General features: G+C 70.9%; 55 protein-coding genes and 1 pseudogene. 38 read left to right on the top strand and 18 right to left on the bottom strand.

Features of this window, described 5'->3' with window-relative positions; translation table 11 throughout:
• The first annotated feature begins 232 nt into the window (after positions 1–232).
• Both ACIOHP_RS46270 and ACIOHP_RS46265 read left to right on the top strand, forming a co-directional pair.
• Entirely contained in the window at positions 233–4486 is a 4254-nt protein-coding gene (locus tag ACIOHP_RS46270) for a HAMP domain-containing protein (protein ID WP_401897306.1), read from the top strand.
• 76 nt (positions 4487–4562) lie between these two features.
• Positions 4563–7067 carry a SpoIIE family protein phosphatase gene (locus tag ACIOHP_RS46265; protein WP_401897304.1) on the top strand — a complete coding sequence of 835 codons (2505 nt, stop codon included), beginning with the start codon at positions 4563–4565 and terminating at the stop codon, positions 7065–7067.
• A gap of 10 nt (positions 7068–7077) precedes the next feature.
• Here the strand turns inward: ACIOHP_RS46265 and ACIOHP_RS46260 are convergent, their stop codons facing one another.
• Entirely contained in the window at positions 7078–7548 is a 471-nt protein-coding gene (locus tag ACIOHP_RS46260; protein WP_401897302.1) for an MFS transporter, read from the bottom strand.
• Between the two features lie 229 nt (positions 7549–7777).
• Between ACIOHP_RS46260 and ACIOHP_RS46255 the strand changes: the two genes are divergently transcribed.
• A complete protein-coding gene (locus ACIOHP_RS46255; protein ID WP_401897300.1) occupies positions 7778–8209 on the top strand; it encodes an ATP-binding protein in 432 nt (143 codons plus the stop codon).
• Between the two features lie 5 nt (positions 8210–8214).
• On the opposite strand, the gene ACIOHP_RS46250 is transcribed toward ACIOHP_RS46255, so the two are convergent.
• Complete coding sequence (locus ACIOHP_RS46250) at positions 8215–8652, bottom strand: ATP-binding protein (RefSeq protein ID WP_401897298.1); 438 nt, start codon at positions 8650–8652, stop codon at positions 8215–8217.
• A 379-nt stretch (positions 8653–9031) separates the two neighbouring features.
• Here ACIOHP_RS46250 and ACIOHP_RS46245 point away from each other — a divergent pair, with 379 nt between their 5' ends.
• From ACIOHP_RS46245 to ACIOHP_RS46190, 12 genes are read left to right on the top strand one after another with little or no spacing between them, the layout of a single operon-like run.
• On the top strand, positions 9032–10801 hold the full coding sequence (locus ACIOHP_RS46245; RefSeq protein ID WP_401897296.1) for a fatty acyl-AMP ligase: 1770 nt from the start codon (positions 9032–9034) through the stop codon (positions 10799–10801).
• On the top strand, positions 10798–12513 hold the full coding sequence (locus ACIOHP_RS46240; RefSeq protein WP_401897295.1) for an acyl-CoA dehydrogenase family protein: 1716 nt from the start codon (positions 10798–10800) through the stop codon (positions 12511–12513). Before ACIOHP_RS46245 ends, ACIOHP_RS46240 begins: the two co-directional genes overlap by 4 nt.
• Positions 12510–14216: an acyl-CoA dehydrogenase gene (locus ACIOHP_RS46235; RefSeq protein WP_401897294.1), complete on the top strand. Its 1707-nt coding sequence runs from the start codon at positions 12510–12512 to the stop codon at positions 14214–14216. Before ACIOHP_RS46240 ends, ACIOHP_RS46235 begins: the two co-directional genes overlap by 4 nt.
• A 36-nt stretch (positions 14217–14252) precedes the next feature.
• Positions 14253–14558 carry an acyl carrier protein gene (locus ACIOHP_RS46230; RefSeq protein ID WP_401897291.1) on the top strand — a complete coding sequence of 102 codons (306 nt, stop codon included), beginning with the start codon at positions 14253–14255 and terminating at the stop codon, positions 14556–14558.
• The gene (locus ACIOHP_RS46225; protein WP_401897289.1) at positions 14555–15487 is read left to right on the top strand and encodes a 3-oxoacyl-[acyl-carrier-protein] synthase III C-terminal domain-containing protein; all 933 of its coding nucleotides are present in this window, start codon (positions 14555–14557) and stop codon (positions 15485–15487) included. Before ACIOHP_RS46230 ends, ACIOHP_RS46225 begins: the two co-directional genes overlap by 4 nt.
• Positions 15488–15505: 18 nt before the next feature.
• Positions 15506–16903, top strand: a complete 1398-nt coding sequence (locus ACIOHP_RS46220; protein ID WP_401897288.1) for a hypothetical protein — start codon at positions 15506–15508, stop codon at positions 16901–16903.
• Positions 16900–18195: a type III PLP-dependent enzyme gene (locus tag ACIOHP_RS46215; RefSeq protein WP_401897286.1), complete on the top strand. Its 1296-nt coding sequence runs from the start codon at positions 16900–16902 to the stop codon at positions 18193–18195. The genes ACIOHP_RS46220 and ACIOHP_RS46215 overlap by 4 nt, the downstream gene beginning before the upstream one ends.
• 35 nt (positions 18196–18230) lie before the next feature.
• Complete coding sequence (locus tag ACIOHP_RS46210) at positions 18231–18527, top strand: acyl carrier protein (protein WP_361490027.1); 297 nt, start codon at positions 18231–18233, stop codon at positions 18525–18527.
• Positions 18528–18532: 5 nt separating this feature from the next.
• Positions 18533–19435, top strand: coding sequence for a hypothetical protein (locus ACIOHP_RS46205; RefSeq protein WP_401897283.1), 903 nt, complete (start codon positions 18533–18535; stop codon positions 19433–19435).
• Positions 19432–20085 carry a hypothetical protein gene (locus ACIOHP_RS46200; RefSeq protein ID WP_401897281.1) on the top strand — a complete coding sequence of 218 codons (654 nt, stop codon included), beginning with the start codon at positions 19432–19434 and terminating at the stop codon, positions 20083–20085. The genes ACIOHP_RS46205 and ACIOHP_RS46200 overlap by 4 nt, the downstream gene beginning before the upstream one ends.
• On the top strand, positions 20082–21242 hold the full coding sequence (locus ACIOHP_RS46195; protein WP_401897279.1) for an acyl-CoA dehydrogenase family protein: 1161 nt from the start codon (positions 20082–20084) through the stop codon (positions 21240–21242). Before ACIOHP_RS46200 ends, ACIOHP_RS46195 begins: the two co-directional genes overlap by 4 nt.
• A 32-nt stretch (positions 21243–21274) precedes the next feature.
• Positions 21275–22027 (top strand): 4'-phosphopantetheinyl transferase family protein, encoded by a 753-nt coding sequence (locus ACIOHP_RS46190; RefSeq protein WP_401897277.1) that lies wholly within the window; start codon positions 21275–21277, stop codon positions 22025–22027.
• On the opposite strand, the gene ACIOHP_RS46185 is transcribed toward ACIOHP_RS46190, so the two are convergent.
• Positions 22005–22340: an STAS domain-containing protein gene (locus tag ACIOHP_RS46185; protein ID WP_401897275.1), complete on the bottom strand. Its 336-nt coding sequence runs from the start codon at positions 22338–22340 to the stop codon at positions 22005–22007. The genes ACIOHP_RS46190 and ACIOHP_RS46185 overlap by 23 nt on opposite strands.
• A 218-nt stretch (positions 22341–22558) precedes the next feature.
• Here ACIOHP_RS46185 and ACIOHP_RS46180 point away from each other — a divergent pair, with 218 nt between their 5' ends.
• Positions 22559–22930, top strand: coding sequence for an STAS domain-containing protein (locus ACIOHP_RS46180; protein WP_361556047.1), 372 nt, complete (start codon positions 22559–22561; stop codon positions 22928–22930).
• Positions 22931–23012: 82 nt separating this feature from the next.
• On the opposite strand, the gene ACIOHP_RS46175 is transcribed toward ACIOHP_RS46180, so the two are convergent.
• Entirely contained in the window at positions 23013–23444 is a 432-nt protein-coding gene (locus tag ACIOHP_RS46175; RefSeq protein ID WP_361556050.1) for a MarR family transcriptional regulator, read from the bottom strand.
• A 183-nt stretch (positions 23445–23627) separates the two neighbouring features.
• Between ACIOHP_RS46175 and ACIOHP_RS46170 the strand changes: the two genes are divergently transcribed.
• From ACIOHP_RS46170 to ACIOHP_RS46145, 6 genes are all read left to right on the top strand, one after another.
• Entirely contained in the window at positions 23628–24812 is a 1185-nt protein-coding gene (locus ACIOHP_RS46170) for a PP2C family protein-serine/threonine phosphatase (protein ID WP_401897272.1), read from the top strand.
• A gap of 133 nt (positions 24813–24945) precedes the next feature.
• The gene (locus ACIOHP_RS46165) at positions 24946–25845 is read left to right on the top strand and encodes an STAS domain-containing protein (RefSeq protein WP_361556056.1); all 900 of its coding nucleotides are present in this window, start codon (positions 24946–24948) and stop codon (positions 25843–25845) included.
• The gene (locus ACIOHP_RS46160; protein WP_361556059.1) at positions 25842–26261 is read left to right on the top strand and encodes an STAS domain-containing protein; all 420 of its coding nucleotides are present in this window, start codon (positions 25842–25844) and stop codon (positions 26259–26261) included. Before ACIOHP_RS46165 ends, ACIOHP_RS46160 begins: the two co-directional genes overlap by 4 nt.
• Positions 26261–26704 (top strand): anti-sigma regulatory factor, encoded by a 444-nt coding sequence (locus tag ACIOHP_RS46155; protein WP_401897270.1) that lies wholly within the window; start codon positions 26261–26263, stop codon positions 26702–26704. Before ACIOHP_RS46160 ends, ACIOHP_RS46155 begins: the two co-directional genes overlap by 1 nt.
• The gene (locus ACIOHP_RS46150) at positions 26704–27759 is read left to right on the top strand and encodes a SpoIIE family protein phosphatase (protein ID WP_401897268.1); all 1056 of its coding nucleotides are present in this window, start codon (positions 26704–26706) and stop codon (positions 27757–27759) included. The genes ACIOHP_RS46155 and ACIOHP_RS46150 overlap by 1 nt, the downstream gene beginning before the upstream one ends.
• Positions 27756–29465, top strand: a complete 1710-nt coding sequence (locus tag ACIOHP_RS46145) for a PP2C family protein-serine/threonine phosphatase (RefSeq protein ID WP_401897265.1) — start codon at positions 27756–27758, stop codon at positions 29463–29465. Before ACIOHP_RS46150 ends, ACIOHP_RS46145 begins: the two co-directional genes overlap by 4 nt.
• Before the next feature lie 49 nt (positions 29466–29514).
• Here the strand turns inward: ACIOHP_RS46145 and ACIOHP_RS46140 are convergent, their stop codons facing one another.
• Positions 29515–30174, bottom strand: a complete 660-nt coding sequence (locus ACIOHP_RS46140) for a class I SAM-dependent methyltransferase (protein ID WP_401897263.1) — start codon at positions 30172–30174, stop codon at positions 29515–29517.
• A gap of 435 nt (positions 30175–30609) precedes the next feature.
• On the opposite strand from ACIOHP_RS46140, the gene ACIOHP_RS46135 reads away from it, so the two are divergent.
• The 11 genes from ACIOHP_RS46135 (at position 30610) to ACIOHP_RS46085 (ending at position 41115) form a co-directional block, all read left to right on the top strand.
• The gene (locus ACIOHP_RS46135) at positions 30610–32127 is read left to right on the top strand and encodes a C40 family peptidase (RefSeq protein WP_401897261.1); all 1518 of its coding nucleotides are present in this window, start codon (positions 30610–30612) and stop codon (positions 32125–32127) included.
• A gap of 290 nt (positions 32128–32417) precedes the next feature.
• A complete protein-coding gene (locus ACIOHP_RS46130) occupies positions 32418–34085 on the top strand; it encodes an FAD-dependent oxidoreductase (protein WP_401897260.1) in 1668 nt (555 codons plus the stop codon).
• 214 nt (positions 34086–34299) lie between these two features.
• A complete protein-coding gene (locus ACIOHP_RS46125; RefSeq protein WP_401897258.1) occupies positions 34300–34824 on the top strand; it encodes a hypothetical protein in 525 nt (174 codons plus the stop codon).
• Positions 34825–34946: 122 nt separating this feature from the next.
• A complete protein-coding gene (locus ACIOHP_RS46120) occupies positions 34947–35606 on the top strand; it encodes a class F sortase (RefSeq protein ID WP_401897255.1) in 660 nt (219 codons plus the stop codon).
• Positions 35607–35768: 162 nt separating this feature from the next.
• On the top strand, positions 35769–36926 hold the full coding sequence (locus ACIOHP_RS46115) for a SchA/CurD-like domain-containing protein (protein ID WP_401897253.1): 1158 nt from the start codon (positions 35769–35771) through the stop codon (positions 36924–36926).
• A 66-nt stretch (positions 36927–36992) separates the two neighbouring features.
• The gene (locus ACIOHP_RS46110) at positions 36993–37454 is read left to right on the top strand and encodes a cupin domain-containing protein (protein WP_401897251.1); all 462 of its coding nucleotides are present in this window, start codon (positions 36993–36995) and stop codon (positions 37452–37454) included.
• Entirely contained in the window at positions 37451–38719 is a 1269-nt protein-coding gene (locus ACIOHP_RS46105) for a beta-ketoacyl-[acyl-carrier-protein] synthase family protein (RefSeq protein WP_361556089.1), read from the top strand. Before ACIOHP_RS46110 ends, ACIOHP_RS46105 begins: the two co-directional genes overlap by 4 nt.
• Entirely contained in the window at positions 38716–39966 is a 1251-nt protein-coding gene (locus ACIOHP_RS46100; RefSeq protein ID WP_401897249.1) for a ketosynthase chain-length factor, read from the top strand. The genes ACIOHP_RS46105 and ACIOHP_RS46100 overlap by 4 nt, the downstream gene beginning before the upstream one ends.
• Positions 39967–40023: 57 nt before the next feature.
• Positions 40024–40281 (top strand): acyl carrier protein, encoded by a 258-nt coding sequence (locus ACIOHP_RS46095; protein WP_266830871.1) that lies wholly within the window; start codon positions 40024–40026, stop codon positions 40279–40281.
• 1 nt (position 40282) lies between these two features.
• Positions 40283–40762, top strand: coding sequence for an SRPBCC family protein (locus tag ACIOHP_RS46090; protein ID WP_401897246.1), 480 nt, complete (start codon positions 40283–40285; stop codon positions 40760–40762).
• Between the two features lie 20 nt (positions 40763–40782).
• On the top strand, positions 40783–41115 hold the full coding sequence (locus ACIOHP_RS46085; RefSeq protein WP_361556098.1) for a TcmI family type II polyketide cyclase: 333 nt from the start codon (positions 40783–40785) through the stop codon (positions 41113–41115).
• 90 nt (positions 41116–41205) lie between these two features.
• On the opposite strand, the gene ACIOHP_RS46080 is transcribed toward ACIOHP_RS46085, so the two are convergent.
• The 4 genes from ACIOHP_RS46080 to ACIOHP_RS46065 form a co-directional block, all read right to left on the bottom strand.
• The gene (locus ACIOHP_RS46080) at positions 41206–42270 is read right to left on the bottom strand and encodes a methyltransferase (protein ID WP_401897244.1); all 1065 of its coding nucleotides are present in this window, start codon (positions 42268–42270) and stop codon (positions 41206–41208) included.
• A 43-nt stretch (positions 42271–42313) separates the two neighbouring features.
• A complete protein-coding gene (locus tag ACIOHP_RS46075; RefSeq protein WP_361561100.1) occupies positions 42314–43378 on the bottom strand; it encodes a right-handed parallel beta-helix repeat-containing protein in 1065 nt (354 codons plus the stop codon).
• Between the two features lie 131 nt (positions 43379–43509).
• Positions 43510–43689 carry a hypothetical protein gene (locus ACIOHP_RS46070; protein ID WP_351694181.1) on the bottom strand — a complete coding sequence of 60 codons (180 nt, stop codon included), beginning with the start codon at positions 43687–43689 and terminating at the stop codon, positions 43510–43512.
• A 94-nt stretch (positions 43690–43783) separates the two neighbouring features.
• The gene (locus ACIOHP_RS46065; RefSeq protein ID WP_401897242.1) at positions 43784–45340 is read right to left on the bottom strand and encodes a serine hydrolase; all 1557 of its coding nucleotides are present in this window, start codon (positions 45338–45340) and stop codon (positions 43784–43786) included.
• A gap of 139 nt (positions 45341–45479) precedes the next feature.
• Here ACIOHP_RS46065 and ACIOHP_RS46060 point away from each other — a divergent pair, with 139 nt between their 5' ends.
• On the top strand, positions 45480–46307 hold the full coding sequence (locus tag ACIOHP_RS46060) for a methyltransferase domain-containing protein (RefSeq protein WP_401897240.1): 828 nt from the start codon (positions 45480–45482) through the stop codon (positions 46305–46307).
• Between the two features lie 21 nt (positions 46308–46328).
• Here the strand turns inward: ACIOHP_RS46060 and ACIOHP_RS46055 are convergent, their stop codons facing one another.
• The 4 genes from ACIOHP_RS46055 to ACIOHP_RS46040 all read right to left on the bottom strand — a co-directional run bounded on the left by ACIOHP_RS46055 (position 46329) and on the right by ACIOHP_RS46040 (position 48254).
• Positions 46329–46553: a hypothetical protein gene (locus ACIOHP_RS46055; protein ID WP_401897383.1), complete on the bottom strand. Its 225-nt coding sequence runs from the start codon at positions 46551–46553 to the stop codon at positions 46329–46331.
• A 15-nt stretch (positions 46554–46568) separates the two neighbouring features.
• Complete coding sequence (locus tag ACIOHP_RS46050; protein WP_401897238.1) at positions 46569–46691, bottom strand: hypothetical protein; 123 nt, start codon at positions 46689–46691, stop codon at positions 46569–46571.
• A gap of 84 nt (positions 46692–46775) precedes the next feature.
• Positions 46776–47885, bottom strand: a complete 1110-nt coding sequence (locus tag ACIOHP_RS46045) for an NAD(P)/FAD-dependent oxidoreductase (RefSeq protein WP_401897235.1) — start codon at positions 47883–47885, stop codon at positions 46776–46778.
• A gap of 99 nt (positions 47886–47984) precedes the next feature.
• The gene (locus tag ACIOHP_RS46040; RefSeq protein ID WP_401897233.1) at positions 47985–48254 is read right to left on the bottom strand and encodes a hypothetical protein; all 270 of its coding nucleotides are present in this window, start codon (positions 48252–48254) and stop codon (positions 47985–47987) included.
• A gap of 430 nt (positions 48255–48684) precedes the next feature.
• Between ACIOHP_RS46040 and ACIOHP_RS46035 the strand changes: the two genes are divergently transcribed.
• Both ACIOHP_RS46035 and ACIOHP_RS46030 read left to right on the top strand, forming a co-directional pair.
• Entirely contained in the window at positions 48685–49479 is a 795-nt protein-coding gene (locus ACIOHP_RS46035) for a serine/threonine protein kinase (protein ID WP_401897232.1), read from the top strand.
• The gene (locus ACIOHP_RS46030) at positions 49476–51023 is read left to right on the top strand and encodes a serine/threonine-protein kinase (RefSeq protein ID WP_401897229.1); all 1548 of its coding nucleotides are present in this window, start codon (positions 49476–49478) and stop codon (positions 51021–51023) included. Before ACIOHP_RS46035 ends, ACIOHP_RS46030 begins: the two co-directional genes overlap by 4 nt.
• A 27-nt stretch (positions 51024–51050) precedes the next feature.
• Here ACIOHP_RS46030 and ACIOHP_RS46025 read toward each other — a convergent pair whose 3' ends face one another.
• From ACIOHP_RS46025 to ACIOHP_RS46015, 3 genes are all read right to left on the bottom strand, one after another.
• Positions 51051–52211, bottom strand: coding sequence for a hypothetical protein (locus ACIOHP_RS46025; protein WP_401897227.1), 1161 nt, complete (start codon positions 52209–52211; stop codon positions 51051–51053).
• The gene (locus tag ACIOHP_RS46020; RefSeq protein ID WP_401897224.1) at positions 52208–52348 is read right to left on the bottom strand and encodes a hypothetical protein; all 141 of its coding nucleotides are present in this window, start codon (positions 52346–52348) and stop codon (positions 52208–52210) included. The genes ACIOHP_RS46025 and ACIOHP_RS46020 overlap by 4 nt, the downstream gene beginning before the upstream one ends.
• Before the next feature lie 132 nt (positions 52349–52480).
• Positions 52481–53464, bottom strand: a complete 984-nt coding sequence (locus ACIOHP_RS46015) for an ArsR/SmtB family transcription factor (protein ID WP_401897222.1) — start codon at positions 53462–53464, stop codon at positions 52481–52483.
• Positions 53465–53698: 234 nt separating this feature from the next.
• On the opposite strand from ACIOHP_RS46015, the gene ACIOHP_RS46010 reads away from it, so the two are divergent.
• Both ACIOHP_RS46010 and ACIOHP_RS46005 read left to right on the top strand, forming a co-directional pair.
• Positions 53699–53986: a hypothetical protein gene (locus tag ACIOHP_RS46010; protein ID WP_401897220.1), complete on the top strand. Its 288-nt coding sequence runs from the start codon at positions 53699–53701 to the stop codon at positions 53984–53986.
• A 55-nt stretch (positions 53987–54041) separates the two neighbouring features.
• Entirely contained in the window at positions 54042–55271 is a 1230-nt protein-coding gene (locus ACIOHP_RS46005) for a serine hydrolase domain-containing protein (protein ID WP_401897218.1), read from the top strand.
• Positions 55272–55376: 105 nt separating this feature from the next.
• Here ACIOHP_RS46005 and ACIOHP_RS46000 read toward each other — a convergent pair whose 3' ends face one another.
• Both ACIOHP_RS46000 and ACIOHP_RS45995 read right to left on the bottom strand, forming a co-directional pair.
• Positions 55377–56093 (bottom strand): alpha/beta fold hydrolase, encoded by a 717-nt coding sequence (locus ACIOHP_RS46000; RefSeq protein WP_401897217.1) that lies wholly within the window; start codon positions 56091–56093, stop codon positions 55377–55379.
• A 20-nt stretch (positions 56094–56113) separates the two neighbouring features.
• A pseudogene (locus ACIOHP_RS45995) lies at positions 56114–56224 on the bottom strand (esterase); the annotation flags it as partial.

The raw sequence follows: 56224 nt of genomic DNA, 5'->3' as shown, positions 1-56224 counted from the left end.
GTGCCCCGGGGCGGCTCGGTCATGCCACTTCCGTACGGCATTTTTCGAGCGGGTGGGTGGCTTGCGCCAGACTTTGGTTGTCGCCCGACAACTGCGTTAGCCTTCACCGCATTTCCTTATCGTGCGCAGTCCGTGAACAGCGGAAACGTGGGCGATGGGCAGGCCTCTCACGGCCTGGCGCGGTTCCGAGTCCTCGGGGTGAGGGCTCTTGGGGAGCGGAACGAGGGTGCGCATGACCGGCAAGACGATCGAGGCCGCGGAACGGGCCCCGGGCGAGCAGGAGCTACGGCAGCTGCTGGCCGGCCTGACCGCCGTCCGTGACGGTGACTTCGGCACCCGGCTGCCGTCCGACGGCGAGGGCCTGCTCGGTGACATCGCCACGGTCTTCAACGGCATGGTCGATCAGTTGTCCCTCTTCACGTCCGAGGTCACGCGCGTGGCGCGCGAGGTGGGCACCGAGGGGACCCTGGGCGGCCAGGCGGAGGTTCCGGGGGTCTCGGGCACCTGGGCCGATCTGACCGACTCGGTCAACGCCATGGCCGGCAACCTGACCACGCAGGTGCGCGACATCGCCCAGGTGGCGACCGCGGTGGCCAAGGGCGACCTGTCGCAGAAGATCGACGTGCCCGCGCGCGGCGAGATCCTGCAACTGAAGGAGACCGTCAACACGATGGTCGACCAGTTGTCCGCGTTCGCCGACGAGGTCACCCGGGTGGCCCGTGAGGTCGGCAGCGAGGGGCGCCTCGGTGGTCAGGCCCAGGTGCCCGGTGTCGGCGGTGTCTGGCGCGACCTGACCGATTCCGTGAACTTCATGGCGGGCAACCTGACGTCCCAGGTCCGTAATGTCGCCCAGGTGACGACCGCGGTGGCGCAGGGGGATCTGTCTCAGAAGATCACCGTGGATGCCCGGGGTGAGATTCTCGAGCTGAAGAACACCATCAACACGATGGTCGATCAGCTGTCCGCGTTTGCCGACGAGGTCACCCGGGTCGCCCGAGAGGTCGGCACCGAGGGGCGGCTGGGCGGGCAGGCGGATGTGAAGGGCGTCAAGGGCACCTGGCGCGATCTCACGGACTCCGTGAACTTCATGGCGGGCAACCTGACGTCCCAGGTCCGCAATGTCGCCCAGGTGGCCACCGCGGTGGCGCAGGGGGATCTGTCTCAGAAGATCACCGTGGATGCCCGGGGTGAGATTCTCGAGCTGAAGAACACCATCAACACGATGGTCGATCAGCTGTCCGCGTTCGCCGACGAGGCCACCCGGGTCGCCCGAGAGGTCGGCACCGAGGGCAATCTCGGGGGCCAGGCGATCGTCCGCGGTGTGTCGGGGACCTGGAAGGACCTGACGGACAACGTCAACGTGATGGCGTCGAATCTCACCGGTCAGGTCCGCTCGATCGCCCAGGTGGCCGCCGCCGTCGCGCGCGGAGACCTGTCGCAGAAGATCACCGTCGAGGCCAAGGGGGAGGTCGCCGCCCTGGCCGACGTCATCAACACCATGGTCGACACGCTGTCCGCGTTCGCCGACGAGGTCACCCGGGTCGCCCGCGAGGTCGGTACCGAGGGGCGGCTCGGGGGCCAGGCGCACGTGCCGAACGTGGCGGGCACGTGGAAGGACCTGACGGACAACGTCAACTCCATGGCCAACAACCTCACCGGCCAGGTCCGCAACATCGCTCTGGTGACGACGGCGGTGGCCAACGGCGATCTGTCGAAGAAGATCGACGTCGACGCCCGGGGCGAGATCCTGGAGCTGAAGACCACCATCAACACGATGGTCGACCAGTTGTCGTCGTTCGCCGCCGAGGTCACCCGGGTCGCCCGTGAGGTCGGCAGCGAGGGCCGGCTCGGCGGACAGGCCGAGGTGGAGGGCGTCGAGGGCACCTGGAAGCGGCTGACGGAGAACGTCAACGAACTGGCCGGGAACCTCACCCGGCAGGTCCGCGCGATCGCCGAGGTCACCAGCGCCGTCGCCGAGGGCGACCTGACCCGCTCGATCACCGTGGAGGCCTCCGGCGAGGTCGCCGACCTCAAGGACAACATCAACTCCATGGTGGAGTCCCTGCGCGAGACCACCCGGGCCAACCAGGAGCAGGACTGGCTCAAGACCAACCTCGCCCGGATCTCCAGCCTGATGCAGGGCCACCGGGAGCTGCCCGTCGTCGCCGAGCTGATCATGGACGAGCTCGCGCCGCTCGTGACCGCCCAGTACGGAGCCTTCTACCTGGCCGAGGACACCGAGCGCGGTCACGAGCTGCGGCTGGTGGGCTCGTACGGCTACCCCGACGACGCCGAACGGCCCGTCCGTATCCCCGTGGGGCGCTCGCTGGTCGGGCAGGCCGCCCGCAACCACCGCGCCATCACCGTGGAGGAGCTGCCGCCGGGCTATGTCACCATCTCCTCCGGCCTCGGACAGACGGTGCCCAGTGCCTTGGTGGTGCTGCCGATCGTGGTCGAGGACCAGGTCCTCGGGGTCATCGAGCTGGCCTCCGTCACCCGCTTCACCCAGATCCACCAGGACTTCCTGACCCAGTTGATGCCGACCATCGGCGTCAACCTCAACACCATCGTGGCCAACGCCCGTACCGACGAGCTGCTGGACGAGTCCCAGCGTCTGACCGGTGAACTCCAGTCCCGCTCGCAGGAGTTGCAGATCCAGCAGGAGGAACTGCAGCGCTCCAACGCCGAACTGGAGGAGAAGGCCTCGCTGCTGGCCTCGCAGAACCGTGACATCGAGGCCAAGAACCTGGAGATCGAGCAGGCCCGGCAGGAACTGGAGACCCGCGCCCAGCAGCTGGCGCTGGCGTCCAAGTACAAGTCGGAGTTCCTGGCGAACATGAGCCACGAGCTGCGCACCCCGCTCAACAGCCTCCTGATCCTGGCCCAGCTGCTCGCCCAGAACCCCTCGCGCAACCTCACCCACAAGCAGGTCGAGTACGCGGGCATCATCCACTCGGCGGGCTCGGACCTGTTGCAGCTGATCAACGACATCCTCGACCTGTCGAAGGTCGAGGCCGGCAAGATGGACGTCGCCCCCGAACGCGTCCCGCTGCGCAAACTGCTGGAGTACGTCGAGGCGACGTTCCGGCCGATGACGACGCAGAAGAGCCTGGACTTCGCCGTGGCCACCGCGCCGGGCACCCCCGCCGACCTGCTCACCGACGACTCCCGGCTGCGTCAGATCCTGCGCAACCTGCTGTCGAACGCGGTGAAGTTCACCGAGCAGGGCGGCGTGGAACTGCGTATCGAACCCGCCGCGGACCGGGAGGTGCCCCCGGGCGTCCATCGCGGTGGCCCGGTCGTGGCCTTCCGGGTGAAGGACACCGGCATCGGGATTCCGCAGCAGCAGCTGGAGACGATCTTCGGGGCGTTCCAGCAGGCGGACGGGACCACCAGCCGCAAGTACGGCGGCACCGGCCTGGGTCTGTCGATCACGAGGGAGATCGCCCATCTGCTCGGCGGAGCCGTCACCGTCGACAGCACACCCGACCAGGGCAGCACCTTCACGCTCTATCTGCCCGTCGCCCGCGCCGACTTCGAGGAGGTGCTCGGCGGCGGCCGGCCGCTGGAACAGCAGAACGACGCTGCCGTCTCCGGGACACCGCTCGCGTCCCCCGCGGCGCCCGAGCGGCGCAGGCGCCGCCTGCTCGTGGTCGAGGAGCGGCTGCGCGGTCTGCTCACCCTGGTCGCCGAGCGTGCCGTCGCCGACCTCGCGCCGGATCCGGACGATCCGCGCGCGACGATCGACATCATCACCGCCGTCGGGGCCCAGGAGGCGGCCGGCACGCTGGCCGCCGAACCCTGCCACTGCGTCGTGCTGGAGCTCGGCATGCCGGACGAGGAGGGTGTGCAGCTGCTGGAAGCCATGCAGGGTGACCCGGCGCTGGCCAGCGTGCCCGTGCTCGTCCACACCAGCCACCGGCTGGACCTGACACAGGAACAGATGCTGCGCTCCCGTGCGGGCGGCCGTCCGCTGGACTTCCTGTCCAGCCTGGACGAGCTGCGCGAACACATCACGCTGCACCTGTCCGCCGAGGAACCGGGCGAGGTCCTGGCCCTCGTGCACGCGGAGGAGTCCCCGCGGCCGGCCCAGCCGGTGATGGACGACTCCTTCCGGGGCCGTACCGTCCTCGTGGTCGACGACGACGCGCGCAACCTCTTCGCGCTGAGCGGGGTGCTGGAGCTGCACGGCTTCCAGGTCCTGCACGCCGACAACGGCCGCAAGGGCATCGAGATGCTGCTCGCCCACCCGGAGATCTCACTGGTGCTGATGGACGTGATGATGCCGGAGCTGGACGGGTACGCGGCCACCGCGGAGATCCGCCGGATGCCCCAGTACGCGAACCTGCCCATCATCGCCGTCACCGCCAAGGCCATGCCGGGCGACCAGGAGAAGAGCCTCGCCTCGGGCGCGAACGACTACGTCACCAAGCCCGTCGACGCCAACGACCTCATCGACCGCGTACGACGCCGGCTGCTCGCATGACGGAAGGTCATGCCGCCGCGCCTGCCCGCCGACCAAGTGTCGTCCCTGGATGTTAGAACCGAGGAACAGCCTCATCGTGAGCCGACTTCACCAGCCGCCCGATCCGGCAGGCGCCGGCGCCCCGGCGCCCGACGCTGATCCGTCCCCTGGGCCGGATTCCCCCTCGCTGCCCGGAGCCCGCAGCGGCGCGGACCCGACCGGGGCCGGGGCCGGCGGCGAGGACGTGGCCGCCCGGCAGACGCCCGTCGGCCGGCTCGCGGCGACCGTGGAACGGCTGCGCCAGGAGGTTCGCGAGGCACAGGCGGAGGCGGACGGACGCGCCCTGATCGAACTGGCCAAGGGCATCCTCGTCGAGCGTCTGGGGTGCGGGCCGGCACAGGCCGCCCGGCAGCTGGCCGAGCTGACCGGACAGGCGGGTGTGACACCGCTCGAGTTCGCCGTCGAGGTGATCAACCAGGCCTCGCGGGACCGGCTCTCCGAAGTGACGACCGCCTTTCTCGCGGCCGCGGCGGGCCGGACCAGCGCGCTCGGCGGGCCGGACCAGGGCGCGGCCGCCGTGGAACTGCGCTCCGCGGAGAGTGCCGCACTGGCCGCCCCGGACGCGCAGAGCGTCGCCGACTCCCTGCTGGCCCATGCGCTGACCCCGCTGGGCGCGGTGGCCGTGGCCATCTGGGCCCTGGGGTCCGACGGTTCGCTCACCCTTGCGGGCAGCGCCGGATTCTCCCCCGCGGAAGCAGGACGCTGGCGGTACGTGCCGCCGGGCGTGGCGACCGTGGCGCGCCGGGGTCTTTCGGAACGCGCGGACCAGTGGATCGGCCGACTGTCCGACACGGGCCTGCCCTCCATCGGCCGACACCAGCACCCCGACGGCGGCCGGGTCGCGGTGCCGGCCGGCACCGCGGGCCGCATCCACGGTGTCCTGGAGATCGTCTGGCCGGCCCGGCTGGAGCCCCAGCCCCCGCAGATCGTCCGTCAGGTCGAGGCTCTGGCGGAGCTGTGCTCCCACACCCTGGAGTCGTACGACCCACGGGGCGGCGACGACGGCACCTCGGGACCCCGGGTCCTGCCGGACGCCGCCGAGCTGATGGACCTGGCCGACGGGCTCCACGACCCCGCCCTGGTCCTGGTCCCGCACGTCGATGCCGCGGGGGAGCTCGTCGACTTCCGCATCCAGCACGTCAACGCCCGCTTCCTGGACCCCGCGGGCCGGCCGCGGGGCGTGGTGGGCGGGGCCCTCCTGCTGGAGGCGTATCCGATGGCCGCCGGCGAGAGCGGGCTGTTCGAGCAGGTCGAACGCGTGCACGCCACGGGGGAGCCTTTTCGCGCCCGCCGTATGCGGCTCACCGAGTTGCTGGACGACGTGCCGCTGGCGGCGGTCGCCGACGTCAGCATCAGCCGGCACGGCGGCAGCGTGCTGCTCATCTGGCGGATAGAGGACGAAACCGCGCGCCTGGCCAACCTGCTCCAGCACGCCCAGCGGCTGGGTCGCATCGGCGGTTTCGAGGAGAACCTGCTGACCGACGAGATCACCTGGAACAGCCAGCTCTACCACCTCTACGGCCAGCCCGTCTCCAGTGGTCCCATCTCGCTGGAGGATCTGGCCGCCCACGCCCACCCGGACGACGCGGTCGCCATCGGCCGGTTCCTGCGCACCCTCCTGCACCACCACCGGCCGGCCTCCACCGCCTTCCGGTTGCTGCGGCCCGACGGCGTGACCCGGCATCTGCGGGTGGCGGCCGAGCCGGTGCTCGACTCCGACAGCCGTCTGCATCTCGTACGGGGCGCCTATCAGGACATCTCCGCCCACCACTGGACGGAGGTGGCGCTCGCGGCCACCCGCGACCAGCTCGCCCACACCGAGCAGCGGGCCAGTGAACGCCACCGTCTGACCCTCCAGTTGCAGCACGCCATCATGCCGCCGGCGCAGGCACCGCTCGAGGCACCCGGGCTGCGCGTGGCCGTGCGCTACCGGCCCGCCGAGACGGAGCAGTTGGTCGGCGGCGACTGGTACGACGCCGTCGTGCTGCCCTCCGGGCTGGTGCTGCTGTGCGTGGGGGACGTCGCCGGGCACGGCATCGAGGCGGCCACCAGCATGGTCGTCCTTCGCAACGCGCTGCGCGGGCTCGCCGTCACCGGTGCCGGGCCGGGGCAGCTGCTGTCCTGGCTGAACATGGTGGCCCACCATCTGAGCGGGGCCGTCACCGCCACGGCGGTCTGCGGTCTCTATGATCCCGACCGCCGCAACCTGCGCTGGGCCAGGGCGGGCCATCTGCCGCCGGTCCTGGTGCGCGGCAGCGAGGCGACGACGCTGCCCTTGGTCAAGGGTCTGCTGCTCGGCGCCGTGCCGGAGGCGACGTATGAGGAACACGAGATGGCGCTGGCCGCCGACGACACCCTGTTGATGTACACGGACGGCCTGATCGAACGCCGTGACCGTTCCATGGAGGAGTCACTGGCCCATCTGCTGACGACCGCGCGCACCGTGCAGCCCACTCTTGAACAGCAGTTGGACCGTCTGCTCACCCACAGCAGGTCCGACACGGACGACGACACGTGTGTCGTGGGCATCCGGGTCACCTAGCGGTACGGGGTCAGGGCGTCGGTGACGCTTTCCCGGAGCCGTGGGCGGCTCGCGCCACGATGAGGAGGAACAGTCCGCAGACCGTCACGAGCAGCCATCCGGGACGGGTGGCATGGGCGAGGCCGGCGGGGCCGACGCCTGCGACCAGACCCCCTGCGGCGGCGATACCGACCGCCGAGCCGAACTGGCGTGCGGTGGAGGTGATGGCCCCGGCCACACCGGCGCGGGATGGCGGCAGGCCGCTGACCGCGGTGTTGGTGATGGGTGCGTTGGCGAAGCCGAACCCGATGCCGATGAGCAGGTGGGCCAGCAGGATCAGCAGGACGCTCGTGTCCTGACCGACATTCACCACGCACAGACCACCGGCGGCGGTGAACCCGCCCGAGAGGAGGAGCGGGCGTCGTGGGCCGAGGAGCGCCACCAGGTGGCCGGACCACGGCGCGCACAGGGTGGCCCCGACCGCCACGGGCAGGGTCGCCATGCCTGACGCGAGCGGCGTCCATCCACGGGCGTGCTGGAGAGTGATCCCTACGGGCCCGTCAGCCACGTCGTGACCCGTCACACCCCGCTGGTCGTCCGAATCCGCGGGCACGCCACGGCGGGCCGACCGCTCCCGGTACGCGTAGCCCTCACGCTCGTGGGAAACCAAGAGACCACAGGGACCGGTGAGCCGGTCAGGACGCGGCGCGACTCCGAGCGGGGAAGGCGAGATGACAACCGAGCACAGTCGGGACCGAAGTGCGGCCTCCGGGACCGTCCGGGAGCGGGTCACACGCTATCCGGGCGATCTGCACGACGTCACGGACGCCCGCCTCGACGCGGAGGAGTTCCTCGACGGCCTCGCGCGGGTGACACCGCCTTCCGCGCCGGAACACTGGGACGACATCCTCCTGGTCGTCACGGAACTGGCCGCGAACGCGGTCCAGTACGCGCCGGGCCCCTTCGAGGTCGGTCTCCGCAGGACCTTCGACGGCGTGCATGTCGTCGTCCACGACACGAGCAGCACACCCCCGGCCCCGCGTCCCTTCCGACGCGACCGAGACGGCGGGGTCGGCTGGTATCTGATTCATACGCTGTGCAGCCAGGTCAGCGTCATCGAGAAGGACGACGGGAAGGACATTCATGTCTTTCTTCCCTGGTGAGGGCGTTACGGCCGGGCGCGCAGCGGCACCAGCACGCTGATCGACTTGCCGCCCCCGGGGCGCGGGTCGATGACGATCTCCCGCGCCAGGCGGATGACGAGCGGCCAGCCGTACCCCTGGCCGTGGCCCACCGAGGGGAGTTCGCCGCGGCCGTAGGCGACGTCGGGCACGGCGTCGCTGTTGTCGTGGACGGTGAGCCGGACACCGTCCTGGGCGAGGGAGACCTCGAACGCCGCCAGCCCGTCACCGTGGCGGATGGCGTTGGTGACGAGTTCCGAGACGACGAGAAGCAGATCGACGACATCCTCCTCGCGTGCCGTGCGGGACGCCGAGTCCCAACGCTGCCGTACGACCGACCGCGCGTACTCCCGCGCCGCCGCCGCGGTCGTCACCGGGGGCGCAGTCGTTGCCCTGTCGGCCGTCTGACCATGCTGTGCGGTCATGTGGTCAAAGCACCCTTTCTACGCCTTCGCTGAACGGCCCTGTCCCGACCAGGTCAGAACCTGTGCCGTGCTCACCTCAGCGGATACCCGGCTCGCCTTGTCGCATTCTGCCCACCCTTTTGCCGAGGAGTACCGAACGGCCCTCTTATCGAACGATCCGCAGTGGCTTGAGCCTCAACTCACCGGCAAGTCTTGCCAATTACTCATCCGGCGGCGCCGGAATGACCTTTAGGGTGGGGCAATGCCCAGCCCCATCTGTCCCTTCCGTCACATGGGTCCCTCTCGCAGACCGGTAGGAGAGGGAGCCGCCCACGGGTGACGCTCGGTCGCCCCCACGTCCCGCCGTCGAGACCATCCCGCCGATGGAGGCTGACACCGCATGCACGAGCACAGGACCTTCGCCGAACTCATGCGTACGAGGGCGGACGAGCACGGTGACCGGACGGCCCTGATCTTCAGCGCGGACCCGCTCCGCGCCGAGGCCGACGAGACTCTGACGTACGGCGAACTGGACCGGGCGGCCCGCCGGGTCGCCGCGCTGTTGCAGGAACGGTTCGCTGTGGGCGACCGCCTGCTGGTACTGCATCCCTCCGGGCCCGGGTTCGCGCGGTCGCTACTGGGCTGCATGTACGCGGGCATGGTCCCGGTGCCCGCACCGCCGCCCGACGGCCCTCAGCGGAAGCAGGCGGGCCGGCTCGCCGCGATCGCCCGGGACGCGGGAGCGGTCGGCGCCCTGGCCGAGGGGACGGACCTGGAAGCGCTCGCGTCCTGGGCCAAGGAACAGGAACTCCGGGGCATGACCGTGCTCGCACCCGACTCCGCGGACGAGCTGCCCGCGGCGAGCAGGTGGCGGCCGCCACCGGCAGACCCGCACGCTCTGGCGTTCCTCCAGTACACCTCGGGGTCCACCGCCGCCCCCAAGGGCGTCATGGTCGACCACGCCAACCTGCTGGCCAACGCCGAGATCCTCGCGGCGATCTCCGGGATGAGCGCCGACCGCCCGGTGGGCGGCTGGCTGCCGCTTTACCACGACTTCGGGCTGATCGGGCTGCTCCTCACGCCCCTCGTCCTGGGCGGTCGCAGCGTGCTGATGCCGCCGATGGCCTTCCTCAAGCGCCCGCACACCTGGCTGACGCTGATCGACCGGCACGGCATCGACTTCTCTCCCGCTCCGAACTTCGCCTACGACCTGTGCCTCCAGCGGATCACCGACGACGAACTGGCCCGCCTGGACCTCTCGCGCTGGCGGTGCGCGGTCAACGGCGCCGAGCCCGTCCAGGCCGCCACCGTCGAGGCGTTCACCCGGCGGTTCGCCGCCGCCGGGCTGCGACCCGAGGCGATGCTCCCCGGCTACGGCATGGCCGAGACGACCCTGGTCGTCTGCGGCGACCGGCCCGCCCGCCGCGCCGTGGTGACCGAGGTGGACGCCGCCGCGTTCGAGCGCGGCGAGCTGCTGCCCCCGGCCACCGGTGCTGCCGCGCACCGCATCGTCAGCAGCGGCCCCGCCGAGTACCTCGACGTCCGGATCGTCGACGCCGACGCGGGCCGGGTGCTGCCGGACGGCCGGGTCGGCGAGATCTGGGTACGCGGTCCGAACGTGGCCCGGGGCTACTGGGGACGGCCCGAGGAGACCCGGCGCGTCTTCGACGCCGTCACGCCCGACGGGGAGAGCGGCTTCCTGCGCACCGGGGACCTGGGAATCCTGCATGAGGGCGAGCTGTACGTCACGGGCCGCAGCAAGGAGCTGATCATCGTCCGCGGCCGCAATCTCTACCCGCAGGACCTGGAGGCGGCGACGCGGGAGGCCCACCCGGCTCTGGAGGGCGGGGTCGGTGCGGCCTTCTCGGTGCCGGTCCCCGACGAGGAGGTCGTGGTCGTCCGCGAGTACCGGGCCCGCCCGGCGGAGCCGGACGAGCTGGCCCGCGCCGTCGCGAGTGTCCGCGACCGCCTCAGCCGGGAGGTCGGGGTGCCCGCCCACAACGTCGTGCTCGTGCCTCCCGGCACGGTGTCGCGGACCACCAGCGGCAAGATCCAGCGCCGGCTGCTGCGCCGGCGGTTCCTCGGCGGCGAGCTGGAGATCCTGCATGCGGAACTGTCGCCGGCCGTCCGCGCCCGGCTCGACGACGCGGCGGGCGGTGACGCCTCGTGACGGTGACCGACCTGCTCATGGACACCGGCCGGGTCGACCTCGACGGCTTCGACCGCGCGCTCGGTGATCCGACCGACCCCGCATCACTCCTCTCCTACGCCCGCAACGCCGAGCTGGACCGCGACGAGCGGTTCCCCGCCGACAGCTGCCGGGAGCTCGACCGGATGGGGCTGCCGCGCCTGTACGTACCCGCCGAGTTCGGTGGCGCGCTGACCCGCTACGACGAACTCGTCGCGGCGCTGCGGGCGGTGGCGCGCCGCGACCTGACCGTCGCGATCGGGCACGGCAAGACGTTCCTCGGGGGCGTCTGCATGTGGCTGGCCGGCCGTCCGGAGCAGGCGCGCGAACTCGGCGCCGACATCATCGCGGGGGCGCCGGTGTCGTGGGGCCTGACCGAGCGCGGCCACGGCAGCGACCTGCTCGCCGGCGAGATGACGGCCACACCGGAACCGGGCGGCTTCCGCGTGACCGGCGAGAAGTGGCTGATCAACAACGCCACCCGCGGCACGCTGCTCTGCCTTCTCGTACGCACCCGGCCGGAGGGCGGGCCGCGCGGCTACAGCCTGCTGCTGGCCGACAAACGACGGCTCCCGGCGGACCGCCGGAGGCCGCTGCCCAAGGTGCCCACGCACGGCATCCGGGGCGCCGACATCAGCGGGATCGCCCTGGACGACTGCCACTTCCCGGCCGACACGTTGATCGGCGAGCAGGGCGCGGGGCTGGAGATCGTGCTCAAGGCCTTGCAGCTCACCCGGACCGCCTGTACGGCCCTGTCGCTGGGCGCCGCCGACCAGGCGGTGCGGCTGGCCGAGGAGTTCGCCGCGGGGCGCGAGCTCTACGGCCGTCGGCTGATCGAGTTGCCCCACGTACGCCGCGTGCTGGGAGAGGCGTACGCCGCGCTCCACGCCGTAGAGATCGTGAGCGTGCTGGCGGCCCGCAGCGTGCACACTCTGCCGCAGGAGATGACCGTCATCTCCGCGGTGGCCAAGTCGTACGTCCCGACCCGCGTCGACGAGCTGATCGCCGCTTGCGGCGAACTGCTGGGCGCCCGCGCGTTCCTCACCGAGGTCCACGAGCACGGCGCGTTCCAGAAGCTCGAACGCGACCATCGCGTCGTCGGCATCTTCGACGGCAGCACCTTCGTCAACCAGCACGTCCTGATCAACCACTTCCCCGTGCTGGCCCGCGGACATCGGGAAGGCACCGCCGACGAGAAGGCCCTCGCCCGTACCGCCGACCTGTCGGTCCCGCCGCCCCCGGCCCGGCTCGACCGCCTGAGCCTGCTGGCGCGCGGCGGGTGCAGCTTCACGCAGAGCCTGCGCACCGCGAGCGGTGAACTGCGTGAGCTGGCCTCCGCAGGTCGGGCGCCCGCCCGCGTGGCCGACCTGGCCGAGGAGCTCACCGACAGCTGCGACCGGCTCCATGACGAGCTGGCGCTGAGCCCGCCCGCCTCCCAGGACGCACCGCCGGAGGCCTTCGCGCTGGCGCGCCGCTACGAGCAGTGCTTCGCGGGTGCGGCCGCCCTCAGAGTGTGGCTGCACAACCGCACGCCCGGCGAGGACCTGTTGTGGCTGGAAGCGGTCCTCACCCATGTGCTGCGGTCGGTACGCCCGCCGGGACGGCCGACCGACGGCGAGGTGTTCGACCGGCTCTTCGACGCCCGTGCGGCCGGCCGTCCCGCCGTCCCTCCGACCTCGGTGGTCACATCGTGAACGACAAGACCGTCGACGACCTGGAACACCGGTTCGGCGACCCCTGGGACCCGGGCAATCCGACCGGCCACGCCGCGGTGCTGGCGGCCGACGAGGCCGGCGAGATGCTCGCCGCGGGCGAACAGCTGCTGGACGACTACCGGTTGAACGCCGAATTCGTCCCGCCCGAACTCGGCGGACGGCTGACCAGGCTCGACCACCTCATCGAGGTGATGCGGACGGTCTTCCGCCACGACCCCTGCCTGGGCCTCGGATACGGAGCCGCCAGCCTCATCCCCGCGGTCAACGTCTGGACCGCGGGCGACGAACGGCAGCGCCGCAGGATGGCCGAGGTGCTGCTGTCGGGCGGCCGGGTCGTCTCCGGCTACCACGAGCTGGCGCACGGCAACGATGTCGCGCGGGCCGAGTTCTCGGCCCTGCCGGGCGACGACGGGCGGCTACGGCTCAACGGGCGCAAGGAAGTGATCGCCAATGCCCAACGCGCCGAGGCCATGGTGCTCTTCGCGCGCACATCGGCCGCGCCCGGCAGCCGCAGCCACTCGCAGCTGTTCGTGGAGAAAGCGGACCTGCCCGAAGGCGCGCCGGTCCACCTGCCGCGCTTCCGCAGCACGGGCATGCGCGGGGTCCAGCTCGGCGGACTGGAGTTCCGGGACTGCCCGATCCCGGCGGACGCGGCGCTGGGCGCCCCCGGGCTCGGCATGGAGACGGCGCTGCGCTCCTTCCAGATCACCCGCACCGCACTGCCGGCGATGACGGTGGGCATCCTGGAGACCGGCCTCGACGTCGCCGCCCGGTTCGCCGACGAGCGTGTCCTGTACGGGCGTCCGCTGGCCGGGATGCCGCACATCGGCGCGATCCTCGCCGACGCCTTCACCGACCTGCTGATCTGCGACTGCCTGGCCACCGTGACCGCACGCTCGGTGCATCTGCTCCCGGGCGAGACCAGCCTGTACGCGTCGGCCGCCAAGTACTTCGTGACCACCCTGCTCATGGACGCCATGGACGCGCTGTCGCGGGTGCTGGGCGCCCAGTTCTACATCCGCGACGGCGGCTACGGGATCTTCCAGAAGCACCTGCGCGACCTGGCGCCGGCGGGCTTCGGCCACACCGCGCGCGTGGCCTGCCTCAGCACGGTGCTGCCGCAGCTGCCTCGGCTGGCCCGCAAGGGATGGCTGGACGGCACCCAGCCGCCCGCCGACGTGTTCCGCCTCGGCGCGGACCTGCCGCCGCTGCCCTTCGAGCGGCTGTCGATCAGCTCGGGCGGGCGGGACAGCCTCAGCGCCTCGCTCTCGGCGGTCCTCGACTCATCCGAACCGGACGGCGAGCTGCGCCGGTTGGTTCTCGTCATCGCGGCCGAACAGTCCGACGTACGACGGGAATGCGCCGCACTGACCCCCGGGGATCTCACCGTCGCCGCCCGGCCCGAGGCACTGCGGCTGGCGGCGCGCTACGCCGCGGTGCTCGCGGCGGTCGCCTGCGTGAACATCTGGCTCCACAACCGGGAGCGGCCCGACGCGTTCCTCGGCGATCCCCGCTGGGCCGTCGCGGCGCTGGGCCGGATCGCCGAACGGATGGGCCGCGACCCCGGGCAGCGGCCCCGTCACGTCACCGAACGGCTGTCGGCGGAGGTCCTGTCCCGGCACCGCGACCGCCGCGGGTTCGGCCTGTCGAACCGGCGCCTGCCCGGACAGCGCCGCCGTTGATGACAAGCCGCCGCCATCGATGACAAGGAGAATCGGATGAACAGCCCCGAATCGGCCCCGTCAGCCCCGTCGGCTGCGTCGGACACCGATCTGCGGAGTTGGCTGCGCACACGGGTCGCCCACTACGTACAACTCGACGTCGCCGACATCGACACCACCGCCCCGCTGACGACCTACGGTCTCGACTCGGTCTACGCGCTGACCCTCTGCGGCGACATCGAGGACCACCTCGGGCTGGTCCTGGAGCCGACCGTGGCCTGGGACCACCCGACGATCGACGCCCTGACGCGGCACCTGGAGGAAACGCTCGCCCAGGCCTCCCCGGCGGGGGAGAGCGGATGACGTCGCTGGAGGAGGTGGCGGCCCATCTGCCGTCACGGCGGATACCCATCGACGAGCTGAGCGACGAACTGGGCCTCAGCGCCTCGGAGATGAAGGTCTACCGGCGCTACCACGGTCTATCGGAGGTCCGCCGCGAGCCCGGCGGCACGCACACCGAGCTGCTGCTGGCCGCAGCGGGCAAGCTCGACGCACTGCGCGGCAGGGAGGAGCGGGTGCGGTACGTGGTCCAGGCGCGGACGATGCCGATCGTCGTCCCGCACCCGGTCAACCCCGTACACGAGGTGCGCGACGCGCTCGGGCTCGGGCACGCCACGGCGTTCGCGGTGACCCACCACGCCTGCGCCTCGGGGCTGCTGGCGGTGGACCTGGTCGGCAAGCTGCTGGCGAGCGACGGTGATCCGGACGCGCTGGCGTTGGTCCTCACCGGCGAGAAGACCTTCACCCGGGCCGCACAGATGGTGCCGGGCACGGCCATCAACGGCGAGGGCGCGGCCGCGGTCCTCGTCGGGACCCACGACGACCGGGACCGGATGCTGAGCTACGCCGCCCGCACCCACGGCCGTTTCTACGACTGCCTGTCGCTCACCCACGAGCTGTCCGTCGAGTACCAGCGGATCTACATCGAGGCGCTGGCCGAGGTCATGCTGGCGGCGGTCGGGAAGGCGGGGCTGGCACTGGACGACCTCACCATGATCTTCCCGCACAACGTCAGCCGGCTGTCGTGGACGCGGCTTGCCAAACATCTCGGGCTCCCGCTGGAGCGCTTCTTCCTGGACAACGTGCCGGTCACCGGGCACTGCTTCTCCGCGGATCCCTTCATCAACTACCGGACGGCCCTCGATCTGGGCCGGCTGCGCCCGGGGGACCGCTATCTGCTCGCCACGGTCGGTCTCGGCTCGACCTTCTCGGCGATGCTCTTCGAGCACTGAAAGGGGGAGGTGGGCGAGATGACCGGGAACTTCACCGGCCGCCTGAAAGCGGCCCTGACCGGGACCCGTGACGCGGAGCTGGTGTTCCTCGGCAACTTCGAGGTCGAGGACCAGTGGGCCCGCGGCGAGATGGGGCTGCCGAGGCTCGGGTTCGGCTCGGGCAGCGTCATCGTCAACCGGATGGACGAGTTCGCGCTGCTGCTCGCCGGCAAGGGCGACCACGTCGTACTGAAGGACGCACCCGACGCCGACTACCTGAGCCACCTGGAGGAACTCGGGTTCGAGCTGCCGGGGATGCTCGTGGTGGAGCGCCAGGACCCGCGCAGCACCGTCACCCAGGACGCGCTGGAGGACCGCCGGGTCCTGTGTGAACTGGGCGGGCTCGGTGCGCGCGGCGGCGTCGTCTGCGCGCACGGGGTCAGCGAGTTGGAGGAGCGGCTGGCCGAGCGCGCCGGGATCCCGCTGGCCGCCCCGTCGGCGCAGGTCTGCAAGGCGGTCAACAGCAAGATCTACAGTCGGCGGCTGGCGGGCGAACTGGGCATCCGGCAGTCCCGCGGCTGGAGTTGCGCGAGCCTGGCCGAACTCGACGCGGCCGTCGAGGCCGCCCGGGCGCTGCTCGCCGACGGCCGCCGGGTCGTCCTCAAGGACGCCTTCGGCGTCTCGGGCAAGGGCATCGAGGTGGTCGAGGACGAACGCCGCCTGGACCGGCTGCACCGCATGATCCACAGCCGCGCGCGGAAGGCCGGGCAGGACCGCGTCGGCCTGGTCGTGGAGGAGTGGGTCGCCAAACGCGCCGACCTCAACTACCAGTTCACCGTCGGCCGCGACGGCGGCGTGCACGTCGACTTCGTCAAGGAGGCCCTGACCGAGGGCGGGGTGCACCTGGGCCATCGGATCCCGGCGCGGCTCACCGAGCGCCAGCGGACCCAACTGACGGAGGTCTCCCACCTGCTGGGCGGACGGCTGGCCGACGACGGCTACTTCGGGGTCGTCGGAGTCGACGCGATGATCGATCCCGACGGCGGCCTCTATCCGCTCGTCGAGATCAACGCGCGCCACAACATGTCCACGTACCAGGCATCGATCCAGGAAGCCGTCATCGGGACCGAAAGCACGGCGCTGGTGCGCAGATACCCCCTACGGCTCGGCGCACCGCTGCCATTCGGTTCGCTCCGCAGCGCCATGGCGGACCTGCTGTTCGACCCCGCCCGGGGCACCGGGCTGCTGATCAACAACTACGCCACCGTCAACGCGGCCGCGTCGCCCGGGGAACCGGTCCCGGGGGCGCACTTCGACGGGCGTCTCCACGGGGTCGTCGTCGCCGACTCGGCGGACCGGACGGCGGCACTGGACGACGAGATCGGCCGCAGGCTGGCCGCCGTCGCGGAGAGCACCAGGGGAGAGGGTCGAGGATGACACGGGAGTTCCAGGTCCAGGGCGTGCCGGTGTCCGAGCTGGTCCGACGGTACGACACCCCGTTGTTCGTCTACGACGGGAGCGCGCTGCGGGACCGGTTCCACGGGCTGCGCGACCGGCTGCACCCGGCCATGGAGATCTTCTACTCGCTCAAGGCCAACCCGAACATCTCGGTCTGCGCGCTGCTGCACTCCTTCGGCGCCCGGGCCGAGGTCTCGTCACTGGTGGAACTGACGACCGCGCTCCGGGCCGGTGTGCCACCGGAACAGGTGATCTTCCTCGGCCCCGGCAAGAGCCGGCAGGAGCTGGCCGCGTGCCTGGACACCGGGATCTACGCCATCGTCTGCGAATCCCTTCCCGAGGTGGCCCTGGTGGACGAGCTGGCCCGGGACCGGGGCGTACGGGCGCCGGTCGCGCTGCGCGTCAACCCGCGCTTCACGGTCAAGCGCTCGGGGCTGGCGATGGGCGGCAAGCCGCGCCAGTTCGGCATCGACGAGGAGGAGTTGTTCGCCCGGACCGACCTGGTGAAGCAGTTCCCCGACGTCGACCTGATGGGGGTGCAGGTGTACATGGGCACCCGGATCCTCGACGAGAACGTCGTCATCGAGAACACCACCCGCATCCTCGCCCTGGCCGAGCGGCTGACCGCCGCGTTCCACCTCGATCTGCGGATGGTCGATGTGGGCGGCGGTCTGGGCGTCGCCTATTTCGACGGCGAGAGCGACCTGGACGCCAAGGTGCTGACCGACGGACTCAACCCCGTCATCGAGGACTTCACCGCCCGGCACCCCGGCATCCGGTTGATCATGGAGCTGGGTCGCTATCTCACCGCCGAGGCCGGCACCTACGTGATGAGCGTCCGCTACACCAAGACCTCGATGGGGGAGCGGTTCGCGGTCGCCGACGGCGGCACCCACCACCACATGGCGGCCGTCGGCATCGGCTCGTTCGTCAAGCGCAACTTCCCCATGGCGGTGCTCAACCGGCTCGACGAGCCGCCGACCGAGGAGTGGAACGTCACCGGGCCGCTCTGCACCCCGGGCGACACGATCGGCAAGAAGGTCCCGCTGCCGCCGGTGCGGCCCGGCGACCTGATCGGCGTGCACCGCTCCGGCGCCTACGGACCGACCGCCTCGCCAGGGCTGTTCCTCAGCCATGGCTACCCGGCCGAGGTGCTGGTCCACGAGGGACGGTGCCATCTGGTCCGGGAACGGGACAGCCCCGACGACCTGCTGGCACGGCAGCGACTCTACGACCCGACCGCGCACGACGCGGCCGACGTCTCCCCCTGACCTCCCCCGAGAACACGAGACACGAGAGGTGAACGATGGAGCACACCACACCGGACGCCGACACCGCCGACCTGTACGGCCGGGCCGTCGCCACGATCGCCGACTCGCTCGCCAAGGCGATGCAGGTCGACGCCGCCACCATCACCGAGAACAGCCGCCTGTTCGACGAACTCGGCCTGGACTCCACGACCGTGCTCGGCCTGCTGATGACGATCGAGGAGGAGCTCGGAATGGAGTTCGACACCGACGATCTCGAGCAGCACCACTTCGAGACCGTGGGGTCGCTGGCCGCGCTCGTCCGGGAGCAGGCCGGAGAGCAGGCCGGGACCTGAAGCCGATGTACCTCACCACGCCTCCCGGCCCGGTCGACGCGCCGGCGCCCGCCCGGCGGGCGTCGCTGCGCCTGTCGAGCCTGGTCAGCCGGACCTTCTCCGCCGGTCGGCCCTTCCTGCCCGATCCACTGGAGCCGAGCCTGAGCCGGATGCAGGCCGACCTCGTGCGCCCGTACTCGGTGGAGTTCCGTCCGGAGCTTCTGGAGCGGGGCGAGCGCAACACCTTCATCGAGATGACCCAGGAACTCCTCGCCGACCTGCCGCCGCTCCAGGAGCCCCTGGATCTGGTGCTCGTCGCCCACACCGCCCCGGACGCCGATCCGCGCCGCTCCACGTCCTGCTATCTGGCCGATGCGCTGCCCGGCGACCCCCTGGCCTTCAACCTCTCGGACCAGGGGACCGCCGTCGGATTCACGGCCCTGCGTCTGGTCTCGGAGTACGCCGACGCCGCCGCGTTCCGGCACGCCCTGGTCGTCCTGCTCGATCAGCGGACCTTCCTGTACGACACCCCGGGGGCGCATGACGTGCCCCGGCAGGACTGCGCGGTGGCGCTGCTCTTCGGTCCCGAGGGCCGCGCGGGCGAACCGGTGACGCGGCAACTCGCCGGCGTCGCGCCGGAAGAGGTCCGCGCGACGCTCGACGCGGTGCTGAACGAACCGGACGGCGGCGATGAGGGCCCGCCCCTCACGCTCATCACCGGTCAGGGCCTCGACGCCGAAGAGTTCGGGCTGGGATTCGACGTGCGTCCCGCGCCGCCGGGCCGTCCGTGCACCGGCCCCTGGTCGGCCCTGGCCGACGTGCTCCCCGAGTACGAGAAGGACGGGCCCCGCCGCCTCGTCGTAGCCGACTACGACAGCACGCTGCGGTACCTGTGCGTGAGCACACTGGAGATGGAGGAGGGGACATGACCGGCCGTACGGCCGCTGCCGACGAATGGATCCGGTACCGGCGCACCGCCCGCCACGACGGCCTCCTCCCGGCGATGTCCCTGCTGTACGAGACCCTCTGCGACGGCGCGCCGCCCCACGGCCCGGGCGGGCACGTGGTGGCGCCCGCCGGGTTCGCCGGTGCCGACACCGGGGACGTCATGGCGACCATGACGGTGGAGGACGGCGTCGTCGTCGCGTCGCGGAGCCGAGCCGAAGCACCCAGCGTGTCCCAGACTCCTTGGACGGCATGGGAGTTGGGTATGACCTGTCTGCGCTTCGGCCTCTCGGAGCGGTTGCTCGACGCGGTGCTCGCCCATCTCGGCGGCCGTACCGTCGGCGACGCGAAGCTGCTCCACCAGCAGATGGTCAAGGGCGGCGTCGCGGAGGCGGTGATCGAGCAGTTGGAGATCGAGACCATGCTGGCCGGCGCCACGCCGGGCGACCTCGACGACGGCGTCCTGTCCGGCCTGAACGCCCAGATCACCCGGACCGACCGGATGCTGCTGCGGCTGCTCGGTGCCGTGGGCTTCCTGGCGGACGGACCGGGCCAGGTCGCGCGGGTCTCCGAGCTGATCGCCGACGTCTACTTCGGCCCGGCCCGCGCCGGGGAGCACGGGGGAGCCGCATGATCGAACTGGACGACAAAACCCTGGCGTTCCAGCGCCAGGCCCGCGCGTGGGCGCAGGAACTCAAGCCCCTCGCCCTGGAACTCGACCGGGACCCGGACGCGATCCACCGCCATCTGGACGTGGCGATCGTGTCGTACCTGACCAGGATGACGGTGCCGCCCGAGTACAACCCCGACCCGGTTGTTATCGACGGGCACCGCTTCTACGGCACCGGGACCCTGGAGCGGGTGGTCCTCGCCGAGGAGGCGGCGGTCGGCGACGCCGGCATGCTGCTGGCGTCGCCGGGGCCGGTGATGTCGGGTGTGCTGGTCGATGCCATGGGCGACGAGCAGCAGAAGAAGTGGTTCTACAGCCGGATCATGGAGAAGCCCACCTGGACCTTCTTCGCGCTGACCGAACCGGAGCGCGGCTCGGACGCGGGGGCGATGAGCACCACACTCACCCCCGACGGCGATCACCGCTTCGTGCTCCGGGGGGCCAAGCGCTACGTCGGCAACGCGGCCCGCGCCGACCTGGGCATCGTCTTCGCCCGCACCCGTCCGGGGCCGCTCGGCGTGACCGCGGTCCTCATCGAGACCTCGGTTGCCGGGTTCACCGCCGAGCCCCTGGAAACCATCGGGCTGCGCGGCCTGCGCCTCACCGCCGTCACCCTCGACGACGTCCGTGTCCCTGCCGACCAGGTGCTCGGCAGGCATCTGCGGGCCACCCAGCGGGGTATGTGGAGCGCGGTGCAGGGGCTGAACCGCCTGCGCCCCGGCGTCGCCGCGTTCGGCCTGGGCATCGCGCGGGCCGCCTACGAGTACGTCCTGGACAACCGTCGCACTCTGAACACGGCCGAACGTCACCGGCTCGACCGCCTCGCCCTGCGCCTGACGGAGCTCCGGCAGCTCATCTGGCGGTCGGCGATCGCCGTGGACGACAACGAGCCGACGGCCGGCTACCTGGCGTCCGCGGCGAAGGCACGCGCGTCGCGCCTCGCCGAGGAGGCGACGCTCGAAGCGCTCTCCTGCTTCGGTCCCGGCGCCCGGCTGGACCACCCGCTGCTGGACAAGCTCGCCCGGGACGCCCGCGGAGTGGAGTTCATGGAGGGAACCGGCAACATCCAGAAGCTCAACCTGTTCACCGGTCTGGTCCAGGGAAGTCTCCGTCGTGACTGACAGCGGCCTCGTACCGGCGAGAGCGCTCTGACATGGACGAACCCAGGGTGGACGTCTGGACGGTGCCGCTGGACGGGTCACCGGCCACGGTGGCGGCGCTGTCCCGGATGCTGTCGGGGCGGGAGGCCGAGCGTGCCGGCCGCTGTCGTTTCGAGGCCGACCGCAGACGTTTCGTCGTCGCGCATGGCGCGTTGCGGCGGATTCTGGCCGGCTACCTCGACGTCCCTCCTGAGGAACTGCGCCTGGAGCGGGGACGCCATGGCAAACCACGGCTCGCGGACGGCGCCGATCTGCGGTTCAACCTCTCCCATTGCGGCGAGCTCGCGCTGGTGGCGGTGAGCCGGCATGCCGAGGTCGGGGTCGATGTGGACCGGCTGCGGCCGGGCGTGCCGGTCGAGGCGTTCGCCGAGCGCTTCTTCCCCGCGTCCGACGCCCGTTTCGTGGCGGCGGCCGCGGGCCCCACGGAACGCGGCGAGCGTTTCCTGCGGTTGTGGACCCGCAAGGAGGCCGTGGTCAAGGCCGCCGGCGCGCGCCTCACCCAGGGCCTGGGCCTGCCGGTGTTCCCCGACACCGGCACCGACTCGGTCGCCGACGTCGTCCGCGATCCGTCCGGACGGATCCGGGGCGTCTGGTCGGTGCGCGAGCTGCCGGTGCCGGACGGCTGTCTGGCGGCGCTGGCCGTCGCGGGGACGGCGGCTCCCAGGGTCTCGTTCAGACATGCCCATCTGGGCGGCGCGTGGGTGCGATCGCCCAAGGGCGGCGTCAATTCGGCCCGGGAGAGGTGAGGTAGGCGTCCCAGCGGGCCTCGGGGCACAGGTCGGCGGCGAGTGTCAGCACCCGGCGCGCCTGCGGGCGCAGGCCGACGATCCTGAGCAGACCGCCGCGGTCGGTGACGGACCGGTCGATCGTCCGGACGAGATGGAGGAGGGCCGAGTCCACGAAGCCGACGTCGGCGAGGTCGAGGGTGAGCCGGCGCACGGAGGGCGGCAGTTGGGCCGCCGCTTTCTCGATGGCGGGCCGCACACGGTCGTCGATGTCGTGGTCCACGGTCAGCGTGGCGGCATGACCGCCGGGACTCAGGGAGATGCGAGTGCCCATTCTTCGGGCCCCCTTTCCGTGGGGGTTGGTGGCCGGGAGCGGCCGCTGGGCTCCCTCCACCGTGTCACGTGCCGCCCCGCACGTCGAACGGCCCGTGTGGGCGCGGTGCATGACGTGCGCGTTCGGGGGTAATCGCGCATCCGCGGCGCGCATTGCGACCCGCAGGCGAGAAGGTCATCAGCCCTGGCCGGTTGTCCACGCTGTTGTTGGAGGTAAATGTGTCTGTTGCCCAGAACCCCCTGTCCGTCGAGGTCGGCCTGCTCCGTGAGGACGTGGCACTGATCACGGTGCAGGGCTATTTGGACGTCGACACCGCGACCGAGTTCCAGCACCATCTGGCCAACCAGCTGCATCACGGCCGACGGCACTTCCTGCTCGATCTCTCACAGGTGCCGTTCATGGATTCGTCCGGTATGAACATCATTCTCCGCGTCTACCAGGAGGCCCGAGAGCTGCCCGGCAGCGTGCACATCATCTCGCCGACTCATGCGGTGCGACGGATTCTGGATCTGACCGGTGTCAGCATCACGGTTCCCGTGTCGGAGAGCGTCGAGGAGGCACTCACCCTCGTCGACCAGCCACGTTCGTGACAACAGTTGCTGTTTGACAACTATGAAGCCGAGGCAAGAGAGTGAGTTCGCACGTGCGGGAGGGGTCGGAAATGAAGTGGCGTCAGGCGCTGCGGGCGGCGGACTCGCCGTCCTCGTGGATCTGCGCCGCCGCGGCGGCGCAGAACGCCTCGAGCCCCTTGAGCAGCGCGGATCGCTGGGCAGTCGGCATCTGTTCGAGCACGGACTGCAGGGTGCCCTCCCGACGAGCGCGCAGGTCGGTGAGGAAGGCCCGCCCGCGTCGGCTCAGGTACAGCTCCAGCTCCCGCCGGCTCGCGGTGGCCGCCCGGCGCTCCACGAACCCCACGGCCTGCAGCCGGTCGCACAGCCGGCTGGTCGACGGCGGCGTGGAGCCCAGCGCGTCCGCGAGCGTGCGCAGGTTGATGCCTTCATTGTGTTCCAGGATGAACAGAACCCGCAGTTGCGAGGCGGAGACCGGCGCCGTCGAAGCGCGGCCCCACAGGACTTCGAGCAGTTCGGCCGCCTCGGAGGTCACGCGCGCGACCTCATGGGGCCGCGGGCGAGAGTGCGAGATCGTCACCCCGACACCTTCTCAGTCTTACCCCGCCCTGTCAGCCCGCCCCGGCGCACGACGCGCGACAGCGGGCATGGTTCAGAAGGAACGGGTGCAGCCGTCGGCACGGTACAGACGCGGCGGCGCGCCCTCGTACGGAATGGCATGACCGACAACGTGAAGAGATTCATGGCCGCCGAGCGCGCCTTGCGCTCCGCGGCTCCGCATCAGCTGCCGGCGACCGTCCGCGAAGTACTGTGCGGGCCGTACGGCGCCGAGAGCGTGGACCTGCTCCTGGTCGACTACGGGGCGACCGTGCTGCAGCCCGTGTCCGCGACGGCAGGTCCGTCGCGGACACTGCCAGTGCACGCCAGTGCGGCCGGACGCTCCTTCGGGGCGCAGGAGCCGATCGTGGTGGAGGACGACGACGGGCGGACGCACGTGTACCTGCCCGTCACCGTGCGAGGCGACCGGCTGGGGGTGCTGTCGGTCACCCTGCCGCCCGGCACGCGGCCCGACGCGGACCTGGCCGAAATGGCCGCGGTGGCCCAGGTCCTGGGACACGAGGTGGTGGTGGCCGAACGCGACACCGACCTCTACCAGCGCGCCCGGCGCAAGGAGCGGCTCACCCTCGCCGCGGAGATGCAGTGGCAACTGCTCCCGGCCCGGTCCTGTGCGGGACCGCAGTACGCGCTCGGCGCCCAACTGGAGCCCGCCTACGCGATCTTCGGCGACAACTTCGACTGGTCGGTCTCGGCCGACCATCTGCTGCTCTACGTCACCAACGGCATGGGCGAGGGGATCGAGGCGTCCCTGCTGACCAACCTCGGGATCAACGCCCTGCGCAACGCGCGGCGGGCGGGCATCCCCATCGCGGACCAGGCGGCCCTCGCCGACCAGGCCGTCTACGCCCAGTACCGGGGCGAGGCGTATCTGTCCGTCCTGCTCGTGGATCTCGAACTGGCCACCGGACGCGTACAGATCGTCGACGCCGGCTCGCCCCGGATGCTGCGTCTGCGGGACGGGGCCGTGACATCCATCGGCCTCGAGGCACAGCTCCCGCTCGGCATGTTCGAGGAGACCGACTACGTGGCGCAGGATTACCAGATGCAACCGGGCGACCGTCTCCTGTTCGTCAGTGACGGAGTGCACATGGTCCCCGCGCCGGGCGGCGAGCCGTACGGCGACCACGCTCTCGCGCGAGCCATCACGGCCACGCGGCTGCTGCCGGCCGCCGACGTACCGGCCGCGGTGCTGCGGGAACTGCAGGGGCATCGCGGCCGTCCGGAGCCGGACGACGACGCGTTGGTGGTCTGTCTCGACTGGTTCGGCAACCGGTCGACGTCCTAGCGGGCCGACCCCGGACACCTGTCACGGTCCAGACTCGTTACAGTTGTCGTTCGGCAACAGTATGCGTCACCTGCGGTGCGATGTCGGTCACCGCGGGTCACGGGAGCGCACTACTCGGATGAGGTGAGAGCAGGTGCCGGAGCACGAAGCGGCAGTACGGCAAGGTTCGTCGGCGCAGTTGGTCGGGGACTTCCTGTACCGCCATCGCGAACGGATCGCCCAGCGCTGGGCCGACGAGCCGCTGTTCCGCAGCGTGTTCACCCTCTCGCGGGACGAGGCCGTGGAGGCGGCCCGGACAGTGATCGAGGCGTTGGCCCAGGTAGCCGAATCGGAGCGGGTGTACGACACGGACGCCGTCGGATTCGAGGTCGTGCGCGAGCAGTTGGCCCGCATGGCCGCCGCGCGTTCCCGCGCCGGGATCACCATGGCCCAGGTGTCGGGAGAGGTGGACGCCTTGCGTCCGCCCGTCGCGGAGTTCCTCGTCGAGGAGTTCCCGGAGGAGGCCACCGAGCAGGTCCGCGAGTGCACGACCGCGCTCACCGTGCTGATGGGGACACTGCGGCTGGTCGTGCTGGACACGGCGCTGTCCGAAGGGCAGGCACTCATCGAGCGCCAGCAGCTCCAGCTGCTCGAAGTGGCCACCCCCGTGATCAAGCTGTGGGACGGCGTCGTGGGCGTACCGCTCATCGGCACGCTCGACAGCGCGCGCAGCCAGGTCGTCATGGAGACGCTGCTGGAGGCCATCGTCGACCAGCACGCCCGCTTCGCGATCCTCGACATCACCGGCGTCCCCACCGTGGACTCGCTCGTGGCCCAGCACCTCATGAAGACGGTCGCGGCGGCGCGGCTGATGGGCGCGGAGTGCGTCGTGTCGGGCATCCGCCCGGCGATCGCCCAGACCATCGTCCATCTCGGCCTGGACCTCGGCACGGTGGTCACCCGCGCCAGCCTGGCGGACGCGCTGGCCTACGCGCTGCACGAGCTGGGCGTCGGTATCGTCGCGCCGACCTCCGGCGGTGCGGGGTCACGATGAGCGATGGTCTCCACCACGGCGGCGCGGCCCATGTACCGGTGCTGCGCCTGGGCGAGGTTCTCCTGGTCACCCTGCAGGGCGACCTGCACGACAGCATGGCGCAGCAGCTCCAGCAGGACATCGCTGCCACCATCGTGGACAGCCGGGTGACCGGGGTGGTCATCGACATCTCAGGCGTGGAAGTCATCGACTCCTTCCTCGGTCGCGTACTCGCCGAGATCGCGGCCAGCGCCTCGCTGCTGGCGGCCCGGACCGTCCTGGCCGGCATGCGGCCCGCGGTGGCGATCACCCTGGTCGAGCTGGGGCTGACGCTGCCCGGACTGCGCACCGCCCTCACCACGGAGGCGGCCCTGGAGCTGCTGGCACGCCGCACTCCCGTCGTCGGCGCCGGTGGATCGCCTCGGGAGCATCCTTGATGCCATCCTCCACAGCCGTCGAGGCGAGTCTGCCGATCCGTTCCGACATGGATCTCGCCTGGGTGCGCCAGCATGTGCGGCAGGCCGCCGGCCTTCTGGGCTTCGGTCTGGTCGCGCAGACCAAGCTGGTCACCGCCGCCAGTGAACTGGCCCGCAACACGCTCGTGCACGGCGGGGGCGGCCGCATGGAGTCGGCAGAGGTGACACAGGGCCGGGTACGCGGCCTGCGGCTGGTCTTCGCCGACGAAGGACCCGGCATCGCCGACCTGGAGCGGGCGCTCGTCGACGGCTACACCTCGGGCGGCGGCCTGGGCATGGGTCTGGGCGGTGCCCGGCGGCTGGTCCATGAGTTCAGCATCGACACCACGCCGGGCGCGGGCACGACGGTCACGGTGGTCTGCTGGGCCTCGGCTCCGCCGCCCCGTCCCCACGGAGGCAGCTGATGCCGCGCGTCTGGGACGTACCGGTCCACGATTCCACCCGGGTACGGGATGCCAGGGTCGCCGCCGAGCACGCCGCGACCCTGGCCGGACTCGACGAGGCACGGACCGCGGCCGCCGCCCTGGTGACGACGGAACTGGCGACGAACCTCCTCAAGCACGCCCGGGGAGGCCGTCTGCTGCTCGACGTGGTGCCCGGGCCGGTACCGGCGGACGGCGGCGACCCGACCCGGCTCGTTCAGATCGCGGCGATCGACCACGGTCCCGGCATAGCCGACGTCACCACCGCCCTGAGCGACGGCTTCACGACGGCCCGGTCACTGGGCGCGGGCCTGGGCACCTGCCGGCGCGTCGCCGACGCTTTCGCCGTGCACAGCACCCCGGGCCGCGGCACGGTGGCGGTGGCCCGGATCGGTCCCGCAGGGCGGGACACCGCACCAGGGCCGGGCGGGCTACGGGCGGGAGGGGTCAATCTGCCCTTCGGCGGAGCCGAACACTCCGGAGACGACTGGGCCTCGGTCAGGGCCGGCGACCGCGTGACGCTGATGCTGGCCGACGGCCTGGGCCACGGATCTCAGGCGGCACACGCCTCGACGGCGGCCGTACAGGCGCTGCGCGGATCGGCCCACCTCAACCCGGCAGAACTCCTGCGTCACCTCGACACCGCTCTGCGCGGCACCCGGGGTGCCGCCGTGGCCGTGGCCCAGGTCGACACCGCCACCGGCACGCTGCGTTTCGCCGGCCTGGGGAACGTGGGGGCCTGGCTGTGGGAGGAGGATGCCTGGCACGCCCTGCTGTCCCGCCCCGGCATCGTCGGCGTCCACCGGCCGCGGACACTGCACGAGGACCTCAGACGCTGGGGAACCGACCGGGTGCTGGTGCTGCACAGCGACGGCCTGCCCAGCCGTCAGAAACCGCCGTCCGCACCGGATCTGCTGTTCACCGACCCCGCCGTGACGGCGGCGGTCACCCTGCGCGACAGCGGCAGCGCCGCCCGGCCGGCACGTGACGACACCACAGTGGCGGTCCTGACTCAGGCACCGGGGGAGGGGCGTTGAGACACACCTGGCCGATCGACACCGTCGCCGACGCGGCCCTGGCGCGCATCGCCACCGCACGCCTGGCCTCGGCGCACGGACTGTCACCGCTTCAACGCACCCGTCTCACCGCGGCACTCAGCGCGCAACTGCGCCAGTGCCTGGCCAAGGACGGCTCCTGGCTGCTCACCCTGTACGTCACCGGGACAGCCGCCGAACAGGCGCACCTGCATGTCACGGTCACCTCCGCGGACCCGGCCGCACATCCCCCGTGGCGTACGAGCGTCCCCTGCGCCAGAACCCCGATCGCGGAGGCCGGGTCGCTGCCGGACTCCCCGGAGGTCCTGGCCGAGTCGCTGCTGGACGCCGACGAGGACGCGGCCGTCCTGCTGGACAGACTCGCCGAGCAGGAACAACTGGTGGCCTTCCACCGGGAGGAACTGCATCAGACCAATCAGGGCGTGCTGGCCCTGCACGCGGAACTGGACGCCGCCGGACAGGCACAGAGGGAGGCGTTCGCCGCCGAGCACCGGGCTCGCCGGCAGGCCGAGGACGCCCGACGGCGCCTCACCTTCCTGGCCGACGCCAGCGCGGCCCTGACCTCCCTCAACCACGACGAGGTCGTCCGCCGGCTCCCGGAGCTGCTCGTACCGGAGTACGCCCGCAGCGTCGACGTCTGGCTGTTCGACGGCGACGAAGAGCGGCGCCCCGCGACGCCCCATCCCGCAGCCGCAGTGACGGCGGCCCGCACCGGACGGCCGCAGTACGCCGCCCTGGAACCCGGCGGACTGCCCGGCGTCGACGACCAGCCGCCCTCGGCACTCGACCCCGAACGTCCGCTGCTGTGCGTCCCGTTGCCGACCCGCCGGGCACCGCTGGGAGTGCTGACCCTGGCGCCGCCCGGCGACCGCTGGGACCCCGACGACGCGGTCATGCTCATCGAGTTCGTCCGCCGCGCCAGCATCGCGATCGACAACGCCCGGCGTTTCGAGCGCAATCGCGACATCGCCGAGACCCTCCAGCGGGCCCTGCTCACGGACCTGCCGACCACACCGGCGCTCCGACTGGCCGCCCGCTACCTGCCGGCCACCCACGGGCTGAACATCGGCGGCGACTGGTACGACGCGTTCCGCCAGCCCGACGGCTCGCTGGTCGCCGTCATCGGTGACGTCACCGGACACGGAATGCGCGCCGCCGTCATGATGAGCCAACTGCGCACCGCCCTCCGCGCATACGCCGTGGACGGCAGCAGCCCCGGCACACTGCTGACCCGGCTGCACACCTTCCTGCACCATCTGCAGCCCGACCTGTACGCCACCGCCGTCATAGCCCGCTTCCACCCCGACGAGCCCACCCTGACCTGGGCGGCCGCGGGCCACCCGCCGCCGGTGCTGCGGACTCCCGACGGCCAGGTCCACACGCTGGACGCCAAGCCCGGCGCGATGCTCGGCATCCCGCTGAACCAGCAGATCGAAGACCACACCGTCCCGCTCCCGCCCGGCTCGACCCTGGCCCTCTACACCGACGGCCTGGTCGAACGCCGCGCCCAGGGAATCGATCCGGGCATCGCCCGCCTCGCGGACGCACTCGCGGCGTTCGGACCCGCGGAACTGGAGGACCTGGACGGCTCGGCGGACCGCGTCCTGGACCCGATGCTGAGCGACTCCGAACGTGACGACGACGTATGCCTGCTGCTGTGCCATGTCGCGCAGCACGCCACCGTCTGACAGTCATGCCGGTCGCCCCGCCTGATGCTCCTGCCGGTGAGCGAGGATCTCAGCGCAGTCGGCGTACGCGCAGTACCAGGTCGTCGGTGTGGTGCGCGCCGGCGCCGCCGTCGGGTGCCACGCGCGGCCGTTGCTCGTCCACCTCGATCTCCCAGTCGTCGTCGAGGAGATCGGCGACCATCGAGGGCCAGACGTAGTCCGCCGGGTCGAAGCCGCCGTCGTCAGCATGCTGGGTGTCCATCCCCGCGTGGTGGACGAGCAGCAGTACGCCGCCGGGTGCGACGGCCGCGAGCAGTGCCCGCTCGGCGGCGGCGTCAGGGGTGCGCAGTAGTGCGGGGTACTGCGCGGAGACCAGGTCGAAGGAGGCCGGCGGGAGCGCTGCCTCGGTGAGGGTGGCGTGGACCCAGTGAATGGCGACGCCGGCGTCCCGGGCGTGCCCGGCCGCCCGCTCCAGTGCCACGCCGGAGACCTCGAGCGCGGTCACGTCCCAGCCGCCGCGGGCGAGCCAGACGGCGTCCGCGCCTTCGCCGCAGCCGACGTCGAGCACGCGCCCGGGTGTGAGGCCGGCGACCTCGGCCACGAGGGCACCGTTGGGCCGGCCGCTCCACAGCTGTTGTCGGTCGGCGTAGCGGTCGTCCCACTCCGCCCGCACGGCGGGGTCTCCGAGGTATCCGTCGGTGTGTGGTCCTGCTGCGATGTTGTCGGTCACGAGCCCACGGTCTCCGACCGCGCTTGGGGTTGCCACTCTTGTTGCCGGTCCGGCAAAACGACCTTCATGAAGGGGCTTGCGTCCAGTGGACCGGTACCGGCGGCTGGCACTGTGGCCACATGCAGGCCGGACGGTGATGGACAGCCCGCCAGGGGTGTGCGCCTGGTCCATCCCCAGGAATGAAGACGGCCACGTAGTAAGGGGGTTCCGACGTCACCTCAGGGCCGGCCTCCGGCCGTTCTCGGCTGACAGCCGCTCAGCGGATCGCGGTGAGGGAGGAGTTGGAGGGGCGAAGGTCACAGAAGCATATCGGGCATTTAGTGCTTCGATCTTCACGGAAGGCTTACAAGTTGGCTAAGTTGGTCACCGTCTGCACGACTCCCTCCGACAGGCAGGCGGTCTCGTGCACTCTCGTACGGAAGGAGTGCCGTTTCCATGGCGCCGGAACGAACCTCGCCCCCCGAAGTGACCCCCTTCTCGGGCAGGGGCAGCTCCCTTTCCCCAGGCGAGGGCGAGGGGCCGAGCCGCGACGAGGTCCGGCGCAAGATCGACAGCCTCTACGACCGGGCGGAGAGCGACACCGGCACCTTCAACGCGACCCGCGCCGCTGCCATCCCGCGCCAGCGGGGTGCGGGCGCCCGTGACCGGTCCCAGGACGACATGCAGCCCGCGGTCGGAGCCCTTGCCCGGCAGTGGTTCGACGCCGCACGCGTCAAGCTGGGTCCGATCGTGCCGGTATCGCAGCCGGAGAGAAGGACGCCCGCCCGACCCGACCGCGCGCCCCAGCAGGCACGGCCCGCACGCCCGACGGAACGTCCCTCGGAACCCCTCGCCCTCGAAGCGCCCAAGTCGCCCACGGGCCCTGTACGGGAGTTGACCGGCGGATCAGCTCAGGAATCGACCCCTGGATTCCTTCCGGAGCCGCCCGCCCCACCCGTCGAGCCGGCCGCGGCAGGCGAGTCCCGGTGGGACGAGAGCGCCTGGCGCACCGGAGCGCAGCCGGTCCTCGGCGGCGACGGGGCGGCATGGCCGCTGTACCAGCCGGCCCCGGCGCCCGCGCCGGAGCCCACCACGACCTGGCCCATCGCCCCGGACCCCACCACTGCGCGTACCTACCAGGCGGAGCTTCCCGCGCTCGGTGCGGAGACGTACGGTGCCGGTCCCGCGACCGGCGCGACCGCGACGTACGCCATGGCTCCGCCGGCCGATCCCACCGCTGCGGGTACCTACCAGGCGGAGCTTCCGGCGCTCGGTGCGGAGACGTACGGTGCCGGTCCCGCGACCGGCGCGACCGCGACGTACGCCATGGCTCCGCCGGCCGATCCCGCCGCTGCCTACAGCGCCGCCCCACCGGCCGACGCGACCACCTCGACGTACGGCGCCGGCCTGACGAACGTCTCCGCGTCCGCCTTGGCGGCCCCTGCCCCGGCGGCGCTCATCGAGACGGCCGCGGCACCCGCCTACACCTACGCCGCACCGCCAGTGGCTGCCGCCCCGGCGGCTCCGGTCGTCCACGCGGCACCCGAAGCTCCTTCCGCCCCTCTCACGTCCGCCGCCTACGGTGGATCCTGGCTGTCGGTGGACCCGGTCCACAGCACCCAGGCCGAGCGGGTCATCGACTTCGCCCGGGCGCAGATCGGTCGGCCCTGTGTGTGGGGCGCGGTCGGGCCGGGATCGTACGACGCCCCCGGTCTCACTCAGGCCGCATGGAAGGCGGCAGGCGTCACGCTGCCCCGGACCGTCCAGGCCCTGTGGGGAGTGGGGGTGCAGATCTCCCTGGCCGACGTCCGGGTGGGAGACCTGGTCTTCTTCCACGACGACCTCAGCCACGTGGGCATCTGGAGCGGGGACGGAATGATGATTCACGCCCCGGGCCCGGGAGCGACCATCCGTGAGGAGTCGGTGTTCTTCGCCGGCCAGTCCGCGATCAAGGGCGCGGTCCGCCCGGCCTGACGCCCCGCTCCGGCCGCCTGGTATCGGTCGCTCGAGTCGTGCTGAGCGGCCACCGCCCAGGCGGTACGCCGTCCCGCTTCCGAACCCGACACCATCGACCCGTCAGATCGCCGGTGAGCAGGGCGCCCTCACGCCGCGTCAGGTCCCGGACCGCGGAGGTGTCCGCCGACTCGGCGAACCGGGCGAGTTGAGTGGGTGAAGCTTGGGCCCGCGATCGCAGCGCGGGGCATGGATGAGGCTCGCGGCCTTACCCGGCCGAGTCGACGGACACGACGCGCTGGAGGCGAGCCATGAATCAAACAGACGATCAAGCCGACCCCATGACCCACCAGGTCCCGGTCCTCATTGTCGGCGGTTCCCTCGTCGGACTGTCGACCTCCCTGTTCCTGGGCCGGTTGGGCGTACGGCACACGTTGGTGGAGCGCCACGCCGGCACTTCCATCCACCCCCGTGGGCGGGGCAACAACGTCCGCACCATGGAACTGTTCCGGACGGCCGGCATCGAGCCGGGGATCCGGGAGGCCGCCGCCACCCTGGACGACAACCACGGGATCCTGCAGACGCCCACCCTGGTCGGCGACGCGGGCGAGTGGCTCTTCAAGGAGATCGACGCGGGCGGCGCACTGGCCCGCTTCAGCCCCAGCTCGTGGTGCCTGTGCAGTCAGAACGACCTGGAGCCGGTGCTGTTCGAGCACGCCGAGCGGCTCGGCGGCGATCTGCGGTACGGAACCGAACTGCTGTCGTTCGACAGTGACCCTTCCGGCGTCACCGCGGTGGTCAAGAGCCGGGACACGGGCGAGCACACCACCATCCGCGCGGACTACCTCGTCGCGGCGGACGGCCCCCGCAGCCCCGTGCGCGAGCAACTCGGCATCGCCCAGAGCGGTCCTGGTGACCTCTTCAGCAACGTCAGCATCACCTTCCGGTCCCGCCGCCTCGCCGATGTCGTGGGCGACCGCCGCTTCATCGTCTGCTACCTGACGGACCCGGAAGCCGACGGCGCTCTGCTGCCCGTGGACAACCACGAGAACTGGGTCTTCCACGCTCCCTGGCACCCGGAACGCGGCGAGACCCTGGAGGAGTTCACCGACGAGCGGTGTGCCGAGCACATCAGACGCGCGGTCGGAGTGGCCGACCTGGACGTACAGGTCACGGGCAAGGCTCCCTGGAACGCCGCCCAGCGGGTCGCCCGCAGCTACCGGGCCGGACGGGTCTTCCTGGCCGGTGACTCGGCCCACGAGATGTCCCCCACCGGGGCATTCGGCTCCAACACCGGCATCCAGGACGCGCACAACCTCGCCTGGAAGCTGGCCGCGGTGCTCGACGGATGGGCGGGGGAGGGGCTGCTGGACACCTACGACGCCGAGCGGCGCCCGGTGGCCGAGGCGACCAGCGCCCGCGCCGCCGCACGGTCGGTCGAGCACAGCCACCCCGGGTTCGCCCCGCCGCCCGGGATGGGCGGTGGCGGCGGCGGTGGCCCGCAGCGCGGCATCCTCAACGTGGTCCTGGGCTACCGCTATCCGCAGGGAGCCGTCGTCGGCACCGACCCCGCGGCTCCGGTCGTACCGGAACGCTTCGACCTGTCCGGTGAACCCGGCAGCAGGGCCCCCCACTTGGCGGTACGTCACCAAGGCGAGCGGATCTCCACACTGGATCTCTACGAACGCTCGTTCGTGCTGCTCAGTGACGCCGATGACCCGAGCGGCTGGCACGAGGCCGCCATTCGGCTCGCCGAAGAGATGTCCGTCCCACTGGTCTCGTACCGGGTGGGCAGCGCTTCCGATGCCGAGCTGACGCCCGAGGGCGACACGGACTGGTCGGCCGTCCATGGAACGGCGCGCGGCGGCGCCGTACTTGTGCGGCCCGACGGATTCGTGGCCTGGCGGTCCGCGGGGCCGGACCCGGACGCGGAGTCGGCACTGCGTCAAGTCCTGACCACGCTGCTGGCAGCGGCCTGACCTCGTAGGAAACGGCCGGCCGACCTCTCGACGGGGTCGGCCGGCCGTGTCACGCGGTCGTGACGTGGTCCTGCCGGGAGCCGTGCGGGTTCACCCGTGTGATCGTCCTGAGTTGTGACGGGCGATCAGCTGACTGACGGTGGATCACGTCGAGGGCGGGTCACATCAGCTGACGAAGTGCCAGCTGTCCGCCCCTTGACGGAGGGAACGTCAGATGCACTCTGCTCGCATGCTCCTGGCCACCGCGGCGGCTTCGACCGTCCTCGTCCTCGGCGCTCCCGGCGCCTACGCGGCCGGGAACGACTGGGAGGACCACACGGACTCCTCCTACAGCAAGGACCACGACAAGGAGCACGGCAAGGACGCCGGCCATGACTCGCCGCGCGGTGGCATGCACACCGGTGGTGGGGCCCTGACCGCGGTGAACGTGGACGGCTCGGACACCGCGAAGGACCCCAAGTTCGACCCGGAGACCTACAAGGACAAGGAGCAGGGCAAGGACTCCGGCAGCGGTAAGCAGGACGAGGGCTGGAGCAAGGAGGACGGCGGCGACTCCTGGAGCAAGGAGGACAGCGACTCCTGGAGCGGCAAGGAGGAGAAGCCCAGCGGCGGAATGCACACCGGCGGCGGCGCGTTGGCCTCGCCTGCCGTGACCGCGGGTGGGCTGGCCGTCCTGGCCGTCGTCGGAACCGGTCTGTACTCGGTGCGCCGCAGGAAGACCGCCGGAAGCGTGGCCTGACCCATGCCGGATGCGATAGCCGCTGTGGCCGCCACGCCCGTGCAGCGTGGCGGCCCCGCCGGCTTTCCCCGTGCCCCGTCCCTCGTCCGATGTGTTGCCGTGCCCTGGTGAGGTGGTGTCCGATGGCAGTTCCCCCGTCCCCCGCAGACAACCCTTCCCGTACCAAGGTGATGGTGATCGGCGCCGTGGCCGCCCTGGTGCTGGCCATCACCCTGTTCGGCGGCAATGACACGGCGTCCGACACCGCATCGTCCGACGCCCCCCTTCCGTCGCGGGCCGCTCACACCGCCGCGGCGGCGCCGCCGGCCGCACAGCCCGAGGCGAAGCATCTGCCGCGATCGAGGCCCGTACGCCTGCTCATTCCGAAGATCTCCGTCGACGCCCCCTTCACCGAACTCGCCATCGGCCGCACGGGACAGCTCGAGCCGCCCCCGGCCGACGACACCAACCTCGTCGGCTGGCACGCCAAGGGAGCGTCCCCCGGAGAGGCGGGCACGTCGATCATCGCCGGGCACGTCGACACGGCGACGTCGGCGGCGGTCTTCGCCGACCTCGGAGAACTGGAGAAGGGGGACGTCTTCCACGTCAGACGAGCCGACGGGCGCAAAGCGTCCTTCGTGGTCGACAGCGTGGAGACGTTCGACAAGGACAACTTCCCCAGCCGGCGGGTGTACGCCGACACGGCCCAGGCCCAGGTCCGGCTCATCACCTGCGCGGGTGACTACGACCGCACCGTCAGGGACTACACGGACAACCTGGTGGTCTTCGCCCACCTCGCCTGAGCGGGCCCCGCCTTCCCCGGCGGCCGGTCACCCGGGCAGTGGCACAGGAGTCGCGCGCCTGCGGGAGCGGGATCAGGATCAAGGGGATCGAGGCACGTCAGCGTCTCATCGACGTGGCCGCGATCCGTCCGCTTCTGCCCCCGCGAAGGAGATGTGCGCAGCATGACCACCACGTCCGAACGTGCTCCGGAAACTCTCATGCGACAGGCGGCGCAGCGCGTCTCCCAGTCCGTGTTCGACGGCTCCCCGCTTCGCGTCGTCCTGCTCGTGGACGTCTACGACGGTGCCCAGCAGCAGTTCCTGGAGGCGTACGAGCAGCTGTGCAATCAAGTCGCGTCCGTCCCCGGGCATGTCAGCGACCAGCTCTGCCAGTCCATCGAGAACCCGTCCCAATGGCTCATCACGAGCGAGTGGGAAAGCGCCCCGCCCTTCCTCACCTGGGTGAACAGCGAGGAACACGTGCGGATGGTGGAGCCCCTGCACAGCTGTGTCCGGGACACCAGGTCCCTTCGCTTCCACATCGTCCGCGAGACCGGCGGTCCGGCGGCGGAGACCGGGTCCGGCACGCGCCGGCTCCAGGTGGCACCGAGAATCGGTGACGGCCTGATCCGGCACGCGCTCACCTTCACGGTCAAGCCGGGCAGTGAGAAGACCGTGGCCGAGATCCTGGCCGGGTACACGTCACCGGAGCCGCGGGTCGACGACACCACCCAACTGTGCCGCACCTCCCTCTTCATGCACGGCAACCGGGTGGTCCGGGCCATCGAGGTGCGGGGCGACCTGCTCGCCGCGCTGCGGCACGTCGCCAGACAGCCCGAGGTGCGGGCCGTCGAGGAGGCCATCAACCCCTATCTGGAGCAGGACAGGGACCTCGACGACCCCGAGTCCGCCCGCGTCTTCTTCACCCGGGCGGCGCTGCCCGCCGTACACCATGTGACGGCAGGCCAGGAGAGTCCGGACGCGGTGCGGCACGCCCTGTACTACCCGGCCCGTGAGGGCCAAGGTCTGCGACTGGCCGAGTTGCTGGCCCGTCAGGACGAGGCAGCGGCGGACGATCCGCACGGGCCCGTGCTGCGCAGCACGATCTTCCAGCGCGACGACGTCGTCGTACGGCTGGTCGACGTGCGCGGCGGCCTCGGCACCGACCCGAGCCCCGTGCTCGGTCTCACGGATCGCACTCAGGCGGCCGAGCTGACGGAACTGCTCGACGGCGAAGCCTTCGGAGCGGACGGTCCGGCCCTGAAGGATGGCGCCCCCGCTGGCCTCCTCACCGTCTCCCGCATGGAACTTGTCACCGACCGTCGCGCGCCCGACGCCTGACTCGCCGGTACCCGGGCCGTGACGGCCACGCCCCCTGTCGATGCTGCACATGTTCGGAGGAACGTCGTGAACAACCGCCATCCCGGAATCGTGGATGTCAGCGAGGTCGAGCCCAACACTCGGCGCGGTGGCGACCTGCGTGCCCTGCTCACCCCCACCACCGTCGGCTCGACCAGCGGCTTCATGGGCGTGGCCATCATCCAGCCCGGCGACCGCATCGCCGAGCACTACCACCCGTACTCCGAGGAGTTCATCTACGTCCTCTGCGGGCAGCTGGAGGTGGACCTGGACGGTGAGCCCCACCCGTTGCAGCCCGAGCAGGGGCTGCTGATCCCCACCCACATGCGCCACCGCTTCCGCAACGTCGGCAAGGTGGAGGCCCGCATGGTCTTCCACCTCGGCCCGCTCGCCCCGAGCCCGCCGCTCGGCCATGTCGACACCGAGGACGCCGACGGCGTACCGATCGTGGTGGAGGCGGCCCCCGGGGGTGCGGGACGGTCGGCCGAGCGATCTCAGGTCCGTTCATGACGAGGCGGGTGGCGGTCACCGGGCTGGGCATCGTCGCTCCGGACGGCATCGGCATACCGGCGTTCTGGGACCTTCTGTCCAACGGGCGTACGGCGACCCGGGGCATCACGTTCTTCGACCCGTCCGGGCTGCGCTCGCGGATCGCCGCCGAGTGCGACTTCGACCCGGCGGCCCACGGGCTGGACGCGGAGCAGATCGCACGGTGCGACCGGTACATCCAGTTCGCCCTGGTCGCCGGGGAGGAGGCCGTACGGGACTCCGGCCTCGACCTCGCGGCGGAGAACCCGTGGCGCGTCGGGGTCTCCCTGGGCACCGCGGTCGGCGGTACCACCCGGCTGGAGCAGGACTACGTACTGGTCAGCGAGCGCGGCAAGCGCTGGGACGTGGACCACCGGGAGTCCGGCCCCCATCTGCACCGGGCGTTCTCGCCCAGCACCCTCGCCTCGGCGGTGGCGGAGCGGTTCGAGGCACGCGGGCCGGTGCAGACCGTCTCCACCGGCTGCACCTCGGGGCTCGACGCGGTCGGGTACGCCTTCCACGCGATCGAGGAGGGCAGGGCCGACGTGTGCATCACCGGCGCCTCGGACTCGCCGATCTCACCGATCACCATGGCCTGCTTCGACGCGATCAAGGCCACCTCCCCGAACAACGACGACCCCGCCCACGCCTCACGCCCCTTTGACGCCGACCGCAACGGGTTCGTCATGGGCGAGGGCGGCGCGGTACTCGTCCTGGAGGAGCTGGAACACGCACTGGCCCGCGGCGCGCACGTGTACTGCGAGATCAGCGGCTACGCCACCTTCGGCAACGCCTACCACATGACCGGTCTGACCACCGAGGGCCTGGAGATGGCCCGGGCCATCGAGGACGCCCTCGACCAGGCCCGGCTCGACCCCACGGCGATCGACTACGTCAACGCGCACGGATCGGGCACCCAGCAGAACGATCGGCACGAGACCGCCGCGGTCAAACGCGTCCTGGGCGCGCACGCCTATGACACGCCCATGAGCTCCATCAAGTCCATGGTGGGCCACTCCCTCGGCGCGATCGGCGCGATCGAGGTCGTCGCCTGTGCGCTGGCCCTGACCCACCAGGTCGTCCCGCCCACCGCGAACTACGAGACCCCGGACCCCGAGTGCGACCTGGACTACGTCCCGCGTGTCGCCCGCGAGCGAAGACTGAAGAGCGTGCTCTCCGTGGGCAGCGGGTTCGGCGGCTTCCAGTCCGCGGTGATCATGAGTCTGCCGAGGGAGAAGACACGATGAGCGAACCGCATCCTCGGCGCGCGGCCATCACCGGTATCGGACTGGTGGCGCCCAACGGAACCAGCACCGAGACCTTCTGGAAGTCGACCAGGGAGGGCATCAGCGTCCTGGACCGGATCACCCGGGAAGGATGCGGGCACCTGCCGCTGCGGGTGGCCGGCGAGGTCCGGGACTTCGACCCGCCGACCGTGGTCGAGGAGCGTTACCTCGTCCAGACCGACCGGTTCACGCATTTCGCGATGGCCGCGGCCGACCAGGCGCTCGACGACGCCGGCCTCGACCGGAGCCGGACGGACGCCGCACCGTTCTCCGTGGGCGTGGTCACCGCGGCAGGTTCCGGTGGCGGCGAGTTCGGGCAGCGGGAGCTGCAGCAGCTGTGGGACAAGGGCAGTCGCTTCGTCGGGCCGTATCAGTCCATCGCCTGGTTCTACGCCGCGAGCACCGGCCAGATCTCCATCCGCCGCGGCTTCAAGGGCCCTTGCGGTGTGGTCGCCGCCGATGAGGCCGGCGGCCTCGACGCTCTGGCGCATGCGGCGCGGGCCGTGCGGCGCGGCACCGACGTGATGGTGGCCGGCGCGACCGAGGCGCCACTGGCCCCCTATTCGATGGTCTGCCAGCTCGGCTACGAAGAGCTGAGCGCCGTCGACGACCCGGAACGCGCCTACCGTCCGTTCACCGCCTCGGCCTGCGGGTTCGTGCCCGCCGAAGGCGGCGCCATGCTCGTCGTGGAAGCCGAGACCTCGGCCCGTCGACGGGGTGCGCCCGTGCGGGCCACCCTGGCGGGCCACGCGGCGACGTTCACCGGCGCCTCCCGCTGGGAGCAGTCCCGGGAAGGGCTGGCCCAGGCCATCCGGGGCGCCCTGGATGAGGCCGGCTGCGCCCCCGAGGAGATCGACGTGGTCTTCGCCGATGCCCTCGGCGTACCGGAGGCGGACCGAGCCGAGGCACTGGCGATCGCGGACGCCCTGGGCGCGCACGGCAGACGCGTCCCCGTCACGGCACCGAAGACCGCCTTCGGCCGGGGCTACTCGGCGGCGCCCGTGCTGGACGTCGCCGCGGCGGTGCTCGCGCTGGAGCACGGTCTGATTCCGCCCACCCCCAACGTCTTCGACACCTGCCATGACCTCGACCTCGTGACCTCCCGCGCCCGCGCCGCCGAACTGCGCACGGCGCTGGTCCTCAGCCGAGGCCTCATGGGGTCGAACGCGGCGCTCGTGCTACGGCTCGGCGCCGGCGATGCCTCGTGAGGAGGCATCGGAGCACCCATCCCACAGCACCCGACACGAAGCAGGGAGAGAAACCGCATGAGTGACCGAATCACCGTGGAAGAGCTCGCCGAGCTCATGAAGAAGTCCGCCGGAGTCACCGTCGCACCCGAGGAACTCCAACAGCGGTACGACACCGGCTTCGACGCCTTCGGCATCGACTCCCTCGCGCTGCTCGGCATTGTGGGCGAGCTGGAGAACCGGTACGGCACACCCATGCCTCCCGATGCCGAGAAGAGCAAGAACCCCCGGCAGTTCCTCGATCTCGTCAACAGCGCGCTTCTGGCGGGAGCCTGACATGGCCGGACACACGCAGAACGAAGTCACCATCGCCGCGCCGCTCGACCTGGTCTGGGACATGACCAACGACGTCGCGAACTGGCCGCAGCTGTTCAGCGAGTACGCATCCGCCGAGATCCTGTCCCAGGAGGGGAACAGGACCACGTTCCGGCTGACGATGCACCCCGACGACAACGGCAAGGTGTGGAGCTGGGTCTCCGAGCGGGAGCCGGACCGCGACACGCTCAGCGTGCGGGCCCGCCGAGTCGAGACCGGACCCTTCGCCTACATGAACATCGTGTGGCAGTACGAGAAGGTGCCCGAAGGCACTCGCATGGTGTGGACCCAGGACTTCGCGATGAAGCCGGACGCACCGGTCGACGACGACTGGATGACGGACAACATCAACCGCAACTCCAAGGTCCAGATGGCCCTGATCCGGGACCGCATCGAGCAGGCCGCCATGGAACGCCGGCCCGCGCAGATGCTCTCCGACTGATCCGGACGGAGGACAGGACGATGCACCAATCCCTGATCGTCGCCCGTATGGCACCGGAGTCGGCCCTCGACATCGCCAAGGTGTTCGACGAGTCGGACCGGGGAGAACTGCCGCACCTCGTGGGAGTCGCCCGGCGCAGCCTGTTCCAGTTCGACGACGTGTACCTGCACCTCATCGAGTCGGAGCGGGACCCCGGACCCGCCATCGCGAAGGTGGCCGGCCACCCCGAGTTCCGGGACATCAGTGAACGGCTGTCGGCGTACGTCACCGCGTACGACCCGGCGACCTGGCGTTCACCGAAGGACGCGATGGCGCGCTGCTTCTACACCTGGGAACGGGACGCCACCTCCTGAACCACCCGCACGAACCGCCGGTCGCCGGGCACGCGAGGATTGCGTGCCCGGCGACCGGCGGTTCGTGATGGTTTTGTCCGGGGGACGTGGTCACCCGGGGACGGTGCAGTCGAACGCGTGCAGGTAGGGGTTGACCGGGCTGACGTCGTCGATGACCAGCCCCGCCTCCGTCAGCCTGCCCACCATGCTGGCGGTGGTGTGCTTGGCACCGCCCACGTTGAGGAGCAGCAGCAGGTCCATGGCGGTGCTGAACCGCATCGAGGGCGTGTCGTCGACGAGGTTCTCGATGACCACGACCCGCGATCCGGGACCGCCCGCCTCGATGACGTTGCGCAGCGTGCGGGTCGTGCTGTCGTCGTCCCACTCCAGGATGTTCTTGATGACGTAGACGTCGGCCTGGACCGGGACGGCCGCACGGCAGTCACCGGGCACGAGGCGCACCCGGTCCGCGAGCGCGCCTCCCGCCCGCAGCCGGGGGTCGGCGTTGTCCACCACGCGCGGCAGGTCGAGCAGAGTGCCGTGGAGCGAGGGGTACTTCTCCAGCAGACTCGCCACCACATGCCCCTGACCACCGCCGATGTCGGCGACCGACGAGGCACCCGACAGGTCGAGGAACTGCGCGACATCCCGCGCCGACTGCACGCTGGAGGTCGTCATGGCACGGTTGAAGACGTCGGCCGATTCGGGGGCGTCCTCGTTCAGGTACGGGAAGAACTCCTTGCCGTACAGATCCTCCACGACGTTGCGGCCGGAGCGCACCGCCTCGTCCAGCCTCGGCCACGCGTCCCAGGTCCACGGCTCGGTGCACCACAGCGCGATGTCGCGCAGGCTGTGCGGATCGTCCTCGCGCAGCAGCCGGGACATGTCGGTGTGCGTGAACGTCCCGTCCGGCGCCTCGGCGAAGATGCCGTAGCAGGACAGGGCGCGCAACAGTCGTCCTAGGGGCTTGGGTTCGGTCTTCACCGCGGCCGCGAGGTCCTCCACGGCCAGTGGGCTGTCGCCGAGGGCGTCGGCGACCTTCAGCCGCACTGCCGCGCGGAGGGCGGCCGCACACGCCGCCCCGAACACGAGCTCCCTGAGCCGCATGGACGGCGGCGGCGCGGCCTGTGCGGTCCGGCTGGTCGGTGACGTCTCGGTGGTCTGTGCAGTCGTCATGTGCCGCCTTCCTTCTTCGAGTTCATGAGCGACCCCACAGCCGTCAGCACAGTCCCGCGGGCTTGGACGCCCGGCAGGTGTTGCCCTGGAAGGTGTTGCCCTCGCCGGTGTCGGTGTTGACGAGGTCCGCCGGGGCGTTGTCCTTCAGCACGTTGTCGGTGATCCGGTTCCGCTCGCTGGTGGCGCCCACGAAGCTCTTGAACAGGACGATGCCGCCCGACAGCGAGGAGGGACCGGCGTTGTCCGTGACCCGGTTCCGCGTCACCAGGGTGTCCTCGGCACCCGTCAGCACGATGCCGGAGCCCTGGAGTGCCTCGAGCCGCGCGGTCTTCGGGCAGGACTTGTTGTTCCGCGCGACGCGGTTGTCCCGCACGGTCAGAGCGCCGGCCCTCGGCTTGTTCTCGTCGCCCACGACGAAGACGCCCGCGCAGTTGCCGACGACTTGGTTGTGCGCGACGGTGAGGTTCCGCAGCCGCCGGACGGTGAGGCCGACTCGATTGCCCTCCAGGAGGTTGCGCTCGACCACCGTTCCCTCGGTGTCCGCGGCGCCCTCGTCGGCCTTGATCGTGTTCGCGAGCAACAGGCCCGCGTCGCCGTTGTCCCGGGCGGTGTTCTTGCGGAACACACTGCGGACCGAACGCTCCTGGGCGATGCCCCACACGCCGTTCTTCACCGCGGTCACGTTCTGCACGGTCAGTCCGTCGGTCCCCACCGAGAACACCCCGGCCTTGGCGAAGCCCGTCACGGTCAGGGAGGCGACGGTGACGCCCTTGATGTCCTTGTCCTTCTTCCCGACCACACAGATGCCGTTGCCGCCCTCACCGCAGCTCTCGGTGGCCTTGGTCGTGGCCGGCTTGAGGACGGTACTGCGGCCCATGCCGCGCAGGGTGAGATCGGGCGTGGTCACCTTGACGCTCTGGCGGTAGGTGCCGGGCGTCAGGAGAACCGTGTCTCCCGGGTCGGCGGCGTCCACCGCCGCCTGGATGGACTCCCCGGGAAAGACCACGTGGGTCATCTGATGGTCCGCAGCCACCGGCGGGGCGGCACCGAGCCCCACCCCGGTGATCGCTGCCGCGCACGCCAGGTAGGCGATATGAAGTTTCATCATATTCTGTACGCTATGACCCAATAGTCCGCGAACGGTCCCGATAGCCCATCCGGCGGCGTGTCATGGCGGAGCAGGACCCGCGGCTCCCGGGATCGTCCGCGCGCCTCGCCCCTACGGTCCGGTGAACGGAATCAGCGCCTGCGGCCGCCGCGCGCGGACCATCCGGTGCCGATACCCGCGAGATGCAGGGCCAGTACGGTCAGCCCGAGCAGCATCACGTTGGTCGAGCTGAAAGCGTCGTTGGTGGATATCTCGGCCGCGTTGATCAGGAAAGCGATGAAGAACAGGATCGCGGAAATGATGGCCAGCAAGGTGACCGTCCCTTCGGTTGGGGGTTCTTGTTCACTTGCCGTCCGGATGCCCCCAAGTCGCAGGAAAACACGACCGATTGTGCCCTGATTAATCTCACCTGGCCGTGGCGTCGGTACGGGTGAAGGTGCCCAGTCCCTCGCTGTCGAGGTATTCGACGGTGAAGGACTTCCCGTTCGGGGCGAAGGAGACCCCGGTCGGGCCGACCGCGTTCTCGCCCGCGGTCTCGAAGCTGAACGTGTCGCCGTCGTAGTGCGTGAGCCGGTACGACTGGGGCTTGGGCCCCAGACGGAGCGTGAGGGCACCGTTGTCGTCGGCGACGACCTGGGCCCGACCGTAGTAGTCGCTGTCGTACGTGCCGGTGTAGGTGTCGGCGGCCTTCGCGGGCGCGGCGCCGGACGGCGGGTGTGCGTAGTCGGTCTCGGAACGGCCCGCGTCCTCCTGCTGCTGGTACACCGCGTCGACGAGGGGTATCCAGTCCCGGCTGACCTTGCCCTTCTGGGCGATGTCGAAGAAGTCGAGGGCGACGGCGTCGGCGACCCCGACGGGTGAGGTGTTGGTCAGGACGACGATGCCGAGCTGCTCGCCGGGCAGCATCGTGACGTTGGTGTGCGCGCCCGACGCGAACGCTCCCGTGTGCGACAGTCTGAGCCGGCCCTCGTCGTCGTAACTGACGTTCCAGCCAAGGCCGTAGAAGCCGGTCCGGCCGGCCGGGGCGTGGGGCGGGGAGGCGACGGACTCGGGCCAGTGGGTGCGCTCCAGGGCCTCGGCGTCGATGATCTGCTTGCCGCCGAGCTTGCCGTCGGCGAGCTGAAGCCGCAGCCACGTCGCCATGTCCCGGGCGGTGGAACTGACGCCGCCCGCGGGGGACTGCGCGTCCGGATCCCGAACGAACTCCGCCTTCCAGTCGCCGTCGGCCGTCCTGACGTGGCCCCAGGCGCGGTCGGCGGCCTTCGCGTAGTCGCCGAAGCGGGAGCTGGTGGAGTTCATGCCGGCCGGCTTGTAGAGGGTGTCGGCGGCGAGCTTCTCCCAGGAGACGCCCTTCTCGTCCGCGACGGCCTGGGCGGCGGCCGTCAGGCCGAAGTTGGTGTAGGCGTAGCTGGCGCGGAACGGCGCGAGGGGCTCGTAGCGCAGGTGGGACAGGATGTACGCGCGGTCGTAGCCGAGGTCTTCGAGGAGGTCTCCGGCGTGGTCGGGGAGGCCGCTTCGGTGCGAGAACAGGTCGGCGACCGTCACGTGCGAGGTGACCCACGGGTCCTTGAGCCGGAAGTCCGGCACGTTCGGGGCGACGGGCTCGCTCCAGCCCTCCACGCCCACCGCTCCGGAGACCACGGTGGAGGCGATCGGCTTCGAGACGGAGGCGAGCTGGAACACGGTGTCGGCGTCGACGGCCGCCTTCTCACCGGCCTTGCGTACGCCGTATCCCTTGAGGTGGACGACCTTGCCGTTATGGACGACGGCGACGGCCACGCCGGGTGTCCCCGTGCGCTTCATGGCCGCCCGGACCACCCCGTCGAGCTGGTCCACGGCCCGCTGGACCTCTGCGTCGTCGAGCTGGGGCGGCGGCTGGGCCGGGGGCGGGGAAGGACCCGGTGCCATGGCGCCCAGCAGCGTCGTCAGCCCGGCTGCGGCAATCCAGCGCAGAGTGCTCACCCATCCATTGAAATACCTTCGGCGAGGTCTGTCGCGCGCAGCCGCTGCCGGTGCCGAAGGCCTGGGGGCCGGCGGACGGGCACGACGGGCTTCTTAACCGGTGGCGTCTTCGTGGACGGGTCTCGTAGCTTGTGCGTTCGTGACTGATGATCCGCGGACGCACCCGAACCCACGCGACCTCGGCCGGGTGTTCAACGACGTGCCGGAGCTCTACGACCGGGTCCGGCCGGGCTACCCCGACGAGTTGTTCGCGGACCTGGCCGCCGTCACCGGCCTGGACGCACAGTCGACGGTGCTGGAGGTGGGCTGCGGTACCGGTCAGGCGACGCGCTCACTGGCGGCCCTCGGATACTCCGTGACCGCCGTCGAGCCCGGAGCGGACTTGGCCGCGCTCGCTCGTCGGCGGCTCGCGGCATTCCGTGACATCGAGGTCGAGACGTCGACGTTCGAGGCGTGGGACGACCGCGGCCGGCGCTTCGATGCCCTCGTGGCCGCGTCGTCGTGGCACTGGGTCGACCCGTCGGTCGGCTGGCGGAGAGCGCACGACGTGCTCCGTCCCGGGGGCTGGGCGGCGCTGCTCGGCCATGTCGTCGTCCGCAGGCCGGAAGAGCCCGAGGTCTACGCCGAGACCGCCGACCTCCATGAGCGGTTCTGCCCAGGGAACCCCGCCTGGGGTCACCCGCCGCTGGAGGACGAGGTGCGCGCCAGGGACGAGGGCTGGGGTCTTGTCGACGATCCCGGGGAACTGTTCGGCCTGACGGTCGTGCGCTGGTACCCCACCGTTCAGTGGTTCAACGGGGAGGGCTTTGCCGACCACCTCCGCTCGCAGTCGCCGTATCGCAAACTCGATTCCCACGTTCGTGAGCCCCTGCTCGACGCCGTTGCCGAGCGCATCCGTACGCGACTGGGCGACCGAGCATCACGCCGCTACCTGAGCGTCCTGCGGGTCGGGCAGCGCGCTGAGTGAGTTCAGGGACGCTCGGGGTGATTACCTGAGGTGCCGGCGAGCGTTGCGTTCCGCGGCGGCGTGCCACCAGCCGGGCGGGGAGGGGCTGGTGACGCCGGCCGTGGGTTGGTCGGGATGCAGCCCCAGCCGACGGAGCGCACTCGCGTCGACGCGGACGGTGAACCAGCCGTGCCAGTGGCCGTCAGGACCGATGCCGCAGGAGAGGTCCCACTGGACTTCGTCCGCAGTGAACGGCGTCCAGTCGATGCCGCGGTTCCGCAGTCAAGCGCGTGCGGCTCCCGCCGGGTGGAGGCGGCCCAGATTCTCGTAGGCCGCGATGGTGACCCAGTTGGTGCTCGGTGTGTCCATAGCGGCCATGATGCAGCGCCGTCGTGCGGGTGTCATCGGCATTCGTTGAGAACGGTGATGCGGGCGGACCTGTAGGGAAGCGGCACCCGTCCGGTTGTGCGGCCGCGCCGGCGCGTCCTGTCACGGCGGGAACCGCTGCGGGTGGAAGTCCGCGAGGAGTGCGTCTCTTTGCCCGGTGAGGATTTGTGCGGCAAGGAGGCTGCCGATGACGGGTCCGAGGGTGATGCCGCTGTGGGTTACGGCCTCGTAGTAGCCGGGAACGGACGGTACCGGTCCTACGGAGGGGAATCCGTCGGCGGGGATGGGCCGGTGGGCTGTCCGCGCCTGTGCGATGGGGGAGTCGCCGAGCTCGGGGACGACGTGCCGGGCCGATTCACGGAGCAGGCGCGCGAGTCGGCCGGGCTCTTCGCCGGTGTCGATGAGGGCGTCGATTTCCCGGCTGTGGAGGACCACCGAGGTGTCTCCGTCCGGGCGCATCTCGATGTGAGGTGCGTGCATGGCCCGGTGGATCGGGACCGGAGTGCAGCGGATCCGGGCGACGACGCCGGGCTCCGCGCGCATCGGCAGGTGCCGTGCGATGAGCCCGGCGATGTGAGAGGCGCTGGGGCCTGCCGCGTTCACGACGACGTCGACGTCGAGAGAGCTCCCGTCGGACAGGGCAACGGTCCGGACGCTTCCGTCGCCGCCGGTGCCGATGCCACGGACCGCGATGCCGGAGCGGAGCTCGGCGCCGGACGCCACGGCCTCGTGGACCAGGCGGCGGACGAGATGACGGCCGTGCACCCAGCCCTCGTCGGGGTAGAACAGCACCCGGGCCTCACCGGGCAGCGTGACGGAGGGTTCGAGGCGACGACGCACGTCGGCCCCCGTGTATTCCTCGACCCGGTAGCCCCAATCGACCAGCAGCTCGGCTGTTTTGAGGAACCGCGCCTGCGCCGTGGGCTCGTCCGCCCAGCGCAGGTGGCCGCTGGGATACCACCACGAGTCCGGTCCGATGGCCTTGGCCAGCTCACGGTGGGCCGTCATGCCCGCGACATTGAGGTCGAAGTAGGACCTGCTCACGGTCTTGTTGCCGGCGTTGACCCACGAGAAGGACCAGTTGGTGACGCCCTCGCCCGGCCGGCCCGCGTCGACGAACACCACTTCGGCGCCGCGCCGGCACAGGTTCCAGCCCACGCTGGCGCCCAGGACGCCCACGCCGATGACAGCGACACGTTCAGGCCGCTTCACGAACCCGGTCCTCACGCCTCACGAACGCCGCCTCCCCAGATCATGGGCGAACTCCCGTGTCCAGCAGGCTACCGAGCCCCACCCCTTGCCACACTTCGTTCAGTCGCTGTCCCGCTCGGGCATGGGGGAGTACTTGGTGGGTCCGGGCGTGCGGCCCTCCGGCGGGTAGTCACAGTCGAGGCTGGAGATCTCGTAGTCGTCGCCCTCGCTCTGATCCTGGTCGACGACGACCGCCGCGGTGCACACGCGCCCGTGCTCGTCGGTGAACGTGACGATCTCGGTGTAGTCCGTGGGATTGCCGCATCCCACGAGCAGCAGTGCCGCCGCCCCGACGGCCGTCGCCGTTCCAAGTCCCCATCGTGGTCTCATCGTTGGCCCCCGTGTCTGTTCCGCAGTCCGTCTCGGTCATTGCCGCACGAACGAACGTAGCCGTCTGCGGCGGTCCGGTCACCGTGTCCGTCGACAACGCACCGCACACGGGGAACCGAGAGGATCGGCCGATCGTCCTAGTGGGCGTGCCTCGCGCTCTCACCCCTGGAATCGGCCCGCTTGCGGTGCCTGGCATGGACAACGATGTCACCTCTGCGGCTTTTGACCAGAAGCCCGCAGGCTGTGGCGAACGCTCCAGCGAAGCCTTGACGTCGCCGGTTCTGTGGGGTGAGTCGGCTGCGACGGACGAGGCGGCGAAGCGGCGACTGTGACCGAAAGACGCTCCCTGCTGCCCCGCGTGGAGACGCCGGGTCGGCGGAAAGCGGAACCGCCTCTACAATCCTGGCGACCACATCGGGGGAAAGTCGGTATGGAAACAATCATTGTGCAGCCGCCCGGTCCGTCGCGGCCGGGCGAAGTCGACGTCGTCGGGCCCGAGTTGCTGCACATGGGACCGGGCGACGTGGCCGACTTCGGGCGCGGACTGCCCGGCGGCCGGGAAGTCGCCATCGTGCTGCCCGACCCCGGTATCTCCCGGCGGGCGGGGCGCCTGGAGGCGGCCGAGGACTACTGGCGGCTGTCGAACTTCAGCCGTGACACCGCGTACGCGGTCGAGAACCTGGAGGGTGCCGGCGAGTACATCACCGTCGCGCCCGGTCGGCTGGGAGCGCCGGTGCCCTTCGAGTTCTCCCGAGTCGTTCTGCCCGCGATGAGTGGGACCGTCGAGTTCAAGGTGTTCGCCCCGCAGCACGCCTATCTGGACAAGCGGTCCTCGCCGGGTGCGGGGGAGTTGACCGTGCATCCCTACGCGCTCGATGTCACGGCGAAGTACTTCCTCGTGCTCGTGGCCCTGTGCGAGCCACGCCTGCGCGATCCCTCGGACGGCGCGCTGCCGGGCGCGGGGGACATCGCGGAGCGGCTGCGCCCGCTGGAGAGCTGTCGTGGTCTGACCCGCTCCGCGGTGAACTACCACATCGACTATCTGGCCTTCGCCAAACTGCGCCTGGACCTCGGCGAGGAGCCCGGTGCGGACGGCAACGCCCGCACCGGCGCCAAGCGCGCCCGGCTGGCCTCCCTCGCCCTGCGCTTCGGCCTGGTGCGCGAGGAACACCTCGCCCTGTTGCCGTCCCGCAGACGGCCCGTCCCGCAGGAGAGCGGCGCATGAGCTCGTCAGGCGCCGAAGAGGGCGCTCTCGAAACGCCGCGACTGCCGGCGGGTTTCCGTATCGAGGGCTGGGAGTTGGACGCTGTCATCGGGTCGGGCGGCTGGGGGACCGTGTACGAGGCCCGCGCGGTCGCCGACGGCACGACCGTGGCGGTGAAGGTGCTGCCGACCGGCGCCCTGGCCCCCGGTCAGCGGGCGGCGCTCGGCGAACTGGTCGCGCGCGAGGTGCGGTTCAGCGCCGAGGCGGACCACCCCCACCTCGTACGCACGCACGCCGTGTGCACCGTGGACGCGCCGGATCTGCCCGCGCTGGACGGTGCCATCGCGCTCGTCATGGACCGCGCCGAGGCCAGTGTGCGTCAGGTGCTGGACGCTGCCGCGACAGGCCGTCCGATCCCGGAGGCCGTGCGGGTCCTGCGCGGTGTCGCCGCGGGGCTCTCCCATATGCACGGAGCCGGTTGGGTGCACGGCGACCTCAAGCCCGCCAACGTGCTCCTGGGCGCGGACGGCGCGGTCTGGCTCGCCGACTTCGGTCTGGCCACCGAACTCGAGGGCACCCACGCCTATGTGCCGCCGCTCGGCACCCTCGACCATGTGCCGCCCGAGTGGTGGTCCCAGCGCACCGGGGCGGACGGGACCATGGTGCGGCCGACCGCCGACATCTGGGCCTTCGGCATCCTGGCCCACCAGGTGCTCACCGGTGGCCTCCACCCGTTCCCCGGCGCCACCGCCCGCGCCCGCTCGCTCGCCGCGCAGGCCTACGCCCGGGGCACCGCGCCACTGCGTCTGGACGCCGGACTCGACGAGAACTGGCGCCGACTCATCGAGGACTGTCTGGCACCCGACCACGCCGGCCGGGCGCGCCACACCGCCGCGAGCCTGTCCGCCCGGATCGAGCAGCTGGCGAGCCCGCGTGGTCGGCGCCGCCTGTTGCCGATCGCCGCCGTGGCGCTCGCCGCGGTGTCGGCCGCCGCCATCGGCGGGGCCGCGCTGCTCGGGGGCGGCGGAGGCGCGGGAAACGACGATGACGATCAGGGGCGCCGTACGCCGGCCGTCGTCACCGGCGCGCACAGTCCGGCCGCCGGGGAGATCCCGGAGGACTCCGACGTACCCAAGGCACTGCGCCCGGTCATCGTGAAGGCCGCCCACCGCTGCAGCGACGCCGAGGTCACGCCCGCGTTCCTCGCCGCCATGATCAAGGCGGAGAGCGGTTTCGACGTGAACGCGTCCCGCCCCAAGAGCGAGGAGTTCGGCATCGCCATGTGGACGCCGTCGGTGTTCCGTGCCTGGGCGGTCGACGGTGACGGCGACGGAGACAAGGACTACATGTCGCCCCCGGACGCGATCTCCACGATGTCGCTGTACGTGTGCTGGCTCGACCAGCAGTTCAAGAAGGAGAAGATGCCGATCAAGGATCTTCCCGCGCTGATGGCGGCCGGCTACCGCACCAGCGACCGCACGGTCATCACCGAGGGCGGCGTTCCCGAACGCGTGCGCCCCCACGTCGACAAGGTGCTCCGCTACCTCGCCGACTACGAGCGGTGAGGAAGCGGAGCTGTCGCTCAAGGCCGTTCAGCAGTCCTTGACGTCAGGCATCTTGTTGTCGGGCGAGGTGATGTAGATGTTCGAGATCCAGCCGTTGTACTGGGGGAGGTACGCCCACCAGTCATTGCTGTACGGCGGCACGTCGACCTTCTCGCCCCTCGCTTGGCAGCCCACCAGCACCTCGACACCTGCGGGGAGTTGGGTGATGGGGGAGTTCCCCGTGTTCGGGTTGGGGCGGACGTTCACATGGTCGCTCCATGTGCCGTACCACCATCCCGCGGGCCGGGTGGCGCCGGGAACGTTCAGGGAGCGGGTCAGCCGGCCGATGTCCGTGTACGCCTTCCCGTACGACGTGCCGACGGGATGCAGCGTGAACACGGCCACGATGGACCGGTCACCGGCGCCCACGGTGCCCGTGCTGTGCAGGGCGGGCCGGGTCAGGTCCACGTCCGCGGCGGCCGCAGCCGGGCTCGACGTACCGGCCGCGGCCGCGGTCGCGGAGGCAGCGCTTGCCGTGCCGCAGGTGCCCTTCTCGAAGGAGGTCCCCGACCAGCCCTGCTTCACCGCCCACGGCTTCGAGAACGCCCCGGCGACGCCGAAGTGCTGGTCGAACTTGTCCGAGGCGCAGCGGGTGGACTGACGCAGGTTGTCCATCACGAAGGTGCGCACCGGGGCGGGCGCCGACTCCAGGAGGTAGCGGTAGATCGTCACCGTGTCGCGGGCGGAGAGCGCGGTGTACCCCCAGAAGCCCTCCTTCCCGGCGGGCGGCACTGCCGTGTCCTTGAGCCCGAGGTTCTTCACCATGCGGGTGATGATCGCCGTACCGCCGTGGTCCGACCAGTAGTTGTTGGCGGCGCTGTCGTTGCTGCTGCGCAGCATCGGCTCCAGCCATGCCCGGTCGGAGGCGGGCACGGTGTAGTCGGGACCCCGGTCCCACAGGTAGTCCAGCGCCATCAGCAGCTTGACGACCGAGGCGGACCGGAAGGGGGTGCTCGAGTTGAGCTGCTCGGTGAAGGTGCCGGTCTGCCGGTCGAAGACGGCGACCCCGGCGCTGACACCGGAGGGCACCTCGACGGACGCGGCGGCGGGGCGCACCGGCTGCCCGGCCGGGGCATCCGCGGCGGCGGAGCCTGCCACGCCGCCGATCAGCAGGAGCGCGGCGGCGACAGCGAGAAGAGGGCGCTTCACAGGTAGTGCTCCCTGGGGTTGATCGAGTTGGCCGGTGCGAGGGCGAGCACGGCGGTGCCGTGCGGAAGTCGGCGCATGTGATGCCTTTCGCCGTGGACACCCTTCTTCAGCGTGATGCGGACACTGTCAAGGCGCATGAAGCCGTCTCTTCCTGTCTGTGGAGGGTGCCCCGCAGCACGGCCGGGGCCTGGAAGACGACTCGAACCTTAGAGAGGGGAGTGGGGGCGGCGGTCCTGACGGATGTCAGGGTGGCGTTGCCGCGCGCGGGCTCAGCCCGACAGCAGGTGGACGAGTGTCGCGCCCGACGTCGTACGCCGGGCCACCACGTGCTGCCCTCGCCGCTCCCGGCTGAGGAGACCGGCCGCCTCCAGCTGACCGCAGTGGTAGGTCACGGTCGCCGGCGTGCAGTTGAGAGCCGAGGCCAGGGAGCCCATGGTGCACGGTCGGACCAGCTCGCGCAGGATCCCCGCCCGCAGGGAACCCACCACGAGCCTGAGCGGGTCCCTTTCGGCGGTGGCCTCCCGAGCGGTCCACAGGGTGCTCAGTCCGGGCACGGGATAGCCGAACCACACGGCGTCGGAACGGTCGAAGCTGAAGACCGAGGCACCGTTGCCCGACACGATGGGCACCAGCACCACACGGCGGGCACCCCGCTCGAACGTCTCGGGGTGCGGATCGGGCACGTACAGCGTCTGCCCGGAAAAGCGGATCTTGGGCCCGAGCCCGCTCATGACGAGTGGCAGGGCGTTGCTGACGACCGCCACACCCACCCGCTCGGTCTCCCGGGACAGCAGGGAGCCGGCCCGCGCCCAGATCGGTCCGAAAGCCTCCCACACGGCGCTGAGAATGGCCGCGTACGCGTGGATGAAGGCCTTCGGCCGGTCGACGACCGACTGCCACTGCCGAGGAACCGTCCCTCCGAAGTCCGTCTCCAGCTCCCCCAGCAGCAGATGGGGTGAGACCTCCGCCAGACGGTCCAGCTGGACCGAGAGATCGGTCTCCCACAGGGGTGCCGTGGGGGTGAGGCAGTCGGGGACCATCGAGTACTCACGGGTGAACAGCGGCCGCAGCACCGCCTCCGCCCCCTCGGGTACCGCCGAGCGCAGCGCGCGCCGCCACGTGGGGTGCACGCCCTGGGAACGTCCGCCCAGCGCATCCGCGACGAGCGACATCAAGGTGACGCCGGGCTGCGCCACGACCGAGACCGGCACTGTTTCCAGCGGCCCCAGACACAACTCGGAGAACCGGGCCATGAACACTCCCCCATTGACGTACCACCACCCCTTGGGACGCACGGGATTGAGTAAAGGTTTCGAACAACCTGGGTAAAGACGCCGACCGGGACACGTTTTGAAGCTGCTCGAAATGCTGGGTCGTGCCGCCGGCTTTGAACAGACTGTGTCCGACCACGGGGGACGGTGGCGGCTGACCAACCGCGTACATCGCTGTGCCCCGCGCAGAACACGTAGGAGAAACGGGGCACTTGTATGTCTCTTGGACGCCGTGCCGGCACGGGAATCGACGCGGGCTCCTGGCTGCAACTGCGCACCGGCCCCGGACACCGCTACGCCGACGTGCCGTACGGGCGCCTGGACAACAGGGCCGAAGTGGGCCTGAAGTGCTGGTCCACGGGTGACGGGGCCGCGGACAACCCGAACTACCGCTACTGGATGCGGGTCGAGGTCGGCAACAGCTACAGCGGCTACGTCAACGACTGGTACCTGAACACCGGCAGCCCGGACGTCTGGAAGCAGCAGATCCGACAGTGCCCCTGATCCGGCGGACCGCTCCCGCCTTCCGTATCCCACTCTTCGAGCCGAGGAACTGACCGTGACGTTGAACAACCGCCGGCGCCTGGCCGCAGGCGCCACCCTGATCGCCGCGCTCGCCGCCGGTGTCGTCCCCGCCACCACCGCCCATGCCGCGCCCGCCGTCCCCGGCGCCACCAAGGCGACCACACCCGCACCCGACATGGAAGGTGTGGTCGCCGCGCTGAACGCCGCCATGGCCGAGGGCGCACCGGGAGCGATGGCCCGGTTCACCGGCCCCGACGGTGTCCAGGCCCGGACCGTGGGAGTGCGCGACCGGGAGTCGGGCGCCGCCATGGACGTCCGTGCCCGCTTCCGTATCGGAAGCGTCAGCAAGACCTTCTCCAGCGTGGTGCTGCTCCAACTCGTCCAGGAGCGGAAGCTGGAGCTCGACGCGCCGGTGAACCGGTACCTTCCCGGACTGCTGCCCGACGACCGGATCACGGTGCGGCACCTCCTGACCCACCGCAGCGGGCTCGCGGACTACACCGACGCGATGTTCGAGCACACCGTGCCCGGCTTCGAGGCCGTACGCAACCGGGTCTTCAGCTACCAGGAGCTGGTGGACCTCTCGCTGGGCGAGCCCCGCACCACCGAGCCTGGCGTCGCCTACAAGTACTCCAACACGAACTTCGTGGTAGTAGGCATGCTCATCGAGAAGATCACCGGGAAGCCGGTCGCCAAGGAGTACCAGCGCCGCATCATCGGACCGCTCGGACTGCGCAACACCTCGTACGTGCACCCCGACGTCCGCATCGCGGGGCTCCACGTACACGGCTATCTGCACCCCGACGAGGCCGGTGCGCCGCTGGTGGACTCCACCGAGCAGACGGTCTCCTGGGCACAGTCGGCCGGGGCGGTCATCTCCAGCCCGGCGGACCTCAACACCTTCGTGACCGCGCTGATGAAGGGCAGACTGCTGTCGCCGCGGATGCTTGAGGCGATGACGACCGTCACGCCGACCGACACCACCAACACCCGCTTCTACGGCCTCGGTCTGCGCCGCTACGACCTGTCCTGCGGCACGCGGATCTACGGCCACACCGGCACCGTGCAGGGGTTCTACACCTACGCCTTCGCGACCGCCGACGGCCGGCGCAGCCTCTCCGCGATGGCGAACACCTCCAACAAGGGATCCGCCAACACCGCGCTCGGCGGCACGCTCGAGGCCGCGTTCTGCGGCAAGAAGCCGGCCGCGAAGTTCGCGCCGTCCCAGTTGCCGGCCGAGTCGGACCTGCCCGAACGCCGCTGAACGCCGACGTCTCGGTTCTCGATGACGACCGTCGCGCAGGGCGGTCGGACCGGCGCGGCCGGACACCGTAAGGGTGTCCGGCCGCGCCGTGCGGTCCGAGGGCCGTCAGCTCGTCGCGCGGACCGCCTCACGGATCAGGTCGGCGACCTCCTTGGGCCGCGATACCGCCACGGCGTGCGAAGCGCCCTCCGACTCGACGATCGTGGCCCCGGCCCGCTTGGCTCCGAAGCGCTCGACCTCGGGATTGATCGCCTGGTCCGCGCCGGCGACCAGCGCCCAGGACGGCTTGGTCTGCCACGCGGCCACGGGCGCGGTCTCCTCGAACGCCGCTGCGGCCAGAGGACGTTGGGCCGCCGCGAGCACTTTGGTGACCTCGGCGGGCACGTCGGCGGCGAACACCGCGGGGAAGGCGTCCTCGGCGATGGTGACCTCGACGGCCGGGTCGCCGCCCGGGACCGGGTACGTCCACTGCTTCAGGTTGCTCACGAGCGGGGAGAGCGGGAAGCGCCCCTGCAACTCGCCGAGGCTCTCGCCCTCTTGGAGGACGTAGGCCGCCACGTAGACCAGGCCGGCCACGTTCTCCATGGCACCGGCCACGGTGATGACCGCGCCGCCGTAGGAGTGTCCGACGAGGACGACCGGGCCGTCGATCTGGGAGGCCAGGGAGGCGACGTAGGCGGAGTCCGACGCGAGGCCGCGCAGCGGGTTGGGGGGCGCGATCACGGGGATGCCGTCGCTCTGGAGCTCTTCGATGACCCCGGCCCAGCTGCCGGCGTCCGCGAAGGCGCCGTGTACGAGCAGAACGGTGGGAGTGGTGGACATGTGGGGATCTCCTTGTCGGATCAGCCGTGCAGCGCGGTGCGCAGGGTGGTGATGGCCTGGTTGATCGCGGCGTGGGCGGCGTGGGTGTCGCGCAGGGCGTTGAGCATGACGAAGTCGTGGATGATGCCCTG

This window comes from Streptomyces sp. NPDC087859 (assembly GCF_044742595.1).
GTDB classification, from domain to species: domain Bacteria; phylum Actinomycetota; class Actinomycetes; order Streptomycetales; family Streptomycetaceae; genus Streptomyces; species Streptomyces canus_F.
Note: the sequence above shows the minus strand (reverse complement) of the source record. Positions and strands in the feature narration are given on the sequence as shown.

Coding starts and splice junctions, on each gene's coding strand:
- ACIOHP_RS46270 (WP_401897306.1), top strand. CDS start 233: ATGACCGGCAAGACGATCGAGGCCGCGGAACGGGCCCCGGGCGAGCAG.
- ACIOHP_RS46260 (WP_401897302.1), bottom strand. CDS start 7,548: ATGGCGACCCTGCCCGTGGCGGTCGGGGCCACCCTGTGCGCGCCGTGG.
- ACIOHP_RS46255 (WP_401897300.1), top strand. CDS start 7,778: ATGACAACCGAGCACAGTCGGGACCGAAGTGCGGCCTCCGGGACCGTC.
- ACIOHP_RS46250 (WP_401897298.1), bottom strand. CDS start 8,652: ATGACCGCACAGCATGGTCAGACGGCCGACAGGGCAACGACTGCGCCC.
- ACIOHP_RS46245 (WP_401897296.1), top strand. CDS start 9,032: ATGCACGAGCACAGGACCTTCGCCGAACTCATGCGTACGAGGGCGGAC.
- ACIOHP_RS46230 (WP_401897291.1), top strand. CDS start 14,253: ATGAACAGCCCCGAATCGGCCCCGTCAGCCCCGTCGGCTGCGTCGGAC.
- ACIOHP_RS46225 (WP_401897289.1), top strand. CDS start 14,555: ATGACGTCGCTGGAGGAGGTGGCGGCCCATCTGCCGTCACGGCGGATA.
- ACIOHP_RS46220 (WP_401897288.1), top strand. CDS start 15,506: ATGACCGGGAACTTCACCGGCCGCCTGAAAGCGGCCCTGACCGGGACC.
- ACIOHP_RS46215 (WP_401897286.1), top strand. CDS start 16,900: ATGACACGGGAGTTCCAGGTCCAGGGCGTGCCGGTGTCCGAGCTGGTC.
- ACIOHP_RS46210 (WP_361490027.1), top strand. CDS start 18,231: ATGGAGCACACCACACCGGACGCCGACACCGCCGACCTGTACGGCCGG.
- ACIOHP_RS46205 (WP_401897283.1), top strand. CDS start 18,533: ATGTACCTCACCACGCCTCCCGGCCCGGTCGACGCGCCGGCGCCCGCC.
- ACIOHP_RS46200 (WP_401897281.1), top strand. CDS start 19,432: ATGACCGGCCGTACGGCCGCTGCCGACGAATGGATCCGGTACCGGCGC.
- ACIOHP_RS46195 (WP_401897279.1), top strand. CDS start 20,082: ATGATCGAACTGGACGACAAAACCCTGGCGTTCCAGCGCCAGGCCCGC.
- ACIOHP_RS46190 (WP_401897277.1), top strand. CDS start 21,275: ATGGACGAACCCAGGGTGGACGTCTGGACGGTGCCGCTGGACGGGTCA.
- ACIOHP_RS46185 (WP_401897275.1), bottom strand. CDS start 22,340: ATGGGCACTCGCATCTCCCTGAGTCCCGGCGGTCATGCCGCCACGCTG.
- ACIOHP_RS46170 (WP_401897272.1), top strand. CDS start 23,628: ATGACCGACAACGTGAAGAGATTCATGGCCGCCGAGCGCGCCTTGCGC.
- ACIOHP_RS46160 (WP_361556059.1), top strand. CDS start 25,842: ATGAGCGATGGTCTCCACCACGGCGGCGCGGCCCATGTACCGGTGCTG.
- ACIOHP_RS46155 (WP_401897270.1), top strand. CDS start 26,261: ATGCCATCCTCCACAGCCGTCGAGGCGAGTCTGCCGATCCGTTCCGAC.
- ACIOHP_RS46150 (WP_401897268.1), top strand. CDS start 26,704: ATGCCGCGCGTCTGGGACGTACCGGTCCACGATTCCACCCGGGTACGG.
- ACIOHP_RS46135 (WP_401897261.1), top strand. CDS start 30,610: ATGGCGCCGGAACGAACCTCGCCCCCCGAAGTGACCCCCTTCTCGGGC.
- ACIOHP_RS46130 (WP_401897260.1), top strand. CDS start 32,418: ATGAATCAAACAGACGATCAAGCCGACCCCATGACCCACCAGGTCCCG.
- ACIOHP_RS46125 (WP_401897258.1), top strand. CDS start 34,300: ATGCACTCTGCTCGCATGCTCCTGGCCACCGCGGCGGCTTCGACCGTC.
- ACIOHP_RS46120 (WP_401897255.1), top strand. CDS start 34,947: ATGGCAGTTCCCCCGTCCCCCGCAGACAACCCTTCCCGTACCAAGGTG.
- ACIOHP_RS46115 (WP_401897253.1), top strand. CDS start 35,769: ATGACCACCACGTCCGAACGTGCTCCGGAAACTCTCATGCGACAGGCG.
- ACIOHP_RS46105 (WP_361556089.1), top strand. CDS start 37,451: ATGACGAGGCGGGTGGCGGTCACCGGGCTGGGCATCGTCGCTCCGGAC.
- ACIOHP_RS46100 (WP_401897249.1), top strand. CDS start 38,716: ATGAGCGAACCGCATCCTCGGCGCGCGGCCATCACCGGTATCGGACTG.
- ACIOHP_RS46095 (WP_266830871.1), top strand. CDS start 40,024: ATGAGTGACCGAATCACCGTGGAAGAGCTCGCCGAGCTCATGAAGAAG.
- ACIOHP_RS46090 (WP_401897246.1), top strand. CDS start 40,283: ATGGCCGGACACACGCAGAACGAAGTCACCATCGCCGCGCCGCTCGAC.
- ACIOHP_RS46085 (WP_361556098.1), top strand. CDS start 40,783: ATGCACCAATCCCTGATCGTCGCCCGTATGGCACCGGAGTCGGCCCTC.
- ACIOHP_RS46080 (WP_401897244.1), bottom strand. CDS start 42,270: ATGACGACTGCACAGACCACCGAGACGTCACCGACCAGCCGGACCGCA.
- ACIOHP_RS46075 (WP_361561100.1), bottom strand. CDS start 43,378: ATGATGAAACTTCATATCGCCTACCTGGCGTGCGCGGCAGCGATCACC.
- ACIOHP_RS46050 (WP_401897238.1), bottom strand. CDS start 46,691: ATGACACCCGCACGACGGCGCTGCATCATGGCCGCTATGGACACACCG.
- ACIOHP_RS46040 (WP_401897233.1), bottom strand. CDS start 48,254: ATGAGACCACGATGGGGACTTGGAACGGCGACGGCCGTCGGGGCGGCG.
- ACIOHP_RS46035 (WP_401897232.1), top strand. CDS start 48,685: ATGGAAACAATCATTGTGCAGCCGCCCGGTCCGTCGCGGCCGGGCGAA.
- ACIOHP_RS46030 (WP_401897229.1), top strand. CDS start 49,476: ATGAGCTCGTCAGGCGCCGAAGAGGGCGCTCTCGAAACGCCGCGACTG.
- ACIOHP_RS46020 (WP_401897224.1), bottom strand. CDS start 52,348: ATGCGCCTTGACAGTGTCCGCATCACGCTGAAGAAGGGTGTCCACGGC.
- ACIOHP_RS46015 (WP_401897222.1), bottom strand. CDS start 53,464: ATGGCCCGGTTCTCCGAGTTGTGTCTGGGGCCGCTGGAAACAGTGCCG.
- ACIOHP_RS46010 (WP_401897220.1), top strand. CDS start 53,699: ATGTCTCTTGGACGCCGTGCCGGCACGGGAATCGACGCGGGCTCCTGG.
- ACIOHP_RS46000 (WP_401897217.1), bottom strand. CDS start 56,093: ATGTCCACCACTCCCACCGTTCTGCTCGTACACGGCGCCTTCGCGGAC.